Here is a 41,777-nt window from a genome sequence, read left to right as displayed (position 1 = left end):
CGCCGCGCGGGCGGCGCTCGATCTGCCAGGCGGCACACCTCTAACGGCAAACACCCCTAACGGCAAACCCCCTGAACACAGAACCCGCTACCAGACAAGCTATCTGTTGTCGAGATATGGCGCCGCCTGTCCTTTGCGTATACTGCAAGCTATGTTCGCCCACACTGCTTTGCGCCAGCGCTGCGCCAGATGGCTCATCGCAACCGGACTCTTTCTGATGCTCGGTGCCTGTGTTGAAAAACCCAGCACCCTCGAGCGCGTGAAGGAGGATGGCGTGCTGCGCGTAATCACCCGCAACAGCCCGGCGACGTATTTCCAGGACCGTAACGGCGAAACCGGCTTCGAATACGAATTGGTCAAGCATTTCGCCGATGATCTCGGCGTAAAGCTGGAGATCGAGACCGCCGACAACCTCGATCAACTGTTCGACGAGCTGGGCAAGCCCTCCGGCCCGGTGCTGGCAGCCGCCGGCCTGGTAAGCAGCGAACGGCGCAAGACCCAGGCGAAATTCTCCCACCCGTACCTGGAAGTCACCCCTCAAGTTATCTACCGCAACGGCCGCTCGCGCCCGACCGAAGCCAAGGGCTTGGTCGGCAAGAAGATCATGGTGCTCAAGGGCAGCAGCCATGCCGACCAGCTGGCTGAGCTGAAAAAGCAGTATCCGGGCCTGGAATACGAAGAATCCGACGCCGTCGAGGTGGTCGACTTGCTGCGCATGGTCGATGAAGGCCAGATCGACCTGACCCTGGTCGACTCCAACGAACTGGCGATGAACCAGGTGTACTTCCCCAACGTTCGGGTCGCCTTCGACCTGGGCGACACCCGCGACCAGCGCTGGGCGGTAGCGGCCGGCGAGGACAACAGCCTGCTCAACGAGGTCAACGAGTTTCTCGACAAGGCCCAGAAGAACGGCACCCTGCAGCGCCTGAAAGACCGCTATTACGGCCATGTTGACGTACTCGGCTACGTCGGCGCCTATACCTTCGCCCAGCATTTGCAGCAGCGGCTGCCCAAGTACGAGAAGCACTTCAAGAGCTACGCCAAGGTCGAACAGGTGGACTGGCGCCTGCTGGCGGCCATCGGCTACCAAGAATCGATGTGGCAGCCGGAAGTCACCTCCAAGACGGGCGTGCGCGGCCTGATGATGCTCACCCAGCGCACGGCGCAGGCCATGGGCGTGTCCAATCGCCTGGACCCGAAACAGAGCATCCAGGGTGGTGCCAAGTATTTCATGCTGATCAAAGAGCAACTCGACGACAGCATCCAGGAACCCGACCGTACCTGGTTCGCCCTGGCTGCCTACAACGTTGGCAGCGGGCACCTGGAAGACGCCCGTACCCTGGCCAAGCGCGAGAAGCTCAACCCGAACAAGTGGCTGGACGTGAAGAAAATGCTACCGCGCCTGGCGCAGAAGCAGTGGTACAGCAAGACCAAGTACGGTTATGCCCGCGGCGGCGAGCCGGTGCACTTCGTGGCCAACATCCGCCGTTACTACGACATCCTGACCTGGGTGACCCAGCCGCAGCTCGAAGGCCAGATGGCCGAGGGCAACTTGCATGTGCCTGGGGTAAACAAGGACAAGCCGGCAGAGCAGTCGCCGCCGATGTAACGCAACAGGGCCTCATCTGTAGGAGCAGCCTTGTGCTGCGAAGAGGCCAGCGAACGCAACCCAAGGTTCATTATGCAGTCACCGGCCTCTTCGCAGCACAAGGCTGCTCCTACAGATACAGAGAACGCTTGTAACCTGAGTGTGTGGTTAGGCTTTGGCTCGGCGGGCCTTGAAGAAGTCACTGAGGATCTGCCCACACTCCTCCGCCAGCACCCCGCCCTCGACCATCACCCGATGGTTGAGGAAGCCCTGGCCGAAGAACTGACCCTGGCTCTGCACGATACCCGCCTTGGGCTCCAGCGCCCCGTACACCACCCGCGCCACCCGCGAATGCACGATCAACCCCGCGCACATGCTGCAAGGCTCCAGGGTCACATACAGCGTGCTGCCCGGCAGCCGATAGTTGCTCGCCGACTTGGCCGCAGCCCGAATGGCAACCATTTCGGCATGCGCACTCGGGTCGCTGTCGATAATGGGCCGGTTGAAGCCCTGGCCGATTACCTGGCCATGCTGCACCAGCACCGCCCCCACCGGCACCTCGCCCATGGCCGCGCCCTCAGCCGCCAGGGCCAGAGCAATGCGCATGAATTCCTGATCGCGGCTGCGATCAATGATGTGTGGGCGCATCAGACCACCGCTATCGCGGCCATCAGGCCGGTTTCCATGTGGTCGATGACGTGGCAGTGGAACATCCAGGTGCCCGGGTTATCGGCCACAAGTGCCACCTGGGCCCGCTCGTTCTTGCCCAGCAGGTAGGTATCGGTGAACCACGGTTCCTTGATGTCGTGGCGGTTGGAGGCAATCACCTTGAAACTCATGCCATGCAGGTGGATCGGGTGCTGGTACTGGGTCATGTTCTTCAGCTCGAAGATGTAGCTCTTGCCCTTCTGCAGCGTGGCGATGGGCCGGTCGGCGCATGTCTTGTCGGTGATGTCCCAGGCCTGGCCGTTGATCTGCCACAGGCTCGATGGTTTGTTCGGGTCAGGGGTGACAGAAACTTTGGCCGCCCACTCGAAATTGAAGTTGAGCTTTTCAGCATTCTCCAGGTCCGGCTCGGCGATCGGGTTGGCCGGCAGCGCTGGCGGCCAGTCACTCGGCGCGTCGTTGCTCGGCACCGAACGCAGGGTACCCAGGCGCACGAAACCGTCGCGCAGGGAAATTTCCTCACCCGCTTCGGGAATCCGGATGGCCAGGCAGATGCGCATGCCAGGGCCAAGCCAGTACTCGTCTTCCAACGGGCGCGGGGTCACCGGGTTGCCGTCGAGGGCGTAGATCTTCGCCTCGCAGTTGCCCTTGAGGTTAAGGCGGTAGGTCCAGGTGTTGTCCAGGTTCAGCAGGCGCACCCGCACCACCTGGCCGGCCGGCAGCTCGGTGACCGCGTCGGGCTGGCCGTTGATGGTGATCAGCCGCCCGGCAGTGCCGTTACGCGCGGCCTCACGCGGGATGCTGAACGGCAGCCAGGCGCCCTGCTCGTCCACGTGCCAGTTTTTCAGGCTCAGCGTGCGCTCGTGCAGGAACCCGGTAGGCTCGCGCTCCTCGACGATCAGCGGGCCGACCAGTCCGCGGCCGAGCTCTTCCGAGCTGCTGACATGTGGGTGATACCAGTAGCTGCCCGCATCCGGCACGCGGAACTTGTAGTCGAAGTATTCGCCCGGCTTGACCGGCAGCTGCGACACGTACGGCACGCCGTCCATTTCCAGCGGCAAGCGGATGCCATGCCAGTGAATGGTGGTTTCGACCGGCAAGTGGTTGATGAACCGCACCCGCAGCCAGGTGCCCTGGCGTACCCGCAGCTCGGTACCTGGCGCCGAAGGGCCAAAGGCCCAGGCCTCGGTCTTGAAGCCCGGCACCAGTTCCACGTCCAGGGGCGCGGCGATCAGCTCGTAGTCGTGCCCGGCATTCTCGTCCTCGACCTTGCCCAGCCAGTACCGCGCTGCGCCTCCGGCGCCCAGGCCTACCACAACCAGGCCGGTGAGGCCCTTGAGCATTTGTCGACGGGTGAAGGACATCGGTGCGGGTACCTCGTGTTCGGCGCGATCAAGCTGCCAGCAGGGCTGGCGATGAAGGGCGAATACGATACACCTGCAAATGGGAAAGATTAAGTGAAAGCCACCTTTACTGGCCGTTCAGGCAAGCAATATGCACCGCCTTCATGGCCCGTGCCCCTTCGAGACTGACGTTTATCCTTCCAGCCAGGACAAACGTGATGCCCTCCAACATCCCTACTTCCAACGAACAGCAAAGCCTGCTTACGCTCGCACGCCAGCTCACCGAAGCCTGCCCCGACATGCGCGAGATGGCCCGCGAAGTTGCCCAACAGGTCCTTGAACGCCACGGCCTGACAACACTGGACCCCGACAATGTCTACCTGCACCGCTTTCACACCGCCGTCAGCAGCCACAAAACTTTCAACGGCTGGCAGCACCTGGACCCGCCGTACGAATCGCTGACCTTGCCCCAACTGGTCATGCACCGCTTCGATGCCAACGACCAGGACAACGCCGACCTGCTGAGTTACCTCGTTGGCTTTTACACCGAAGGGCCTGGCGGGGATGCCTACGACGAGCGTAATGAAATCCGGCTCGAGGCCAAGGACGTTCTGGATTACTTCTGGAGCATCGATTTTGCCGTTGACTTCAAAGCTCGGCTGACGTCTTTCTGGTCGAAACAGGCGGGCCACTTTCGAACGTTGGCCAAGGCCAACTTCCTCAGCAAAGTACTGGAAGCCTGCGCACATGCCCCCGCGTCAGCGCTGGCCAGCCACTGCCGCGATGTCGTGCAGGCGCTGGCGGGCGACACAGCCTGGCCGCCGTCACTGGAAGCGCTGCAACAACAGGTAGTACCTGGCGCTGGCGTGCACGTGTGCACGTTCGATATCGGCGGGCATGTGGCCACAGATATCCTGCGTGTTCAGCTCAAAGATGGCAGCCAGCTTATCTACCTACCTGGGGAGGTCGATGGCCTGCATTACTTTGCGGATGACCAGGCGTTGTTCTGGTGGGTACTCATCAACTGCAACCATGCCGATAACCGGGCACGCTTCCTGGCGCACTTCTCCCTCGATGACCGCGATGAGGGCGACAGCAAGGTCGGCCTCAATCACCTGGTCGATCTGCTGTACCAAGGCTGGGGCAGGGATGATTATTCCGGCATCAACACCCTCGATCAGCAGATCCATAAGGACGCCTTCGACTGGCTGCGCGACAAAGCCCGACAGCGGATGATCGATGATGCGCACTTCTCCCTGCGCTCCAACGCCGACTTGCGCAAACAACTGTGGATCGGCTACCTGAGTGCAGGCCTGAAAGTGTTTGGCCCCCTGGCGGCAGTGGACTGGCCCGTGGCATTGGCGCTGGTCGGCGCCGGCATCGCTGAAACGGGCTTGAACATCGACCAGGCAATTACCGGGCATACCACCCGCGAACGCAAGGCAGGCGTTACAGGGGCAATCTTTGCTGCCATCGAGACGCTGTTCAACGCAACGTTTTTGCTCAGCGCACCGAGCAAACCACTCGCCGAACTCGGCGAAGCCGCTGAAGCAGGCGCGGAAACGGGTGCAGGCCAAAGCCCCACAGCGCCAGAAGAACCCGCAACTGCTGGCGAAACCGAACCCGGCGACGAAGAGCCTTCAAGCGTAGTGGACGCCGTGAAAACCTGGGTACCAGCGCCCTTCCAGCCAGTGGAACGCTGGGCGCTGTTGCAGCCTTTCGAGACCAATGTGCTGCTTAGCGGCGAGCCTGGCTCGGGCACCTTCGCAGGCATTTACACACAGGACGGGCAGTTTTATGCGCTGGTCGAGGAGCAACCTTACCAGGTGCGCTTTGTGCCGGAGCTGAAAACCTGGACCATCGTCGACCCGGAAAACCCGTTTTCTTTCTACAAGCACCAACCGATCCGCCTTGATGCCGATGGCCAGTGGTACCCCATCGAGCGTGGCAGCCTCAAAGGCGGCATGCTCTCACGGCTGAAGATCTGGGGCAGGCCATCAGCGGCGGCGAACGTGCCTGCCCTTGCCGAAACCCCTTATGAAGTACCCCCCAGCTTGCGCCCTGCACTTGAAGACGTGGCGGACGAAGAGATCACGGGCGCACGGGAAAACATTCACGACCCTGAACGATACGCCGCCATCGAGCGCTTTCGCGCCCTGCGTGAGCAACTGGCGACCGATGCCAACCAGTTCATGACCACGGTAGACGTGCCAGCTCGCCCGCCAATACCTGAGTTACCTGCTGGAACTACGCCTAAGCAGGTACTGCAACGTATCTATGAAAACAGCAACGGCCTGGTGATCGGCGAGGCGCATAGCAGCCTTGGTAGCAAGCGGTTGTTGATCGAAAACATGGGCCAGTTGCGCAAGCTGAAAGTGAAGACGCTGTACATGGAGCATTTCACCACCGATTTCCAGCAAGCGGACCTCGACACTTTCAACCGTAGCGGCGTGATGCCGAGGGCGCTGGAGCGGTATGTCACGGCCCAGGACTTCGGGCACCACACCGACCCTGCAGGCCGCTACACCTTCCGCCGGATACTGCTTGAAGCACACAAAAATGGCGTGCGCATCCAGTCCATCGACTGCATGGCCAGCTATCGTCAGGCATGGGCAGAGCCGGTGTCCGATGTGGCGCGTCAGCAGATGATGAATTTCTACGCCCACCTGATCATCGACGCTGACCAAGCTACGCGTGGCCCGGGAAGGTGGGTTGCGTTAGTCGGTAACACTCACGCCAACAACTTCCATGGCGTTACCGGCCTGGCTGAAACCGAAGGTGCGATTGGCTTGCGGGTCGAAGACACCCCTGCCGGCGGAGTCGATACCTACACGGCCGACCCCGGCACGGATTCCGCTGACAGCAAAGGCAAGCTGTGGCACTTGCAAAGCGACCTGCGGCTGCAAGCGGCGGTAACGCCTGCGCGCTCACCGTCACCAGACCTGGAAAGCATGCTGGTCAGGCCAGGTGACTACACCTTCGAAGAGGCCAACGGCGAGCAGTACCTGGTTAACCGCAGCCGTGACATGCGCCTGCGACGCACCTTGATCAGGCGGGATGGGCGCTTCTACTACATAGAACGGCCAGACTGGCCAACCGTCCATCAACGCCGCCTGGCGCACCTTTCCGATCTACATACTTGGCTGAGGCAGCGTGGAATGCGGCACATCACACCTTGAGCTGCTTACGTTTGCTCACAGACTCGCAGACCGTCGTATACGCACAATGGCGCTTTCAACGTGAGGCCAAACGTATGACAGCCATAACCCTTCGCCCTGCAGTACCTGAAGATGCCGCAGCGTGCATGACCCTGCGGGCATTGACCCGGGAAAACGCGTTCACAGAAGAAGACCTGCGCGCGCTAGGCATCACCGTCGATTCCTGGAGCAGCGGCATTCGCGATGGAAGCGGCCCAGGCTTCGTGGCCTGCAAAGACGACCAGATAGTGGGCTACTGCTTCGCCGACAAGGACAGTGGCGAGGTGACCGTGCTTGCCCTGCTGCCTGCCTTTGAGGGCCAAGGGATCGGCAAGCGCTTGCTGCAGAAGGTCGTCGACCACCTGCGGGCGCTGGGGTTCGAGCGGCTGTTCCTGGCGTGCTCCAGCGACCCTGACGTGCGCTCGTATGGGTTCTATCGGCACCTAGGCTGGACGTCGACAGGCGAGCAGGACGAAGCGGGAGATGAGATCTTGCAGCTCAGGGTCGATACACGCGCTCGGTAAAACGCAAAAGCCCGCAATCATGCGTAATGCTGTTCACTTAAGTGATCCATCGCCTGTATTGGGGCCGCTTTGCGGCCCTTCGCGGCACAAGGCCGCTCCCACAATGTTCGCGCATGCCCTGTAAATAGGGGCATAACGCGGTCGGTGTGGGAGCGGCCTTGTGCCGCGATGGGCCGCAGAGCGGCCCCGGCATTCTTAAGTGAACATCATTACGCAATAATGCGGGCTTTTGGTAGCTTCCTGCTATCGGACGCCGGCCGTGGCCGGGCGCGATATCATTCCCACTCGATAGTGGCCGGCGGCTTGCTCGACACGTCGTAAGTGACGCGCGAGATGCCTTCGATTTCGTTGATGATACGGCCGCTGACGGTCTCCAGCAGCTCGTACGGCAGGTGTGCCCAACGCGCGGTCATGAAGTCCACGGTCTCGACGGCACGCAGGGCCACGACCCAAGCGTAACGACGGCCGTCGCCAACGACGCCAACCGACTTGACCGGCTGGAACACCACGAAGGCCTGGCTGGTCTTGTGGTACCAGTCGGCTTTGCGCAGTTCTTCGATGAAGATATGGTCAGCGCGACGCAGAATGTCGGCGTATTCCTTCTTCACTTCACCGAGGATACGCACGCCCAGGCCTGGGCCTGGGAACGGGTGGCGGTAGACCATGTCGTACGGCAGGCCCAGCTCCAGGCCGATCTTGCGGACTTCGTCCTTGAACAGCTCGCGCAGCGGCTCGACCAGCTTGAGGTTCATTTCCTCTGGCAGGCCACCGACGTTGTGGTGCGACTTGATCACGTGGGCCTTGCCGCTCTTGGCGCCAGCCGACTCGATCACGTCTGGGTAGATGGTGCCCTGGGCCAGGAACTGGATGTTGTCCAGCTTGCTGGCTTCGGCATCGAAGATGTCGATGAAGGTGCGACCGATGATCTTGCGCTTCTTCTCAGGGTCCGCTTCGCCTTCCAGGTTGCCCAGGAATTGTGCCTCGGCGTCGGCACGGATCACCTTGACGCCCATGTTCTCTTTGAACATGGCCATCACTTGGTCGCCTTCGTGCAGGCGCAGCAGGCCGTTGTCGACGAAGACGCAGGTCAGCTGGTCACCGATGGCGCGGTGCAGCAGCGCGGCAACCACGGAGGAGTCCACGCCGCCGGACAAGCCCAGCAGGACGTTGGCCGAACCTACTTGCTCACGCACTTGGGCGATGGCGTCTTCGACGATGTTGGACGGGGTCCACAGGGCTTCGCAGCCGCAGATGTCCTGGACGAAGCGCGAGAGGATGCGACCGCCCTGCTTGGTGTGGGTCACTTCCGGGTGGAACTGCACGCCGTAGTAGCCGCGCGCGTCGTCGAACATGCCGGCAATCGGGCAGCTCGGGGTGCTGGCCAGCACGTGGAAGTCGCCAGGCATCTGGGTGACCTTGTCACCGTGGCTCATCCACACGTCCAGGCCCAGCACGCCGTCGGCGTCTACGTGGTCTTCGATGCCGTCGAGCAGGCGGCTCTTGCCGACTACATCAACGCGGGCGTAGCCGAATTCGCGCAGGTCGGAACCGGTCACCTTGCCGCCCAGTTGCTCGGCCATGGTCTGCATGCCGTAGCAGATGCCCAGCAGCGGTACGTTCAGGTCGAATACGGCCTGCGGCGCGCGCGGGCTGTTGGCTTCGTGTACCGACTCGGGGCCGCCGGCGAGGATGATGCCGCGCGGGTTGAATTCGCGGATCGCTTCATCGTCCATGTCGAACGGATGCAGTTCGCAGTAGACACCGATCTCGCGCACGCGGCGGGCGATCAGCTGGGTGTACTGGGAACCGAAATCGAGGATCAGGATGCGGTGAGCGTGAATGTCGAGGGCCATGACTCAATCTCGTCAGTGGAAATCGGAAACGACGCGGGGCTGTCGTGACAGCCCCGCATGCTGATAGTGCTGGAAGCCTCAGCCTACGCGGTAGTTAGGGGCTTCTTTGGTGATCTGCACGTCATGCACGTGGGACTCGGCCATGCCGGCACCGGTGATGCGCACGAATTCCGGCTTGGTGCGCATCTCTTCGATGGTTGCGCTGCCGGTGTAGCCCATGGACGAACGCAGGCCGCCCATCAGCTGGTGGATGATGGCTGCCAAGGCACCCTTGTACGGTACGCGGCCTTCGATGCCTTCCGGTACCAGCTTCTCGGCGCCGGCCGAGGAGTCCTGGAAGTAACGGTCGGACGAGCCCTGCGCCTGTGCCATGGCACCCAGCGAGCCCATGCCGCGGTAGGCCTTGTAGGAACGGCCTTGGAACAGCTCGACTTCACCCGGGGCCTCTTCGGTACCGGCGAACATCGAACCCATCATCACGCAGGAAGCACCGGCAACGATGGCCTTGGACAGGTCACCGGAGAAGCGGATGCCACCGTCGGCGATCAGCGGGACGCCCGTGCCTTCCAGCGCAGCGGCGACGTTGGCGATGGCGCTGATTTGCGGCACGCCGACACCGGCGACGATGCGGGTGGTGCAGATCGAGCCTGGGCCGATACCGACCTTGACGGCGTCAGCGCCAGCTTCAGCCAGGGCCTTGGCCGCAGCGCCGGTGGCGATGTTGCCGCCGATCACCTGCACTTGCGGGTAGGTTTCCTTGACCCAGCGTACGCGGTCGATCACGCCTTTGGAGTGACCGTGGGCGGTGTCCACCACCACCACGTCAACGCCAGCAGCAACCAGGGCAGCAACGCGCTCGCCGGTGTCCTTGCCGGTACCAACGGCAGCGCCGACGCGCAGGCGACCTTGGTCGTCCTTGCTGGCCAGCGGGTAGGCCTTGGCTTTTTCGATGTCTTTGACGGTCATCATGCCCTTGAGGCTGAACTTGTCGTCGACGATCAGGACTTTTTCCAGGCGGTGCTTGTGCAGCAGCTCGCGGACTTCGTTCTTGTTGGCGCCTTCGCGCACGGTGACCAGACGCTCTTTGGGCGTCATCACATCGCGGACCTTGGCATCCAGACGGGTTTCGAAGCGCACGTCACGGGAGGTGACGATACCGACCAGGTCACCGTTCTCCAGCACCGGAACTCCCGAAATGTTGTTCAGGCGGGTCAGGTCGAACAGGTCGCGCACGGTGGCGTCTGCTTCGATGGTGATCGGGTCCTTGACCACGCCAGCCTCGAACTTCTTGACCTTGCGCACTTCGCCGGCCTGCTGTTCGATGGTCATGTTCTTGTGGATGATGCCGATGCCGCCTTCCTGAGCCATGGCAATGGCCAGACGCGCTTCGGTCACGGTATCCATGGCGGCGGAAACCAGAGGGATGTTCAGCTCGATGCCACGAGTCAAACGGGTCTTGAGACTGACTTCATTGGGCAGTACCTCGGAATAGCCAGGTACAAGGAGGATATCGTCGAAAGTCAGGGCTTCTTGGCTGATACGCAGCATCGCGGGGGCTCCCGGGCGGGAAAAATGGAAGCGCGCCATTATACTCATCCACGGCGCGCCGCTCAATGCAAAATAAGGGCCTTCGGTCAGCGTTCTGGCAGTTTTACCTGCACGACCGCCACTGGCTGGTCGAGCCAGTCGGCGAAGCTGTCGAGAAAGGCCTGGGTGAACCCGGCCTCGCCCCAGTTGTTGAAGATGAACCCCAGGTTGGAAAAGGCACATGGCTGCAGGTAAAGAAAGCCATTGATGTCGTCTTCGAAGCCGCACAACGGGCAGGTGAAGTTGTCACTGACCCCTGGCATCCACTCTTCGAGGCTCTCGAACAGCGGCTCGCCGACTTCACGGCGGCACTCCGGGCAGCCAGCTTCTTCGAGAAAACCGTCGGTCGGGGTATAGATGCAGCGCTTGAGCATGATCTCGAGGCCGCTGGCCTGCTCACCGAAGGGCAGTTTCTCGGGGTGCAGGGCTACCTTGCGCGCACCTTCGGCCAAGGCATGGCCCATGCGGTTTCCGGTGCGGCCACAGGTGGTGAGTTGCTCTTCGACGATTTTCTCGCGCACCAGCCAGCGTACGATCGCCCGGGCGCGGGCCTCGTTGGCCGGAACGGTGGAAAGCTTGGGGACGATGATGCTCTGGGTGTTCATTAAGGAAGCAAACCTGCGAACTGCGGTAATGCCGCAATTCTACCGCTCACAGGCTCAGGTAGCGACCGATCATGGCCAAGCCACTGGCCAGCACCAGCCACGTGACCAGGCGAACAAAGGCCTCGCGGGACAGTTTCAGGGTCAGCCGGCGCCCTACCCACAAGCCGACGAACATCACCGGCAACAGGCAGGCAGCGAGCAACAACAGGCTGCTGTCGGCGTAGACCCCGGCGATCAGGAACAGCGACAGGCGCACCACCGTGCTGCAACTGATCAACGCACTCTGGGTAGCCCGCACCTGCTCTTTCGCCTCCAGACGAGCACTGAGGTACAGCGCATAAAGAAAACCACCGCTGCCGAACAACGCACCGAACAAGCCCCCTACCGTGCCCATGGGCACCGCCCAGAAGCCGGACAAGGTCGCGGGGCGCACCTTCACCGCCAGGTTATAGAACGCATAGGCACTGACGAACAAACCCATCAGCAACAGCAGCAGATCGGACTTGAGCCGCAACAGAAACACCACCCCCAGGGTGCACCCTATCGCCATGAAGGGCAGCAGACGCAGCAGCTCGCCGCGTACCACATCCCGGCGCGAAGGCAGCAAGTTGCCGAAGGCCGCCACGAAGTCCAGCAGCACCAACAGCGGGATGATCCGTGACAGCGGCATGAAGTGGATCAGCACCGGCGCCGCGACCAGCGCAGTGCCGAAACCGGCAATGCCGAAAACGATGTAGGCCAGGCCGACACCGAGCAGGATGGGCAGCCAATCGAGGCCGGAAAAGGACAATGAGGTGAGCATGGCGTGTGTTCCTGAGATGTTACGCAAAGGTTAGCCAGCCATGAGCCATGCCGACTAATATGCCTTTGCGCCATTACCCATCTCGAAAAGGCATGACATGACGTCGATCCGACAGTTGCGTTACTTCGTGGAAATTGCCGAGAGCGGCAGTTTCAGCGCCGCCGCCGAGCGGTTGTACATCGCCCAGTCGGCGCTGAGCCGGCAGATCAAGGAGCTGGAGCAGCACCTGGGCACGCCGTTGTTCGAACGCACTGCACGCCTGCCACGCTTGACGCTTGCCGGGGACGCCTTTTTGCAGCGTGCCCGCCGCTTGCTGGCTGACCTGGCACAGGCCGAGCGCATCACCCGCGACATGGGCGACGGCCTGCAAGGCAGCCTGCGCCTGAACCACTCCAGCACCGTGCCGCTGACCGGGCCACTGCTGGCTCGCTTGGGCACGTACTTGCAAGGCAACCCCGGGATTGCATTGGAGATTGCGCAGCAGTCCTCGGAGGCGCAATTGGAGGATATCGCCGCTGGGCGGCTGGATATCGGCCTGTTGCGGCTGCCGGTGCTGCGCCAGCATGAAGGCGTGGTGTTGCATGAGCTGTTCAGCGAGCCTTTGTTGCTGGCTGTCGCCGCCGGGCACCCCTTGGCTGAAGCGCCGGTCGTGCAACTGGAGCAGCTGCGTGGCGAGCGCTTCATTTCGATTCCTCACCGGGACCGCGGCGGGTTGAGCTATTTGTCGGCCTCGCTGTGCATGAATGCAGGGTTCTTTCCGCAGGCGGCCCAGGTGGTTTCACGCAAGACCACGCAGTTGCAGCTGATTCAGGCGGGGTTCGGGGTGGCGCTGTTGCCCGCATGCATGCGCGATATTGCGCCGGCATCGGTCAGGTTCGTGGCGCTGGGTGAGGTGTGTGAGAGTACGGTGGCACTGGCGTGTCGGCGGGATGCAGGGCTGATGGTGCGCCAGTTTTTGGCGGCGATGCAGGGGGTGTGATGGGGGCCTTGGTGCATGACCGGGGATTTTCGGCGGTGTTGAGATCGAGCGCCGCGCGGGCGGCGCTGGATCTCCCAGGCGCTAAAAATCCACCGCCCTACACCCGCACGCCCCCAACCCAATTCCCGCCACCCCCCGATGTCCTTTATGATGCCCGCCATGATCAGAGACCCTTTCGAACGACTCGGCCTGGACCGCGAGGTCCTCACCGTCAGCCAGCTCAACGGCCGCGCCCGGGTGCTGCTGGAAGACGTATTCCGCAGCGTCTGGGTGGAAGGCGAGATTTCCAACCTCGCCCGCCCGGCCTCCGGCCACATGTACTTCACCCTCAAGGACAGCGGCGCCCAGGTGCGCTGCGCGCTGTTCCGCCAGAACGCCACGCGGGTCCGCCAGGCCCTGCGTGATGGCCTAGCGGTGCGGGTGCGTGGCAAGGTCTCGCTGTTCGAGGGGCGTGGCGACTATCAGCTGATTCTCGACACCGTCGAACCGGCCGGGGATGGCGCCCTGCGCTTGGCGTTCGAGGCCTTGAAAGAAAAACTCGGCGCCGAGGGCCTGTTCAGCGCCGAGCGCAAAAAGCCGCTACCGGCCCACCCGCAGCGTATCGGCATCATCACCTCGCCCACCGGCGCGGTGATCCGCGACATCATCAGCGTATTCGGCCGCCGCGCCCCGCAGGTCGAACTGAACCTGATCCCGACGGCGGTACAGGGCCGCGAGTCCATCGCCCAGATCGTGCGCGCCGTACAACTGGCCGACAGCCTCGGTTTTGATGCGCTGATCCTGGCCCGTGGCGGCGGCTCACTGGAAGACCTGTGGAGCTTCAACGAGGAAGCCGTGGCACGTGCCGTGGCCGCCTGTGTCACGCCCATCGTCAGCGCCGTCGGCCATGAGACCGACGTGTCGATCTGCGATTTCGTCGCCGACGTACGCGCCCCAACGCCATCGGCCGCCGCCGAACTGCTGGCCCCCGACAACAGTGGCCTGCAGCAACGCCTCGACGGCCTGCAACGGCGCCTGCTGCTGCGCATGCAAAACCGCCTGAGCCACGACCGCCTGCGCGTAGAATCGCTGGCCCGACGCCTGCGCCATCCGGGTGAGCGCCTGCGCCAGCAAGCCCAGCGCCTGGACGACCTGGACATGCGCCTGCGCCGCGCCTTCCTGAACAACCTCAACCAGCGCCGCGAGCGCCTGGGGCGCCTCGACACGCGCCTGGCCGCGCAACACCCGGGCCGCACCCTGAAGCTGCTCAACCAGCGCCTGGACAGCCTCGCCGAACGCCTGCCCCGGGCCATGCGCGAGGTGCTCAAGGACCGTCGCCAGCGCTTCCAGGCACAACTGCAGACGCTGCAAGTGGTCAGCCCGCTGGCCACCCTCGCCCGCGGCTACAGCATCCTGCTCGATGAGCGTGGCCAGGCCATCCGCAGCGCCGAGCAAACCCACAACGGCCAGCGCCTGACCGCCCGCCTCAATGAAGGCGAACTGCAGGTGCGCGTCGAAGACAACCACCTGACGCCCGTCACCCTCTCACTACTGGACTGACTCATGCCCCGCTTGCTCGCGCCCCTGCTCGCCCTTTCCCTGCTGTTGCTGGCCAGCGGCGCCCAGGCCAGCTATATCACCCGTACCTTGAACAAACCGGTGCCCGGCGGCGTGGCGGTGGTCGATCTAGGCCCCGGCAGCGCAGCGCCGAGCGCGCGCTTTGACGGCAAGCCGGTGCTGGTGGTCAAGGAGCAGGACAACTGGCTGGCGATCGTCGGCATTCCGCTGACCCAGAAGCCCGGCACCGCGGTGTTGAGCCAAGGTGGCCGCAACCTGCCCTTCACAGTCGGCAGCAAGAACTACCCCGAGCAGCGCATCACCCTGAAGAACACGCGCCAGGTCAACCCAAACCCGGCCGACCTCAAGCGCATCGACCGCGAGCTGGCCGAGCAGATCAAGGCCTACCGCAGCTTCAGCCCGACCCTGCCGAGCAACCTGATCCTCGACAAACCGGTCAGCGGCCCGCTGTCGAGCAAGTTCGGCGTGCGCCGCTTCTTCAACGGCGAAGAGCGCAACCCGCATGCCGGGCTGGACTTCGCCGTACCGGCCGGCACGCCGATCAAGACCCCGGCCAACGGCAAGGTAATCCTGGTGGGTGATTACTTCTTCAACGGCCGCACGGTGTTCGTCGACCACGGCCAGGGCTTCATCAGCATGTTCTGCCACATGTCGAAGATCGATGTGCAGGTTGGCCAACAGCTGCGCCGAGGCGATGTGGTCGGGCGCGTGGGGTCGACCGGGCGGGCGACCGGGCCGCACATGCACTGGAATGTCAGCCTGAATGATGCTCGGGTCGATCCCGCTATCTTCATCGGCGCATTCCAGCCCTGAGATCGGCAGCGCCTGCTTCGCGGGTAAACCCGCTCCTACAGGGATCGCGAAACCCTGTGGGAGCGGGTTTACCCGCGAAGAGGCCGTCACAGTCGACATCACTTCCCCTCTGTTGCGCCATCGAAATATACCGCGCAACAATTCAAAGACCTGAATTAATTTTCAGCGATAAAATCTCGCCACTCAGCTTTTTTTGAGCATTCCTCTCAATTTTTTACGAACACTTGCCATCCCTCACCCCACTGGTTAGGGTTGAGGCATGAAAACCTTCAGCACCCTCATTCTGCTCCGACAACATCGCAGCCTCTGCCTGGTCAGTGCCCGACTACCAGGGTGAATCGCGTCGCCTCGCCTTTTCATCTCGTTATTGCTCGGCAGGCCCGATCTCGGCCGCATACAAAAGGATTGCTTCCATGACCATGCTCAAAGACCCTTCGAAGAAATACCGCGCGTTCCCGACCATCGACCTGCCTGACCGTACCTGGCCGTCGAAAACCATCACTGCAGCGCCGATCTGGTGCAGCTCCGACCTGCGTGATGGCAACCAGTCGCTGATCGAGCCGATGGATTCGGAGAAGAAGCTGCGTTTCTGGAAGACCCTGGTGCAGGTTGGCGTGAAGGAAATCGAAGCCTCGTTCCCGTCCGCTTCGCAAACCGATTTCGACTTCGTGCGCACCCTGATCGAAGACGGCCACATCCCGGACGACACCACCATCCAGGTGCTGACCCAGGCCCGTGAGGACCTCATCGCCCGTACGTTCGAATCGCTGCGCGGCGCCAAGAAGGCCATCGTCCACCTGTACAACGCCACCAGCCCGTCGTTCCGCCGCATTGTCTTCAACCAGGACAAGCAAGGCGTGAAAGACATCGCGGTGAACGCGGCCAAACTGTTCGTCAAGTATGCCGCCCAGCAGCCGGAAACCCAGTGGACCTTCCAGTACTCGCCTGAAACCTTCAGCGCCACCGAGCTGGAGTTCGCCAAGGAAGTCTGCGACGCGGTCATCGAGGTGTGGAACCCGACCCCTGAGCACAAGCTGATCCTCAACCTGCCGGCCACCGTCGAAGTCGCCACGCCGAACATCTACGCCGACCAGATCGAGTGGTTCTGCCGCAACATCAGCCGCCGTGACAGCGTGATCATCAGCCTGCACTGCCACAACGACCGCGGCACCGGCATCGCCGCCACCGAATTGGGCCTGATGGCCGGCGCCGACCGCGCCGAAGGCTGCCTGTTCGGCAACGGCGAGCGTACCGGCAACGTCGACCTGGTGACCTTGGCACTGAACCTCTACACCCAGGGCATCGACCCGCAGCTGGACTTCTCCGACATCGACGGCGTGCGCAAAGTCGTCGAAGAGTGCAACCAACTGCCGGTGCACCCACGTCACCCGTACGTGGGCGACCTGGTTCACACCGCGTTCTCCGGCTCGCACCAGGACGCCATTCGCAAGGGCTTCGCCAAGCAACAGGAAGGCGAGCTGTGGGAAGTGCCCTACCTGCCGATCGACCCGGCCGACATCGGCCGCAGCTACGAAGCGGTCATCCGCGTCAACAGCCAGTCGGGCAAAGGCGGCATCACCTACCTGCTCGAGCAGGAATACGGCATCAGCCTGCCGCGCCGCATGCAGATCGAATTCAGCCAAGTGGTTCAGGGTGAAACCGACCGCCTCGGCCTGGAAATGACCGCCAAGCAGATCTACAGCCTGCTGCAGAAGGAATACCTCCAGGCCAACGCCCCGTATGCGCTGGTCAGCCACCGCCTGCAGGAAGAAAACGGCCACAGCGCCGTGGAAGTGGAAGTCGCCGGCGAAGGCGAAACCACCCTGCACTGGCGCGGCAAGGGCAATGGCGCCCTGGAAGCCCTGGTGGCCGGCCTGCCGATCGCCGTAGAAATCATGGACTACAACGAGCACGCCATTGGCGCTGGCACCAATGCCAAGGCAGCAGCGTACATCGAGCTGCGCGTGGCCGGTGGCCGCCCGGTTCATGGTGTGGGCATCGATGAAAACATCACCACAGCCAGCTTCAAGGCGTTGTTCAGCGCGCTTAACCGCTCGCTGAGCCAGCAGGAAGCCAAAGCGGCCTGATGTGCTTTGTGAAGAAACCGCACCCAGCGTGCGGTTTCTTTTACAGCACCAACCTCACTCAGTATCGGCTGCCAGGTGTATGGTACGCGCCGTAGTTAAATATCCATCGGCCACTATTTCCAGGGAAGTTGTGCCCCTTCATCAAGGCGGCTTCTTGTATCTCACTCCACCCTAATGGCTTCACCGAGTTCGCGCTGGCCACAGTGATAATGGAACTGGTTGCCATCGAGGTCAGAATACAAAGGTCTTCCCTGAATGCCTCACCGCCTATTTGTTTTGTCTTTGCATACTTGAAGAAATCTGCAAAACCCCCGCCCCCGTGACACAATGGGCATATACCAAATGCATCTGATAAAAGTTATAAATTCCAGGCCCTTCAATTTCAATTTTTCGGGAGCGGCCAGTTGACTTGCTGATTTCCTCAGTCGTACTAGACGTTAACTTCCCCCCCACCACACTGCCCAAAAAACCAGCACCTAGGTTGACTTCAGTTTCCATGGAAGAGGTGAATGCGTAACTGTATCCCTCCACAATGGAAACTTCCTCTACATGAGTAACGCTACTGGGTACCCGCGCCATCCCCAGGTACTCAAGATAGGCCAAGATCGGCGTACTGTAGGTGCCCCAGTTCTGATTCCCGAGATACATATCCCCATAGACCGTATCGCCAAAAATCCAGCAGCCAGCATTGACTTTTCCATCACCTCCATACAAATGTTTCTCAATGTCGTAAAGCCCACGCTTGTGCGGAAAATTATCAATCTGCCTGATCATTTCTTTATCAATAAAGCTCATGCAACATCTCCAGCACGCTTATTCAAATGTAACGATTGAATTTCTCAATCTGCCCGACATCAGCGAACGACGTCATATCGAAAGCTGATTCCTGCAGTAGCTTCTGCTTTACTGCACTCCACGGCTCAGGCTCGACGCTATCCTCAAGCTTGACTGCCAAGAGCCGGTCGAAGCCAAGGGACGACAGCATGATCCGTTGGCTATCAACGCTATGAAATGCCTCAGATAGCGTGTGACTGCCCTGAATTTTTTGTAATGACTTACCCACTGCACAATGGGCATACACCATGTGCATTTGATAGATAGAGAAGTGCCCCGCTCCGCTCAGAGGAATGTCCTTGAAACAAGTACTTGGCTTCGCCCACAGTTTGCGCGGAGATACACCACACACAATGCCCGACAGGGCATTGACTCGATCGATGCCCGGACTGACTTTGAAGCTCCCCACCACTTCGGAATAAAACCAGCTACTGAAACCGCACTGATAGGGTTGGCGATGAACACTCCCCCCCGAGGCGGTGCCTTGCACCATCTCACAATGCGCCAGATACGCATAAACCGGCCGAGTGAAGCACTCCAGTGACTTTCCGTGAACGTGTATAGCGCCTAGAACCGTATCACCGCCTACAAAAACTCCAGACTCGCCTACACTCAAGGAGTAAAGACTTCGCTCTATTTCATACGACCCTTTAAATCTTACTGATGCGTAATCACTCATTACTGACGCTCCGCGATCAAAATTGGCGTATCATCATAGCCATCACTTTATGGCATAAGTAATTAGGAAAGAGTTCTCACCCCGTTCAAATAAGCTCCATGAGCAGAGGGCTGACTGCATTAAGATTGAAAGCATCAATGCACTGCACAACAGCAGACATTAAAGCGTTCTTCACTGAATACTGGAAAAGTGCGGCTGCGATTGATTTCTCGCAGGGAAATAGGTGTAGACCACTAAGTCGCTGTCACAGCATCTTCAGCCAAGATGCTGCTTAACACTTAAAAAAGGTTCTTCACGGAATCCCGGGAAAGACAGAAACAAGAACGGCGGCTTGATAGATGATGATTAACTGGGTTCGAGTGGATGAGGCCAACCGCCTGCGGCATGACAAACTTCCACGTAAGCTCATCAAGCAAGCGCAGTGGCATGGCTTGCTGATGGAAGTGCGTTACCGGCACTGAAGCAGTTTGCTAAACGACGGAGGGGCTACTGGCGCGGCATCCTGAGCAGGGTGCGTTTGCCCATGCACACTGGACAGCTAGAAGGGATTAACAACCGGATCAAGGTAAAAAAAAAGGGCGCCGACCAAGCGCCCCATAAGCCGTAAAGCACACAACAAATTCAGTTAGCGTCCAACAACGCCATCGCCTCGGCACTGCACGCCTCGATCCGCGCCCAGTCACCGTTCTTGATCCAGCTGCTATCAAGCATCCAGGTGCCACCCACGCACATCACGTTGGGCAGCGCCATGTAGTTGCGCACATTGGCCGGGTTTACCCCGCCGGTCGGGCAGAAGCGAATGTCGCCAAACGGGCCGCCAAACGCCTTGATCGCCGCCACGCCACCGCTGATTTCCGCCGGGAACAGCTTGAACCGGCGATAGCCCAAGGCGTAGCCCATCATGATCTCGGACGGCGTACTGATACCCGGCAGCAGCGGGATATCGCTTTGCACACCGGCTTCGAGAATGTCCTGGGTGATGCCCGGGGTGACCACGAACTGCGCGCCAGCCGCTTCGACTGCCGCGAACATGCTGCGATCGAGCACAGTACCGGCACCAATACACAACTCTGGGCGCTGCTCGCGCAGCACCTGAATGGCCTTCAGGCCGTGCTGGGAACGCAGGGTCACCTCAAGGGTACGAATGCCGCCCGCAGCCAAGGCGTCGGCCAGCGGCAGGATGTCTTCCTCACGGGCGATGGTGATCACCGGCAGGATGCGCGCCTTGTCGCAGATCGCGTCGATCCGGGCGGCTTTGTCGGCCATCGAGAGCAGAGTCTGTGGGCGTTCAAGGGTGGTCATGACAGTGGATCCTTGGCTCATGGGCACCAGTAGATGTCCAGGGGGTCGTGAAGAAAGGCGCGTATCGGCATTTCGGTAAGGTCTTCGCCAGCCAGCGCGGCGCGCAGGGTAGCGAGTTTGCCCTGGCCTTGCACAGACAGTGCGGTAAACGCGGCACTGGCCAGCAAGGCGCGGGTCATCGACAGGCGCTGGTGTGGCACGCTGGGCGCCAGCATCGGCAGGCAGCGACGGGAGCTGTTTGGGGCCAGGCCTTCGTCCAGGTTGGGGCTTTTCGGGAACAGCGAGGCGGTATGGCCATCGTCACCCATGCCCAGCACCAACACATCGATGGCGGGCAGGTCTGCCAGCGCCTGGTCGGCGTTGGCGGCGGCGCGTTCAAGATTTTCGGCCTGCTGATACAGGCCCATGAAGCGTGCTTTGGCGGCCGCGCCCTTGAGCAGGTGGCGGGCCAGCAGGCCGGCATTGCTGTCAGCATGTTCCACCGGCACCCACCGTTCATCCGCCAGGCTCACGGTGACCTTCGACCAGTCCAGCGCCTCGGCGGCCAAGCGCTCGAGAAACGGCACCGGGCTGCGCCCACCGGACAACACCACGCAGGCCTGGCCTTTGGCGGCAATTGCCGCCCGCAGGCGCTCGGCCACATCCCGGGCCAGCGTTGCGGCCAAGGTCTTGGCATCCGCCAGTTCGTGCGCCTTCACCGCCGCCGGCAGTTGCAGTTCAGATATCGCCATACCACGCCCTCCCATCTCGTGTGATCAGTGCAATCGAGCTCATCGGCCCCCAGGAGCCCGCCGCGTAAGGCTTGGGCGCATCACCTGCGCTTTGCCAGCCGGCGATCAACTGGTCGCACCATTTCCAGGCATATTCGATTTCATCCTTGCGCACGAACAGGTTCTGGTTGCCGCGCATCACCTCGAGCAACAGGCGTTCGTAGGCATCCGGAATCCGCGCGCTGCGCCAGGCATCGGAAAAATTCAGCTGCAACGGGCCGCTGCGCAGTTGCATGCCCTTGTCCAGGCCTTGCTCCTTGGTCATCACCCTTAAAGAAATACCTTCGTCCGGTTGCAGGCGGATGATCAGCTTGTTACCCACCTGCAAACGTTGTTCCGGGGCGAAGATGTAGTGCGGTGTTTCCTTGAAGTGGATGACGATCTGCGACAGCTTCTGCGGCATGCGCTTGCCGGTGCGCAGGTAGAACGGCACGCCCGACCAGCGCCAGTTGCGGATGTCGGCGCGCAGGGCAACGAACGTCTCGGTGTCGCTCTGCGCGTTGGCGTTGTCTTCTTCCAGGTAACCGGGCACCGGTTTGCCGTCGCTGTAACCGGCAATGTACTGGCCACGCACCACACGGGTGCTCAGCCCTTCGCCGGTGATCGGTGCCAGGGCCTTGAGCACCTTGACCTTCTCGTCGCGAATGCTGTCGGCTGAAAGTTCGCTGGGCGGGTCCATGGCGATCAGGCACAACAGCTGCAGCAGGTGGTTCTGGATCATGTCACGCAGCTGGCCGGCCTTGTCGAAATAGCCCCAGCGGCCTTCGATGCCGACCTTTTCGGCGACAGTGATCTCCACATGGGAGATCGAATTCTGGTTCCACTGGGTTTCGAACAGGCTGTTGGCAAAGCGCAGCGCGATCAGGTTCTGCACCGTCTCCTTGCCCAGGTAGTGGTCGATGCGGTACACCCGGTTCTCGGGGAAGAACCGTGCCACGGCATCGTTGACCCGGCGCGACGACTCCAGGTCGTGGCCGATCGGCTTTTCCAGCACCACCCGGGTACGGGAGGCCAGGCCGGCTCTGTCGAGGTTCTCGCAGATGGCGCCATAAACGGCTGCCGCCGTGGCGAAATAGGCAATCAAGGGCAACTCGCCCGGCAATTGCTCAGCCAGCGCCTGGTAGCCCTCGGGCTGGAGAAAATCCAGGTGCTGGTAGCTCAGCCGGCCGAGGAAGCGGCCCAGTGTCGCGGGCTCGAGGTCGGCGTCAGGGACATGCCGGCGCAAATGCGCTTCGATGGTGTTCAGGTGTTCCTGCGCACTGCCGCTCTCGCGGGCCAGCGCCAACAGACGCGTGTCCGGGTGCAGCAGGTCGGCGCGGTCGAGCTGGTAGAGCGCAGGAAACAGCTTGCGCAATGCCAGGTCGCCCAGGGCGCCAAACAGGGCAAAGGTGCAAGGTTCGACACTGATCGCAGCCATGATGTTGGTTCTTTCCTAAAGTTGGTCTAGGAATACCGCTTTCACATACGGTTTTCAAGGGGTAATGTAGTAAAACTAACAACATTACCGACGAGTATTACAGACAAGTGGTGCGCCACACGCACCGACAGTACGATAGACGACCGTGCAAAAGGCCTGCTGCTCCGTCAGCCGGCTGTCTTCCCGACCCAAGGACACACCCATGGACCGCGTGCGAAACCTCCTGGAACAGATCCAGGGACGCCTCGACGAGCTGAACAAGGCCGAACGCAAAGTCGCCGAAGTCATCCTGCTCAACCCACAACAAGCCACCCGGTTCAGCATTGCTGCGCTGGCCCAGGCGGCCAAGGTCAGCGAACCGACCGTCAACCGCTTCTGCCGTTCGTTCGGCGTCAGCGGCTACCCCGAGCTCAAGCTGCAACTGGCGCAGAGCCTGGCCAGTGGCGCTGCCTATGTCAGCCGCGCGGTCGAGGCCGACGACGACCCTGCCGCCTACACCCAGAAGATTTTCGGCAGCGCCATCGCCTCGCTCGACAGTGCCTGCCAGCAACTCGACCCGCAGCAGGTCAGCCGCGCCGTGGACATGATGATCCAGGCCCGGCAGATCCACTTCTTCGGCCTGGGTGCCTCTGCCCCCGTGGCGCTGGACGCCCAGCACAAGTTCTTCCGCTTCAACCTGGCGGTGTCGGCCCACGCCGACGTGTTGATGCAACGCATGCTGGCCTCGGTGGCCCACACCGGCGACCTGTTCGTGATCATCTCCTACACCGGCCGCACCCGTGAGCTGGTCGAGGTGGCACGCGTGGCCCGCGAAAACGGCGCCTCGGTACTGGGCCTGACCGCTGCCGGCTCGCCGCTGGCCCAGGCCTGCAGCCTGAGCCTGCACATTCCGTTGCCAGAAGACACCGACATCTACATGCCGATGACCTCGCGGATCATCCAGTTGACCGTGCTCGACGTGCTGGCCACCGGCATGACCCTGCGCCGCGGCGTGGACTTCCAGCCGCACCTGCGCAAGATCAAGGAAAGCCTCAACGCCAGCCGCTACCCGATCGAGGACGACGAGCTCAACTGAGCCGGTGCGCCTGCAAACGCAAGTGGGCACGCTGCCCCGGGGCCAGGCTGAGGCCCTCGCCGCTGCCGCTGGCGGCTTCGACACAGACAAAGCCCAGGCACTCGCGACCGCTCACGCCCATCAGCGGGCGATTGCCCGGGTGCCAGACCACGGTATCGTCGCTGTCACCGGTATCGATGCACAGCTCCCGCTGCCAGGCCGGGTCCTGTAGCTGCACCCGCGGGGTGCCCGGGTACACTTTTTGGCAGCCGCCCTTGAGCTTCAGCGCGCCATCTTCGCGGCAGGCCTGGCGGTTCAGGCGGTCGTAACCTTCGATGTCCTCGAGCCCAGACAGCGCTATCTCGGACACGTCACTGATACGCCAGTACGCCAGCAGCGCATGGCTCAGCTGGCAGGGTTCGCTGTCCTGGTGCTCGGTGCTCAGGCTCAGCTCCATACGGCTGCCCAGCCGCGCATGCAGGTCGACCTGCCAGTCGCACAGGTCCAACCGCCACTTCAGCGTCACACCCTCTTCATCCTCGCGGCTGTCCACCAGCTTCCAGTCGAGCAGGCGCGCCCAGCCATGGGCCGGCCACAAGTCTTCGCTGGGGTGGCGGCCATACCAGGGCCAGCACACTGGCACCCCGCCACGAATGGCGCCCACTTGCGGCCACTGTTCGGCGCACCACAGCCAGGGCCGTTCGCCGGCCGGTTGAAAGTGCAGCAATTGCGCGCCCTGCCGGCTGAATACCGCCTGGCAACGGGGGTGGTCGATGATCAGCACATCGCGCTGCTGGTAACGCTCCCACTCGAACGTCGGCCGGGGCCGTTGCGAGGAAAAGAAGCGATGTAGCGGATGTTCGGGCATGGTTCAGAGCTCTTGTTGTTTGAGATAGCGCTGTCTCGGCCTATCCCCGACAACCACTGCAAGCCAGTGGATGCCGGGAGCCGAAAATGGATTGGCGTAAATTTACAACAAATGCCCTCAGAATGACGACTGAATCTTCAAGCCCGCGACCAGCGCGTTGTCCACCTCATCCACCCCACCGGGGCTTTTGATGTACTGAAGGTTCGGGCGCACGGTCAGCCAGTTGGTGACGTGGAAGCCGTAATAGAGCTCGGCGTTGTACTCGGTGCGCTGCAGCGGCACGAAGCCTGGGTTGTCGTAGTCGTTGATGCCACTCTGGCCATTGAGCAGCTCGGCGCGCTTCTTCACGTCGTCGTTGACGTGGATCCGCGCCACGCCAAAGCCTATGTCATCCTTGGGCCGAGCATCGAAGGCGCCCTTGTACACCAGGCCGACCTGCTGGTAGTTGTCGACCACGTTGGTGGCCTTGTCGTGCACGGTAAAGTTGGCGAACAGGCTGAGGCCACGGTTGACGTCACCGGCGTGGGCCGTGACCTGCTGCTGCGCCACCACCCACCAACCGTGCTTGCTCGAGTGCGACTTGAAAGCGGCGCCCGTCAGGGCCTGGGGGTTGCCATTGACGTCGTCGTACACGTCGTCGGCCTTGGCCGTGCTGTAGTAGTAACCCAGGCGGTATTCACCCGGTAGGCCATTAACCTTTGGCGACCACACCGCCTCCACCGGCAGGATCGCACCCTTGGTGCCGCTGCCGCTGAGTTTGAAGCCGTTGCCGGTTTCAAGGTTGGAGGGGTTTTGCTCGAAGGCGCCGACTTGGACGAAGAATTCCGGGGTGATGTTGTACTTGACCCGCAGCGCCCACTGGCTGACCGGCCAGTTGTACCAGATGCCACCCACCCAGTTGCCCACCTGCGAGCCGCAGAACGCCAGGTTCTGGAAGTCACAGGGGAAGCTGTTGAAGTCCTCGCCTTCGCCGAAGCGGCCGAACTTGACGTCCAGCGCCCCGTCGAAGTACTTCTGCTTGACCCACATCTGCGTCAGCCGCCAGGTCTGGCCGCGCCCCCACACTTCCTGCACCGAGCTGAACTGCCCGGCACGCGGGTCGCTGATGCGGTCGTTGGACAGGTTGCGGCCGCTGCGCTCGGTGATCGCCAATTTGAATTCGGCATCGTGCCAACCCAGGATCTTCTGCAAGTCCAAGTGCGCGCCAAGGGCAAACTGGTCGCTGTAGCGCGCCGTCTTGTCGTCGTTGTAGCCGCCGTTGAGGTTACCGGCCACTTCGCCGACGTAGTCGAGGGTAAAGTCGTAGCCTTTATCCAGCAGTTCGGTGCGGGTGCCGCCCCAGTCGCCGGTCATCCATTTTGACTCGCTGGAGAAAGCCTCGGCGGCCTGTGCCCCACTACTGCCCACCACGGCAAGCAAGGCCAATGAGCCCAAGGTCTTGATGCGATTGCGCTGTTCCATCCCTTTGCGTCCTCTTTTTTCTTATTGATGGTGTAGACGATTCAACGGCTCTTGAAGTGAGTCACGTTGTCCTTCACTGAAGCGTTGGCGGTGCTCACGTCCAGGCGCTCACCGCTGGCGGCATCGAACAGCAGCACCCGCGCCGGGTCGAACTGCAGGTTGAGGCTGTCGCCAACCCGGCACGCCACATCTGGGGCCAGGCGGCAGCAGACCTTGGTCTGGTTGAGGGTGACGAACACCAGCAGGTCAGGCCCGGTGGGCTCGGTCACCTGCACGTCGGCGCGAATGCCGGGCAGGCCGTTGCCCTCCCCCGCGCCCAGGGCGATCTGCTCGGGGCGGATGCCGAGGATGATCTCGCGCCCGTCCAATTCATCACTGGCCAGGCCCAAGGGCAGCTCACAGCGCGCTTGGCCGCTGTCGAGCAGCGCCAGCAGGCGCCCCTCTTGCCGGGCCAGACGAGCTGGGATGAAGTTCATCGGCGGCGAGCCGATGAAGCTGGCGACGAACTGGTTGGCCGGGTCGTTGTAGATCTGCTGCGGGGTGCCGAACTGCTGAATGATGCCGTCCTTCATCACTGCCACTTTGTCGCCCAGGGTCATGGCTTCGATCTGGTCGTGGGTGACATACACCGTGGTGGTCTTCAGGCGCTGGTGCATCAGTTTCATTTCGGTGCGCATCTCGACCCGCAGCTTGGCGTCTAGGTTGGAAAGCGGTTCGTCAAACAGGTAGATCTTCGGCCGCCGCGCCAGCGCCCGGCCCATGGCCACACGCTGCTGCTGGCCACCGGACAACTGCGCCGGCTTGCGCGCCAACAGGTGCTCGATCTGCAGCAGCTTGGCCACCCGCGCCACCTCTTCGTCGATGGCAGCCTGGGGCATCTTGCGAATCTTCAGGCCAAACTCGATGTTCTCGCGCACGCTCATGGTCGGGTACAGCGCGTAGGACTGGAACACCATGGCGATGTCCCGGTCCTTGGGGCTCATGCCGCTGACGTCCTGGTCATCGATGAGGATCGCGCCGCCGCTGATGTGCTCGAGGCCGGCGATGCAGTTCATCAAGGTCGACTTGCCACACCCCGAAGGGCCGACCAGGATCAGGAACTCGCCGTCCTTGATCGACAGCTGGATGTCCTTGAGGGTGTCCGGCAGGCCGCTGCCGTAGGTCTTGTTCACATTGCGAAGTTCTAGCGTTGCCATGACTTACCCCTTGACGGCGCCGGCGGTGAGGCCGCGGACGAAATACTTGCCTGCCACCACGTAGACCAGCAGGGTTGGCAGGCCGGCGATCATCGCCGCCGCCATGTCGACGTTGTATTCCTTGGCCCCGGTGCTGGTGTTGACCAGGTTATTGAGGGCCACGGTGATCGGTTGCGAGTCGCCGCTGGAGAACACCACGCCGAACAGGAAGTCGTTCCAGATCTGGGTGAACTGCCAGATCAGGCAGACCATGATGATCGGTGTCGACATCGGCAGGATGATGCGGCGGAAAATGGTGAAGAACCCGGCACCGTCCAGGCGCGCGGCCTTGACCAGCGCATCGGGGATGCTCACGTAGAAGTTGCGGAAGAACAGCGTGGTGAAGGCCAGGCCGTAGACCACGTGCACCAGCACCAGGCCACCGGTGGTGCTGGCCAGGCCGAGCTTGCCGAGGGTGAACGAGGCTGGCAGCAGCACGGTCTGGAACGGCAGGAAACAGCCGAACAACAGCAAACCGAAGAACAGCTGCGAACCACGGAAGCGCCACATCGACAACACATAGCCATTCAGCGCGCCAATGGCCGTGGAGATCAGCACCGCCGGTACGGTGATCAAGATCGAGTTCCAGAAGTAACCACTGACGGTACCCCAGGCCTTGACCCAGCCAATGCCGCTGACCACCGTCGGCCAGCTCAGCAGGTTGCCGGTGCTGATGTCTTCCGGGGTTTTGAAGCTGGTCAGCAGCATCACCACCAGCGGTACCAGGTACAGCACCACGGCAAGCAGCAGTACCGCGTGGATGGCCAGGCGGCCGAGGCTCAGCGCCGGTTTGTCGGCAGGGCTATGCATGGCGTTTGCTCCGCAGCTCCGAGTACAGGTATGGCACGAGGATCGCCAGGATCGCCCCGAGCATGAGGATGGCGCTGGCCGAGCCCATGCCCATCTGGCCGCGGCTGAAGGTGAACGAATACATGAACATCGCCGGCAGGTCGGAGGAGTACCCCGGGCCACCGGCGGTCATCGCCGCCACCAGGTCGAAGCTCTTGATGGCGATGTGCGAGAGGATCATCAGCGCACTGAAAAACACCGGGCGCAGGCTTGGCAGCACCACGGTCCAGTAGATGCGCGGCAGGCTGGCGCCATCCATCTGGGCGGCGCGGATGATCGACTGATCGACGCCACGCAGGCCGGCCAGGAACATTGCCATGATGAAGCCCGAGGCCTGCCATACCGCGGCGATCACCAGGCAGTACACCACCCGGTCAGGGTCGATCAGCCAGTCCAGGCGAAAACCTTCCCAGCCCCAGTCGCGCAGCAGTTTGTCCAGGCCCATGCCGGGGTTGAGCAGCCACTTCCAGGCGGTGCCGGTGACGATCATCGACAGGGCCATGGGGTACAGGTAAATAGTGCGGATGAAGCCTTCGCGGCGGATGCGCTGGTCCAGCAGCACCGCCAGCAACACGCCGATGGCCAGGCTGATGGCGATGAACAGGCCGCCGAACAGCAGCAGGTTTTTGCTCGCCACCCACCAGCGGTCGTTGTCGAACAGCCGCGCGTACTGCGCCAAACCCGCCCACTTGTAGGTGGGCAAGAACGTCGAGGTGGTGAACGACAGCACGAAGGTCCACAGGATGTAGCCGTAGAAGCCGACCAGGACGATGAACATGCTCGGTGCCAGTACCAGCTTGGGTAGCCAGCGCTGGAGAGCGTCCAGGGGTGAGGCCCGCAGTTGGGCGGTGGTTGTGGTCATAGATCACCTTAAAGGCGTTGCTCACTTGTGTAGGAGCGGCCTTGCGTCGCGAAAGGGCTGCGCAGCAGCCCCACGGGCAGCCTGCACGCTCTGTCGGGTTGTCTTTTTCTTGAGGGCCTGGGGCTGCTACGCAGCCCTTCGCGACGCAAGGCCGCTCCTACAAGAGCAATGCGCCTGATTTGGAATTGGCTATTGGGCGGCCTTGATCGCCGCTGCCAGCTTCTTCGCCGCGTCGGCCGGATCGGCCTTGGGGTCGTTGATGTAGTTGGTCACCACATCGAAGAAGGCGCCCTGCACGGCCAGCGTGGTGGCCATGTTGTGCGCCATGCTCGGCTGCAGGCCGCCGGTCTTGGCGTCAGCCAGGAAGTCCTTGGCCGAGGTCTGGGCGCAGGCGTCGAAGCCGTACGCGCCCATGTCGGCGAGCATGTCGTTACGCACCGGGATCGAGCCTTTGTTGGTGCTGAACACCTTCTGGAAGTCCGTACCCAGCACCTTCCTGGCGATGTCCTGCTGGCCGGCAGCCGTGCCGGGATCCTTCTGCTTGAACACCACCAGCGAGTCGATGTTGTACAGGAAGCCATTGCTCGTGCCGGGGAACGGCACGCACTGATAGTCTTTGCCCGCGACCTTGTTGGCCAAGGTCCACTCGCTCTTGGCCCAGTCACCCATGATCTGCATGCCGGCCTTGCCGTTGATGACCTTGTTCGCCTCCAGGTTCCAGTCCTGGCCTTTGCCGTCAGGGTCCATGTAGGTGGCGATCTTCTTCAGCTCGGTCAACGCCTTGATCATGTCCGGGCCGGTCAGTGTGGCGTTGTCCAAGTCGACCATGGCCTTCTTGTAACCTTCCACGCCCATCACCGAGAGCGCCACGCTTTCGAAGACAGTGCTGTCCTGCCACGGCTGGCCACCGTGGGCGAGCGGGATGAAGCCGGCCGCCTTGAGCTTGTCGGCAGCGGCGTAGAATTCGTCGAGGGTCGCGGGCGCTTTTTCGATGCCGGCCTTTTTGAAGACCTCAGGGTTGATCCACAGCCAGTTGGTGCGGTGGATGTTGACCGGCACCGCGACGTAGTCACCGTCGTACTTGACGACGTTAGCGACTTTCTGGTCGAGCAGGCTGTCCCATTTTTCGTCCTTGGCCACGTCCTTCAGCACGTCGCTGTCGAGCAGGCCGGTCGCGGCCCAGTCCTGGATATCGGGGCCTTTGATCTGCGCGACACCTGGCGGGTTGCCGGCCACCGCGCGGCTTTTCAGCACGGTCATGGCCGTGGCACCGCCACCGCCGGCAACTGCACCGTCCTTCCAGGTAAAACCATCTTTCGCGACTTGCGCCTTGAGCACATCGACAGCGGCCTTTTCACCGCCAGAGGTCCACCAGTGCACGACCTCGACATTGCCTTTGGCATCGGCAGCGAGGACGCTGAGCGGGAACAGAGAAGCGAGGGAAATCGCGGCAGCGAGACGGAGCGTGGAATTCATCGAAGCACCTTTCTTGTTGTTATGCCGTGCAAGTCGGTCGCTTGCGTTGCATGCAGTCTAAGCGGCGTGGCCGACGCGCCAGGTAACGAAGCGATGCGCGAATGTCATCGTTTGGTGACATTCGCGGGGATACCCGCACACACGCTCACTCCAGCCCTCGCGGCAGATACAACGTGACCCGCAAACCACCCTCGCGCAGGTTGAGCAAGCTCACTTCACCGCCATGGCTATGGGCGATGTTGCGCGCAATCCCCAAGCCCAACCCGTACCCCTGCTGCTGCCCGGCCAGCCTGAAGTGCGGCTCGAACACCTGCTCCATCTGCTGCTGCGGCACCCCCGGCCCGTGGTCATCGACCTGCAGGACAAAGCCCTCGGCGCTGTCGATGACCCGCAACCGCGCGCGCTCGCCGTACTTGATGGCGTTGTCGATCAGGTTGCCGATGCAGCGGCGCAACGCCAGCGGCTTGCCCGGGTAGGGCGCCAGCGCTTGGCCCTCCACCGTGATGCGGCCATCGCCAAGGTAAGGCTCAGCCAGGATGTCCAGCACCTGGTTAAGGTCGACCGGCTCGATGTTCTCGTGGATATCGGTGTCTTTCACACACTGCAACGCGCCTTTGACCAACAACTCCAGCTCATCCAGGTCCTGGCTGAACTTGGCCTGCAGGCGCTCGTCTTCCAGCAGTTCGACGCGCAGGCGCAAGCGCGTGATGGGCGTGCGCAGGTCATGGGAAATAGCGCTGAACAGCTGGCTGCGTTCGGTCAGGTAGCGGCTGATACGCTCGCGCATGCTGTTGAAGGCCCGGCCGACTTCAACCACCTCGCTGCCCCCGCCTTCGGCCACAGGGGCCACATCGGCGCCCAGCGACAACTCCCGCGCAGCGCGCGCCAGGCGCTTGAGTGGCCAGCTTTGCCAGTGCACCAACAGGCCGATGAACAGCAACAGCAAGGCGGTGGTGAGCACGATGAAACCGATCTGCTGGCGGGGCAGGCGCTCGGCCTCAAGGCCGGTGTAGGGCTCAGGCAGCAGCGAGGCGATGTACAGCCACTCACCCTCGCCCAGGCGGATCTGTGTCACCAGTACGGGTGGGTTGAGCGGCTCTAGGGTCAGCGAATAATGCGCCCACGAACGTGGCAGTTCATCGAGTTTCAGGCCACTGTTGAAAATGCGCAGGTCATCGGGGGCGACGAACGCCACGCTGACTTCCATCTGCGGCCCCAAGCGTTCGTGCAGCACCTGCTGGAACACCTCGATCACCGCCTGCTTGCGTGGGGTGACGGGCAGCACCGGCATGTCCAGCGGCTTGTCGTTGAGCGACACGAAAAAGCGCGTGCCACCCATGCTGCGCAGCTGGTCGAGCACCATCGGCCGGTAGGCCACGGGCAGCGAGCGGAAGTAGCTGACGCTGGCACTCATCGAATGGGCCAGGCTGCTGGCACTGGCGCGCAGGCCTTGCAGCTGGCTGGCACGCAATTGAGCGACCCAGATGACGCTGGACAAGCCTTGGGCCAGCAGCACCACCAGCAAGGTCAGCAGCAGCATGCGCCCCAGCAGCGAGCGCGGCAGCAGGCGCCAGCGCCGCTCAGGAAGCGCAGCAGACATGGGCAGCCAGCAGGTAACCACTGCCACGCACGGTGCGGATCAGCCGAGGTGGTTTTTCGGTGTCGCGCAGACGCTGGCGCAGGCGGCTGACCGCCATGTCGACGATACGGTCCAGCGGCATCGGTTCACGCCCCCGGGTGGCATTGCCGATGGTGTCGCGGTCGAGGATTTGCTGGGGGTGATCGAGAAACAGTTTCAGCAGGGCGAAATCGGCACCCGACAGGATCACCTCTTCGCCATCGCGGTGGAACAGGCGGTGGCTGACCGTGTCCAGGCGCCAGTCATCGAAGGCCAGCACGGCGCTGCTCGGCGCCGCCTGGCCGAACTCGGCACGGCGCAGCAAGGCCTTGATCCGTGCTTGCAGTTCACGCGGGCTGAACGGTTTGCCGAGGTAGTCGTCGGCGCCCAGCTCCAGGCCGATGACCCGGTCGGCTTCGTCAGAACTGGCGGTGAGCATGATGATCGGCACCCGCGCTTGACGCGGGTGTTGACGCACCCAGCGGCACAGGCTGAAGCCATCTTCATCGGGCAGCATCACATCGAGAATGACCAGGTCGCAGGGCGTGCTTTCCAGGGCCTGACGAAAGCCCCGCCCGTCGGCCTCGGCGTGTACCTGGAAGCCGGAGCGGCTCAGGTAGGTTTGCAGCAGTTCGCGGATTTCCTGGTCGTCGTCGACCATCAGGATCGATTTTCCGGCAGTGCTCAAGATGGTCCGTCCTCTTGTTGTGTGCAGGTCTTTTTGCCTGCTGTCGGGTATTGCCATTGGGGCTGCTTTGCAACCCTTCGCAGCACAAGGCTGCTCCTACAGGAACCACGCCATCAATGATCCAGCGCCATCCTGTACCAAGGGCAGCAAAGCGCCCCATCAATGATCCAGCGCCATCCTGTAGGAGCAGCCTTGTGCTGCGAAGGGCCGCAAAGCGCTCCCATCAGTGATCCAGCGCCTGCTGCAAAGCCACCCCGGCCCCCAGCAGCCCCGAAAACTCAGCCGTCACCAACCACACCGGCACCCCGGCAAAATACCCACTCATGCAGCCCTTGTCGGCAAAGCTCGTGGCAAACCCACTGCGCAGGAACAGCTCGGCAAACCGAGGGATCACCCCCCCGACAATATAAACCCCACCGCGCGCGCCCAAGGTCAGCACATTGTTGCCCGCCACGCGGCCCAGGAAGCGGCAGAACTGCTCGACCACCGCCAACGCCCGCGGCTCACCGCCCAGGGCGGCATCGGTAATCTGCGCCGGGGTCTTGTGCCGCGGTGTGTCGCCATCCAGCGCGCACAGGGCTTGATACAAGCGCACCAGGCCTCCACCACTGAGCACGGTCTCGGCACTGACATGGCCAATCTGGCTGTGAATCTGTTGGTGGATCGCGGCCTCGCGGGCATTGCCCACCGGCAGGTCGACATGCCCACCTTCACCGGGTAGCGCCTGCCAGTGCTGCTCGCCAAGGCGCAGCAGGCTGCCGACACCCAGCCCGGTACCGGGCCCGATTACCAGCGCAGGCCGCAGCGGGTCGGCATGGCCAGGGCACACCTCGTGAAACTCGCCCGCTTGCAGGCGGGTCATGCCCAGCGCCATGGCCGAGAAGTCGTTGATCAGCATCAGCCGCTCGACCTGCAGCGTGCTGCAGAACGCACGGCGGCTCAGGCGCCAATGGTTGTTGGTGAAGCGAAACTCATCGCCATCGACCGGCCCGGCCACCGCCAGGCACACCGCCGACAGGCCACCCCGGGCAATGCCCTGATCCTTCAGGTAGGCCTCGATGGCCTGCTCAGGGCTTGTGTAGTCCGCGGTGGCGAATACCTTCACCTGGTACAGCTGGTTGTCACGCCACAACGCAAAACGGGCATTGGTGCCACCGATGTCGCCAACCAGCAAGTCCTTCATTTGAGGTTCTCCAAAGCCGAGGTAAAGGCGCTGGCGCCCTGCTCGGCCGGGCTGAACGCCATGCGCATGAAGCCGAACAGCTCGCGCCCGCAACCCAGGTCATTGCCTTGGGGGGCGGGTGGCAGGTCACGGCTGGCCAGTTCTTCGGCCGATACCTTCACCTGCAGCGTGCCGGCAACGCCATCGACCCGCACGATATCACCCTCGCGCACGCGCGCCAGCGGGCCGCCATCGTAGGCTTCGGGGCACACGTGGATGGCGGCCGGGATCTTGCCCGACGCGCCCGACATGCGCCCATCGGTCACCAGCGCCACTTTGTAGCCGCGGTCCTGCAGCACACCCAGGAACGGCGTCAGCTTGTGCAGCTCGGGCATGCCGTTGCAACGCGGCCCCTGGAAGCGCACCACAGCGACGAAGTCGCACTCAAGCTCACCGGCCTTGAAGGCATCGGCCAGCGACTGCTGGTCGTGGAAGATCCGCGCCGGGGCCTCCACCACCTGGTGTTCGGGGGCAACGGCGGAGACTTTCATCACACCACGCCCCAGGTTGCCTTCCATCACCCGCAGGCCGCCTTCGGCTGAGAACGGCCGCGCCACTGGGCGCAGAATGCTTTCGTCCAGGCTCTGCGTCGGCCCTTCGCGCCAGACCAGCTTGCCGTTGTCGAGGAACGGCTCTTGGGTATAACGGCGCAAGCCATGGCCTGCCACGGTGTTGACGTCTTCGTGCAGCAAGCCGGCATCGAGCAGCTCGCGAATCAGGAAAGCCATACCGCCGGCGGCCTGGAAGTGGTTGATGTCGGCCTTGCCGTTGGGGTAAACGTGAGACAACGTCGGCACCACTTCGGACAGGTCGGCCATGTCTTGCCAGGTCAACTGGATGCCTGCCGCCTGGGCGATCGCCGGCATGTGCAAGGTGTGGTTGGTGGAGCCGCCGGTGGCGTGCAAGGCAACGATCGAGTTGACCAGCGCCTTCTCGTCGACGATCTCGCCCAGCGGCATGAAGCTGCCACTGGCCTTGGTCATGCGCGTGACCTGCTGCGCCGCCTCGGCGGTGAGCGCGTCACGCAATGGCGTGTAAGGGTTGACGAACGAGGCGCCCGGCAGGTGCAGCCCCATCACTTCCATCACCAGCTGGTTGGTGTTGGCGGTGCCGTAGAAGGTGCAGGTGCCTGGGCTGTGGTAGGAGTTCATCTCCGATTCCAGCAGTTCTTCGCGGCTGGCCTTGCCTTCGGCGTAGCGCTGGCGCACGTCGGCCTTCTGCTTGTTGGAGATGCCCGACAGCATCGGGCCACCTGGCACGAAAATGGTCGGCAAGTGCCCGAAGCGCAGCGCACCCATCATCAGGCCGGGGACGATCTTGTCGCAGATGCCGAGCATCAGCGCGGCATCGAACATGTTGTGCGACAGGGCAACAGCGGTGGACATGGCGATCACTTCACGGCTGGCAATGGCCAGCTCCATGCCCGGCTCGCCCTGGGTCACGCCATCGCACATGGCCGGTACTCCGCCGGCGAACTGGCCAACCGAGCCGACGTCGCGCAGGGCCTGTTTGATTTGTTCGGGGAAGTGCTGGTACGGCTGGTGCGCCGAGAGCATGTCGTTGTAGGCGGAGACGATGGCGACGTTGGCTGCGTTCATCAGGCGCAGGCTCTGCTTGTCCTGCGCGCCACAACCGGCGACGCCGTGGGCGAAGTTGGCGCACTGCAAGCTGGCACGCATGGGTCCGTCACTGGCCGCGCCGCGAATCAGCTGCAGGTAGCGTTCACGGGTGGCACGGCTGCGTTCGACCAGCCGTTGGGTGACCTCAAGGATGCGCGGGTGCATGTACTGGACTCCAGGCTAACTGTAGGGGCGGCTTACCGGGCATTTCCCCTCCAAACGATTGCGACCTAGGCTCTAGGAAAGGGCCTGGAGGTCTCGCTGGGGTGGCCTGCCCGACCACTCGTTGTATGTTTAAACAAAATACTGCCACTAAAAAGGCTTGTTTTCTATCTGATAGTGAATAATCTTGTAATTCCAACAACAAAACCGTTTCAGTGAAGCCCCTTTGTGCCACAGGCCTCACTCGAACCGCCAGAGGTAATGCCATGACCCTTCGCATCGCCATCAATGGATTCGGCCGCATTGGGCGTAATGTCCTCCGCGCACTGTATACCCAAGGCTACCGCCAGGACCTGCAGGTCGTCGCCATCAACGACCTGGGCGACAGCGCCATGAACGCCCATCTGCTCAAGTACGACAGCGTGCACGGCACCTTCGACGCCAGCGTCGAAGCCGATCATGAAAGCCTGACGGTCAATGGTGACCGCATCGCAGTCAGTGCCATCCGCAACCCGGCCGAACTGCCCTGGAAGGCCGAAGCGATCGACGTGGTGTTCGAATGCACCGGGCTGTTCACCGAACGCGCCAAGGCCGCCGCACACCTGGCCGCTGGTGCTGGCAAAGTGATCGTCTCGGCGCCAGCCAAAGGTGCCGATGCCACCGTGGTGTACGGGGTCAACCACGACGTGCTGCGCGCTTCGCACCAGATCATTTCCAATGCCTCCTGCACCACCAACTGCCTGGCGCCCATCGCCCAGGTGCTGCACCGCGAGTTCGGCATCGAGCAGGGCCTGATGACCACCATCCATGCCTACACCAACGACCAGGTACTTACCGACGTCTACCACAGCGACCCCTACCGGGCACGCTCGGCCACCCAGTCGATGATCCCGAGCAAGACCGGCGCCGCCGAAGCCGTGGGCCTGGTGCTGCCGGAGCTGGCCGGCAAGCTGACCGGCATGGCGGTACGGGTACCGGTGATCAACGTGTCGCTGGTGGACCTCACCGTCAACCTCAAGCGCGAAGCCAGTGCCGACGAGGTCAACCAACTGTTCCTGGAGGCCAGCCGGCATTCCAGAGTATTGGGCTACAACGCATTGCCTTTGGTTTCCTGCGATTTCAATCACAACCCGTTATCGTCGATCTTCGATGCCAACCATACCCGGGCCAATGGGCGGATGCTCAAGGTGCTGGCCTGGTATGACAATGAATGGGGGTTCTCCAACCGGATGCTGGATAACTGCCTGGCGTTGTGCAGCGCCCAGTAACCCAGCGGCATACGTTTCTCTGTAGGAGCAGCCTTGTGCTGCGAAGAGGCCGGTACAGCCCCTAATGCTGTTCACTTAAGTTATCCATCGGCTGTATGGGGGCCGCTTTGCGGCCCTTCGCGGCACAAGGCCGCTCCCACAATGTTCGCGCATGCCCTGTAAATAGGGGCATAACGCGGTCGGTGTGGGAGCGGCCTTGTGCCGCGATGGGCCGCAGAGCGGCCCCGGCATTCTTAAGTGAACAGCTTGACGGTACAGCCCAGCATTTTCGGGGCGTCTACCGGCCTCTTCGCAGCACAAGGCTGCTCCTACACGGGGATGCGCTAGGTTGGGGTAACCACAATCTTTACCATTTCTAAACACTTCCAGACTTGACCTTTGGTACAGATGATAAGCATTATCATTAACCTTTCGTCGGCCAGGTCCCCCCGTGAGTCAGTCCCGGTTCAACTCCGTCTTCCTCGTCCAGCGCCTCACCCTGCTGCGCACCCTGCAACGCATGGTGGGCAACCCCAGCACGGCCGAGGACCTGCTGCAGGAAACCTACCTGCGGGTGTCCCGTGCCTTGAGCGAGCGGCCCATCGAGCATATCGAACCCTTCGTGTTCCAGACTGCGCGCAACCTGGCCCTCGACCACCTGCGCGCACGCCGGGTGCAAGCACGCATGCTGGTCGACGACGTGCCCGACGAGGTGCTGCACAGCATTGCCGCCCCTGCCAGCAGCAGCGAAGACGCCGCCCACGCCGAGCAGTTGCTCGAGCACCTCAGCGTCAGCCTCAACCAACTGAGCGAGCGCCAGCAGCGCATCTTCATCCTCAGCCGCCTGCATGGCGCCACCTACCTGGAAATCGCCGAGCAATTGAACGTCTCCGCCAGCACGGTTCAGAAGGAACTGAAACTGATCATGGCGATCTGCATGGGCGTCGCCGACCGTCTCAAGTGAAACGACCACCGGCCCGCCAGGCAACGCAAAGCGCTTGCCACACCCCGCCTTAGCCTTGATCATTCGTGAATAACCCTTTCAAGGATTCACCGTGACCGACCACCCCGCCCCTCGCCCGACACCCGCCGGGCTCAATGCCCGTGCCCGTGCCAGGGACGAGGCGCTGGACTGGCTGGTACGCCTGCAATGCGCCGATGCACAGGACACCCAGGCCTTCGAAGCCTGGCTCAGCGCCGCACCGGAAAACGCCGAAGCCTACGTTGAAGCAGAAGCGCTGTGGAATGGCATGCCGCTGCACCAGGCTGCCGTGCAACTGCATCAGGGCCAGCGTCGGTCGTTGCGCGGGCGCCTGCGCAGCCACTGGAAGCCCTTGGCCACCGCTGCAGTGCTGCTGGTCGGCCTGTTCACCCTCGGCAACCTGCCCATGCGCCTGCAGGCCGACCACCTGACCGTGGTCGGTGAGCGCCAGCGCCTGCAGCTGGACGACGGCGCAAAAGTGCTGCTCAACACCAATTCGGCGTTTGCCAGCGACCTGCGCGAAGGGCGTCAGGTGGCCCGTCTGCTCCAGGGCGAGGCCTACTTCCAGGTCCCTGAGGGCGGGCAAGTGCCGCTCGAAGTGCAGGCCGGCCCTTTGCGCGCTCAGGTGCGTGATACCGACTTTGCCGTGCGGTACCTGGACGGCGAAGCCCAGGTGCGGGTACAGCGCGGTGACGTTGACCTGCAGGCCGCCAGTGACCAGCGCATCCGGCTCAGTGCCGGCGACAGCATCAGCGTCGGCCCCCAGGGCTTTGGCCAGCGACAGCGCGCAGACATGCAAAAGGACCTGGCCTGGGTCGATGGCCGCCTGGTGTTCGAGAACTGCCCGTTGAGCCAGGTGCTGGCCGAGGTCAGGCGCTACTACCCCGGCTGGATCATCAACCGTAACGCCGGCCTCGAAGACGTCGCGGTGACCGGCAACTATCGCCTCGACCAACCGCTGGAAACCCTGCGTGCCTTGGCCCACATCACCTCTGCCCGGCTGCATGAATACCCCGCGGTGGTCATCCTCAACTGAGTAACCGCTGCATCCCTTGCCTGCACGATAAATTATTTTTACGCGATCGCGCTGCCCCGCCCGTCTCGTTATAGCCAATGCAACTGATTCTTGTTTGAAAACAAGAACGGTCATCACCTATAACAGTTCGCGCGTCTGGGAGCGCTTTCGATGTCCACAGGTCCAACTCGCCCGTCCACACTTTCCCGCCGTACAGGGCAATTGTCCCTGCTGAGCCTGGCCCTGCTCACCTGCGGCGCCTGCAGCCTGCCAGCCCTGGCCGCCGAACCTGCCCAGGCCAGCAGCCCGCGCATGGGCGACTATCGCTTCAGCATCGGCCAGCAGCCGCTGGTCTCGGCCATCAATGCCTTCAGCCAAGTGACCGGCTGGCAAGTCGGTTTCAGTGCCGAGCTGGCCGATAACGTGGCCTCGCCAGGGGTGCAAGGTGCACTGCCACCGGAAGCTGCGCTCAAGCGCCTGCTCAAGGGCACGGGCCTAGGCTATCGCAAGATCAGTAACGGCAATGTGGTGCTCGAACGCCAGACCACGGGCAATGTCATCGCCCTGCAGCAGGTGACTGTCAGCGCCACGCGCAGCGCCCAGGACGTCAGCCAGGTGCCGAGCACCGTCAGCGTGCAGACCCGCGAGCAATTGGACCGGCAAAACGTCAACAACATTCAGGACCTGGTGCGTTACGAGCCGGGGGTTTCGGTGGCGGGTACCGGCCAACGCAGCGGCCTGAACGGTTACAACATCCGCGGCATCGACGGTGAGCGGATCCTCACCCAGGTCGACGGCGTGTCGATCCCCGACAGCTTCTTCTACGGCCCTTACGCCCAGACCCAGCGCAACTATGTCGACCCCGAAATCGTCAAGCGCGTGGAGATCCTGCGCGGCCCGGCGTCGGTGCTGTACGGCAGCAACGCCATCGGCGGTGCGGTGAGCTACTTCACCCTCGACCCAGACGACATCATCAAACCCGGCAAGGACGTCGGCGCCCGCTTGAAGACCGGTTACAGCTCGGCCGACGAAAGCTGGCTGACCTCCGCCACCGTTGCCGGCCGCCAGGGCGACGTCGATGGCTTGCTGCACCTGAGCCAGCGCAACGGCCACGAGACCGAATCTTACGGTGGCCACAGCGGTGACGGCCTGGCCCGCACCGAAGCCAACCCGCAGGACGCGCGCACCACCAACGTGCTGGCCAAACTGGGTTGGAACTACGCCGACGACGCACGCCTGGGGTTCACCTACGAGCGTTACAAGGATGACCGCGACCAGAATATTCTCAGTGCGGTGGGTGGGCCGTTCATCGGTGGTACCACCGCGATGGGCTTCTACAAGGCGCGTAACGGCAACGACACCATTACCCGCGAGCGCTTCGGCATCAACCACGAGTTTGGCCTGGACTCGCTGGTTGCCGACCACGTGAAGTGGAGCCTGAACTACCAGATCGCCAAGACTGACCAGCACACTGAGGAAGTCTACGCGCCTATTACCCGCCAGGTGCTGCGCACCCGGGACACCACCTACAAAGACCGCCAGTGGGTGTTCGATGCCCAGCTGGACAAGGCCTTCAGCATTGGCGCTACTGACCACCTGCTGACCTACGGCACCACCCTCAAGCATGAAAAGGTTACCGGCTCGCGCAGCGGCACCGGCACCTGCCTGGCCGTTGGCGTGGGTTGCTCCGCCGCCGGTGCAGACCGCCCGGCAGACGGCCAGGCCCTGGTCAGCGACTTCCCGGACCCGACCGTGAACACCTACAGCCTGTTCGTCCAGGACGAAATCCGCTGGAACAACTGGACCTTCCTGCCCGGCGCCCGCTACGACTACACGCACATGGAGCCCAAGTTCACCGACGCCTTCCTGCGTGGCCTGGAGTCTACCGGCACGGCGCCTACCTCCCAGGACGACTCGGACAAGAAGTGGCACCGCGTCTCGCCCAAATTCGGCCTGACCTACGCCTTCAACGATAACTACACCTGGTACGGCCAGTACGCCGAAGGCTTCCGCACCCCGACCGCCAAGTCCATGTACGGCCGCTTCCAGAACCTAGAACAAGGCTATCGCGTAGAGGGCAACCCGGGGCTTGAGCCTGAGAAGAGCAAAAGCTACGAAACCGGCCTGCGCGGCAACTTCGACGCCGGCAACTTCGATGTGGCGGTGTACTACAACAAGTACCGCGACTTCATCGACGAAGACGCCGTGCAAAGCGCCAACCTGGAGCAAACCTTCCAGGCCAACAACATCAAGCACGCCACCATCAAGGGCGCCGAGGTCAAGGGCCGCCTGAACCTGGATCACTTCGGTGCGCCGCAAGGCCTGTACACCCAGGGCTCGATTGCCTACACCTACGGCCGCAACGATGACACCGGCCAGCCGTTGAACACCGTCAACCCGCTGAAGGGCGTGTTCGGCCTGGGTTACGAGCAGCAGAACTACGGCGGCCTGTTGAGCTGGACGCTGGTCAAGCGCAAGACCCGCGTGGACGACACCCACTTCTACGCGCCCGACGGTTCGAGCAGCAAGTTCCGCACCCCGGGCTATGGCGTGCTGGACCTGACCGGCTTCTACAAGGTGACCGACGACGTCACCATCAACGCCGGCCTGTACAACCTTGCCGACAAGAAGTACTGGCAGTGGGATTCGGTGCGCAGCTACGACGGCCAGGGTGAAGCGGCTGTGACCCAGCCGGCCAACATGGACCGCCTGACCATGCCGGGGCGTAACTTTGGCATCAATGTGGTGTGGGATATCTGATCGCTTGGGTAGGCCTTGATTGTTGCAGTGCTTGAGATCGAGCGCCGCTTGCGCGG

33 protein-coding genes and 1 pseudogene are annotated in these 41,777 nt (G+C 62.4%); 13 read left to right on the top strand and 21 right to left on the bottom strand.

Annotated elements, in window-relative coordinates; all coding sequences use genetic code 11:
* The first annotated feature begins 151 nt into the window (after positions 1–151).
* Positions 152–1,609 (top strand): membrane-bound lytic murein transglycosylase MltF, encoded by a 1,458-nt coding sequence (gene mltF / locus GIB19_RS21900; protein WP_027595687.1) that lies wholly within the window; start codon positions 152–154, stop codon positions 1,607–1,609.
* A gap of 147 nt (positions 1,610–1,756) precedes the next feature.
* Here the strand turns inward: mltF and tadA are convergent, their stop codons facing one another.
* Positions 1,757–2,236, bottom strand: a complete 480-nt coding sequence (gene tadA / locus GIB19_RS21895) for a tRNA adenosine(34) deaminase TadA (protein WP_099428437.1) — start codon at positions 2,234–2,236, stop codon at positions 1,757–1,759.
* A complete protein-coding gene (locus tag GIB19_RS21890) occupies positions 2,236–3,618 on the bottom strand; it encodes a multicopper oxidase family protein (RefSeq protein WP_027595684.1) in 1,383 nt (460 codons plus the stop codon). Before GIB19_RS21890 ends, tadA begins: the two co-directional genes overlap by 1 nt.
* 197 nt (positions 3,619–3,815) lie before the next feature.
* Here GIB19_RS21890 and GIB19_RS21885 point away from each other — a divergent pair, with 197 nt between their 5' ends.
* On the top strand, positions 3,816–6,776 hold the full coding sequence (locus GIB19_RS21885; protein WP_274887947.1) for a dermonecrotic toxin domain-containing protein: 2,961 nt from the start codon (positions 3,816–3,818) through the stop codon (positions 6,774–6,776).
* Between the two features lie 74 nt (positions 6,777–6,850).
* Positions 6,851–7,318 (top strand): GNAT family N-acetyltransferase, encoded by a 468-nt coding sequence (locus GIB19_RS21880; RefSeq protein WP_274887946.1) that lies wholly within the window; start codon positions 6,851–6,853, stop codon positions 7,316–7,318.
* 275 nt (positions 7,319–7,593) lie between these two features.
* Here the strand turns inward: GIB19_RS21880 and guaA are convergent, their stop codons facing one another.
* The 4 genes from guaA to GIB19_RS21860 all read right to left on the bottom strand — a co-directional run bounded on the left by guaA (position 7,594) and on the right by GIB19_RS21860 (position 12,165).
* Complete coding sequence (gene guaA / locus GIB19_RS21875; RefSeq protein ID WP_027595681.1) at positions 7,594–9,171, bottom strand: glutamine-hydrolyzing GMP synthase; 1,578 nt, start codon at positions 9,169–9,171, stop codon at positions 7,594–7,596.
* Positions 9,172–9,249: 78 nt separating this feature from the next.
* Positions 9,250–10,719 (bottom strand): IMP dehydrogenase, encoded by a 1,470-nt coding sequence (guaB, locus tag GIB19_RS21870; protein WP_027595680.1) that lies wholly within the window; start codon positions 10,717–10,719, stop codon positions 9,250–9,252.
* A gap of 86 nt (positions 10,720–10,805) precedes the next feature.
* The gene (locus tag GIB19_RS21865; RefSeq protein ID WP_027595679.1) at positions 10,806–11,363 is read right to left on the bottom strand and encodes a hypothetical protein; all 558 of its coding nucleotides are present in this window, start codon (positions 11,361–11,363) and stop codon (positions 10,806–10,808) included.
* 46 nt (positions 11,364–11,409) lie between these two features.
* Entirely contained in the window at positions 11,410–12,165 is a 756-nt protein-coding gene (locus tag GIB19_RS21860) for a sulfite exporter TauE/SafE family protein (protein WP_099453061.1), read from the bottom strand.
* Between the two features lie 97 nt (positions 12,166–12,262).
* Here GIB19_RS21860 and GIB19_RS21855 point away from each other — a divergent pair, with 97 nt between their 5' ends.
* The 4 genes from GIB19_RS21855 (at position 12,263) to leuA (ending at position 17,601) form a co-directional block, all read left to right on the top strand.
* Positions 12,263–13,144, top strand: coding sequence for a LysR family transcriptional regulator (locus GIB19_RS21855; protein WP_274887944.1), 882 nt, complete (start codon positions 12,263–12,265; stop codon positions 13,142–13,144).
* A 159-nt stretch (positions 13,145–13,303) separates the two neighbouring features.
* Entirely contained in the window at positions 13,304–14,683 is a 1,380-nt protein-coding gene (xseA, locus tag GIB19_RS21850; protein ID WP_099428432.1) for an exodeoxyribonuclease VII large subunit, read from the top strand.
* Positions 14,684–14,686: 3 nt separating this feature from the next.
* Entirely contained in the window at positions 14,687–15,514 is an 828-nt protein-coding gene (locus GIB19_RS21845; protein ID WP_274887943.1) for a M23 family metallopeptidase, read from the top strand.
* 413 nt (positions 15,515–15,927) lie between these two features.
* Entirely contained in the window at positions 15,928–17,601 is a 1,674-nt protein-coding gene (leuA, locus tag GIB19_RS21840) for a 2-isopropylmalate synthase (protein ID WP_085272692.1), read from the top strand.
* 267 nt (positions 17,602–17,868) lie between these two features.
* Here leuA and GIB19_RS21835 read toward each other — a convergent pair whose 3' ends face one another.
* Both GIB19_RS21835 and GIB19_RS21830 read right to left on the bottom strand, forming a co-directional pair.
* Entirely contained in the window at positions 17,869–18,396 is a 528-nt protein-coding gene (locus tag GIB19_RS21835) for a monalysin family beta-barrel pore-forming toxin (RefSeq protein WP_274887941.1), read from the bottom strand.
* A 22-nt stretch (positions 18,397–18,418) separates the two neighbouring features.
* The gene (locus GIB19_RS21830) at positions 18,419–19,114 is read right to left on the bottom strand and encodes a monalysin family beta-barrel pore-forming toxin (RefSeq protein ID WP_099428429.1); all 696 of its coding nucleotides are present in this window, start codon (positions 19,112–19,114) and stop codon (positions 18,419–18,421) included.
* 341 nt (positions 19,115–19,455) lie between these two features.
* Between GIB19_RS21830 and GIB19_RS28520 the strand changes: the two are divergent.
* A pseudogene (locus GIB19_RS28520) lies at positions 19,456–19,697 on the top strand (transposase); the annotation flags it as partial.
* A 38-nt stretch (positions 19,698–19,735) separates the two neighbouring features.
* Here GIB19_RS28520 and GIB19_RS21815 read toward each other — a convergent pair.
* Genes GIB19_RS21815 through zwf form a run of 3 tightly spaced genes read right to left on the bottom strand, consistent with a single transcriptional unit; the run spans position 19,736 to position 22,603 of the window.
* Positions 19,736–20,416, bottom strand: coding sequence for a bifunctional 4-hydroxy-2-oxoglutarate aldolase/2-dehydro-3-deoxy-phosphogluconate aldolase (locus tag GIB19_RS21815; RefSeq protein ID WP_027595673.1), 681 nt, complete (start codon positions 20,414–20,416; stop codon positions 19,736–19,738).
* A 17-nt stretch (positions 20,417–20,433) separates the two neighbouring features.
* Positions 20,434–21,147 (bottom strand): 6-phosphogluconolactonase, encoded by a 714-nt coding sequence (gene pgl / locus GIB19_RS21810; RefSeq protein ID WP_274887938.1) that lies wholly within the window; start codon positions 21,145–21,147, stop codon positions 20,434–20,436.
* Positions 21,134–22,603, bottom strand: a complete 1,470-nt coding sequence (gene zwf / locus GIB19_RS21805; RefSeq protein WP_027595671.1) for a glucose-6-phosphate dehydrogenase — start codon at positions 22,601–22,603, stop codon at positions 21,134–21,136. The genes pgl and zwf overlap by 14 nt, the downstream gene beginning before the upstream one ends.
* A gap of 211 nt (positions 22,604–22,814) precedes the next feature.
* Between zwf and hexR the strand changes: the two genes are divergently transcribed.
* The gene (gene hexR / locus GIB19_RS21800) at positions 22,815–23,678 is read left to right on the top strand and encodes a DNA-binding transcriptional regulator HexR (protein WP_172960401.1); all 864 of its coding nucleotides are present in this window, start codon (positions 22,815–22,817) and stop codon (positions 23,676–23,678) included.
* Here hexR and GIB19_RS21795 read toward each other — a convergent pair.
* From GIB19_RS21795 to edd, 10 genes are all read right to left on the bottom strand, one after another.
* On the bottom strand, positions 23,671–24,525 hold the full coding sequence (locus GIB19_RS21795) for a D-hexose-6-phosphate mutarotase (RefSeq protein ID WP_027595669.1): 855 nt from the start codon (positions 24,523–24,525) through the stop codon (positions 23,671–23,673). The genes hexR and GIB19_RS21795 overlap by 8 nt on opposite strands.
* A 117-nt stretch (positions 24,526–24,642) precedes the next feature.
* Entirely contained in the window at positions 24,643–25,986 is a 1,344-nt protein-coding gene (locus GIB19_RS21790) for a carbohydrate porin (protein WP_238210281.1), read from the bottom strand.
* A gap of 41 nt (positions 25,987–26,027) precedes the next feature.
* Positions 26,028–27,182 (bottom strand): ABC transporter ATP-binding protein, encoded by a 1,155-nt coding sequence (locus GIB19_RS21785; RefSeq protein WP_099428425.1) that lies wholly within the window; start codon positions 27,180–27,182, stop codon positions 26,028–26,030.
* 3 nt (positions 27,183–27,185) lie between these two features.
* Positions 27,186–28,031: a carbohydrate ABC transporter permease gene (locus tag GIB19_RS21780; RefSeq protein ID WP_099428424.1), complete on the bottom strand. Its 846-nt coding sequence runs from the start codon at positions 28,029–28,031 to the stop codon at positions 27,186–27,188.
* Positions 28,024–28,932 carry a carbohydrate ABC transporter permease gene (locus GIB19_RS21775; RefSeq protein ID WP_027595665.1) on the bottom strand — a complete coding sequence of 303 codons (909 nt, stop codon included), beginning with the start codon at positions 28,930–28,932 and terminating at the stop codon, positions 28,024–28,026. The genes GIB19_RS21780 and GIB19_RS21775 overlap by 8 nt, the downstream gene beginning before the upstream one ends.
* A gap of 189 nt (positions 28,933–29,121) precedes the next feature.
* A complete protein-coding gene (locus GIB19_RS21770) occupies positions 29,122–30,408 on the bottom strand; it encodes an ABC transporter substrate-binding protein (protein WP_274887937.1) in 1,287 nt (428 codons plus the stop codon).
* Positions 30,409–30,553: 145 nt separating this feature from the next.
* Positions 30,554–32,008 (bottom strand): ATP-binding protein, encoded by a 1,455-nt coding sequence (locus tag GIB19_RS21765; RefSeq protein ID WP_027595663.1) that lies wholly within the window; start codon positions 32,006–32,008, stop codon positions 30,554–30,556.
* A complete protein-coding gene (gene gltR / locus GIB19_RS21760) occupies positions 31,989–32,714 on the bottom strand; it encodes a two-component system response regulator GltR (RefSeq protein WP_258703671.1) in 726 nt (241 codons plus the stop codon). The genes GIB19_RS21765 and gltR overlap by 20 nt, the downstream gene beginning before the upstream one ends.
* A gap of 223 nt (positions 32,715–32,937) precedes the next feature.
* On the bottom strand, positions 32,938–33,897 hold the full coding sequence (locus GIB19_RS21755) for a glucokinase (RefSeq protein ID WP_099428420.1): 960 nt from the start codon (positions 33,895–33,897) through the stop codon (positions 32,938–32,940).
* The gene (gene edd, locus GIB19_RS21750; protein ID WP_099428419.1) at positions 33,894–35,720 is read right to left on the bottom strand and encodes a phosphogluconate dehydratase; all 1,827 of its coding nucleotides are present in this window, start codon (positions 35,718–35,720) and stop codon (positions 33,894–33,896) included. Before edd ends, GIB19_RS21755 begins: the two co-directional genes overlap by 4 nt.
* A 263-nt stretch (positions 35,721–35,983) precedes the next feature.
* Here edd and gap point away from each other — a divergent pair, with 263 nt between their 5' ends.
* The 4 genes from gap (at position 35,984) to GIB19_RS21730 (ending at position 41,721) form a co-directional block, all read left to right on the top strand.
* Positions 35,984–36,985, top strand: a complete 1,002-nt coding sequence (gene gap, locus GIB19_RS21745) for a type I glyceraldehyde-3-phosphate dehydrogenase (protein ID WP_027595659.1) — start codon at positions 35,984–35,986, stop codon at positions 36,983–36,985.
* 430 nt (positions 36,986–37,415) lie between these two features.
* Positions 37,416–37,928 carry an RNA polymerase sigma factor gene (locus GIB19_RS21740; RefSeq protein ID WP_027595658.1) on the top strand — a complete coding sequence of 171 codons (513 nt, stop codon included), beginning with the start codon at positions 37,416–37,418 and terminating at the stop codon, positions 37,926–37,928.
* A gap of 91 nt (positions 37,929–38,019) precedes the next feature.
* Positions 38,020–38,982 (top strand): FecR family protein, encoded by a 963-nt coding sequence (locus tag GIB19_RS21735; RefSeq protein ID WP_099453039.1) that lies wholly within the window; start codon positions 38,020–38,022, stop codon positions 38,980–38,982.
* Between the two features lie 150 nt (positions 38,983–39,132).
* Positions 39,133–41,721 carry a TonB-dependent receptor gene (locus tag GIB19_RS21730; protein WP_274887936.1) on the top strand — a complete coding sequence of 863 codons (2,589 nt, stop codon included), beginning with the start codon at positions 39,133–39,135 and terminating at the stop codon, positions 41,719–41,721.
* Positions 41,722–41,777 lie beyond the last annotated feature (56 nt).

This window comes from Pseudomonas sp. ITEM 17296, assembly GCF_028895205.1.
GTDB classification, from domain to species: Bacteria; Pseudomonadota; Gammaproteobacteria; order Pseudomonadales; family Pseudomonadaceae; genus Aquipseudomonas; species Aquipseudomonas kermanshahensis.
This window is presented reverse-complemented; position numbering and strand designations above follow the sequence as displayed.

Excerpts from the sequence above, each read along its gene's own strand:
- guaB (WP_027595680.1), bottom strand. The coding sequence starts at position 10,719 with ATGCTGCGTATCAGCCAAGAAGCCCTGACTTTCGACGATATCCTCCTT.
- GIB19_RS21855 (WP_274887944.1), top strand. The coding sequence starts at position 12,263 with ATGACGTCGATCCGACAGTTGCGTTACTTCGTGGAAATTGCCGAGAGC.
- GIB19_RS21835 (WP_274887941.1), bottom strand. The coding sequence starts at position 18,396 with ATGAGCTTTATTGATAAAGAAATGATCAGGCAGATTGATAATTTTCCG.
- GIB19_RS21880 (WP_274887946.1), top strand. The coding sequence starts at position 6,851 with ATGACAGCCATAACCCTTCGCCCTGCAGTACCTGAAGATGCCGCAGCG.
- GIB19_RS21865 (WP_027595679.1), bottom strand. The coding sequence starts at position 11,363 with ATGAACACCCAGAGCATCATCGTCCCCAAGCTTTCCACCGTTCCGGCC.
- guaA (WP_027595681.1), bottom strand. The coding sequence starts at position 9,171 with ATGGCCCTCGACATTCACGCTCACCGCATCCTGATCCTCGATTTCGGT.
- GIB19_RS21795 (WP_027595669.1), bottom strand. The coding sequence starts at position 24,525 with ATGCCCGAACATCCGCTACATCGCTTCTTTTCCTCGCAACGGCCCCGG.
- GIB19_RS21765 (WP_027595663.1), bottom strand. The coding sequence starts at position 32,008 with ATGTCTGCTGCGCTTCCTGAGCGGCGCTGGCGCCTGCTGCCGCGCTCG.
- GIB19_RS21845 (WP_274887943.1), top strand. The coding sequence starts at position 14,687 with ATGCCCCGCTTGCTCGCGCCCCTGCTCGCCCTTTCCCTGCTGTTGCTG.
- xseA (WP_099428432.1), top strand. The coding sequence starts at position 13,304 with ATGATCAGAGACCCTTTCGAACGACTCGGCCTGGACCGCGAGGTCCTC.
- GIB19_RS21770 (WP_274887937.1), bottom strand. The coding sequence starts at position 30,408 with ATGAATTCCACGCTCCGTCTCGCTGCCGCGATTTCCCTCGCTTCTCTG.
- tadA (WP_099428437.1), bottom strand. The coding sequence starts at position 2,236 with ATGCGCCCACACATCATTGATCGCAGCCGCGATCAGGAATTCATGCGC.
- GIB19_RS21885 (WP_274887947.1), top strand. The coding sequence starts at position 3,816 with ATGCCCTCCAACATCCCTACTTCCAACGAACAGCAAAGCCTGCTTACG.
- gap (WP_027595659.1), top strand. The coding sequence starts at position 35,984 with ATGACCCTTCGCATCGCCATCAATGGATTCGGCCGCATTGGGCGTAAT.
- edd (WP_099428419.1), bottom strand. The coding sequence starts at position 35,720 with ATGCACCCGCGCATCCTTGAGGTCACCCAACGGCTGGTCGAACGCAGC.
- GIB19_RS21790 (WP_238210281.1), bottom strand. The coding sequence starts at position 25,986 with ATGGAACAGCGCAATCGCATCAAGACCTTGGGCTCATTGGCCTTGCTT.
- GIB19_RS21890 (WP_027595684.1), bottom strand. The coding sequence starts at position 3,618 with ATGTCCTTCACCCGTCGACAAATGCTCAAGGGCCTCACCGGCCTGGTT.
- GIB19_RS21730 (WP_274887936.1), top strand. The coding sequence starts at position 39,133 with ATGTCCACAGGTCCAACTCGCCCGTCCACACTTTCCCGCCGTACAGGG.
- GIB19_RS21860 (WP_099453061.1), bottom strand. The coding sequence starts at position 12,165 with ATGCTCACCTCATTGTCCTTTTCCGGCCTCGATTGGCTGCCCATCCTG.
- GIB19_RS21780 (WP_099428424.1), bottom strand. The coding sequence starts at position 28,031 with ATGCATAGCCCTGCCGACAAACCGGCGCTGAGCCTCGGCCGCCTGGCC.
- leuA (WP_085272692.1), top strand. The coding sequence starts at position 15,928 with ATGACCATGCTCAAAGACCCTTCGAAGAAATACCGCGCGTTCCCGACC.
- GIB19_RS21815 (WP_027595673.1), bottom strand. The coding sequence starts at position 20,416 with ATGACCACCCTTGAACGCCCACAGACTCTGCTCTCGATGGCCGACAAA.
- GIB19_RS21785 (WP_099428425.1), bottom strand. The coding sequence starts at position 27,182 with ATGGCAACGCTAGAACTTCGCAATGTGAACAAGACCTACGGCAGCGGC.
- pgl (WP_274887938.1), bottom strand. The coding sequence starts at position 21,147 with ATGGCGATATCTGAACTGCAACTGCCGGCGGCGGTGAAGGCGCACGAA.
- GIB19_RS21830 (WP_099428429.1), bottom strand. The coding sequence starts at position 19,114 with ATGAGTGATTACGCATCAGTAAGATTTAAAGGGTCGTATGAAATAGAG.
- mltF (WP_027595687.1), top strand. The coding sequence starts at position 152 with ATGTTCGCCCACACTGCTTTGCGCCAGCGCTGCGCCAGATGGCTCATC.
- zwf (WP_027595671.1), bottom strand. The coding sequence starts at position 22,603 with ATGGCTGCGATCAGTGTCGAACCTTGCACCTTTGCCCTGTTTGGCGCC.
- GIB19_RS21755 (WP_099428420.1), bottom strand. The coding sequence starts at position 33,897 with ATGAAGGACTTGCTGGTTGGCGACATCGGTGGCACCAATGCCCGTTTT.
- GIB19_RS21775 (WP_027595665.1), bottom strand. The coding sequence starts at position 28,932 with ATGACCACAACCACCGCCCAACTGCGGGCCTCACCCCTGGACGCTCTC.